The organism is Tardiphaga sp. P9-11 (assembly GCF_008329525.1).
Lineage (GTDB): Bacteria > Pseudomonadota > Alphaproteobacteria > Rhizobiales > Xanthobacteraceae > Tardiphaga.
In genome coordinates this window covers 395,733-452,368 of the sequence record NZ_NPKQ01000004.1, presented here as the reverse complement: position 1 = coordinate 452,368, position 56,636 = coordinate 395,733, and the positions used below count along the sequence as shown (strand labels likewise).

Below are 56,636 nucleotides of genomic sequence, written 5' to 3'. Positions count from 1 at the left end.
GCCGCGGGCATCTCGCGGGCAAGCGGCGCGCCCTGTCCGGCCCATTGCGCAGCAAACTCGCTGTTTCCAAGTTTGGCCGCGGCGGCGTTGAGCTGCTTGGCCGCGTCATAGGCGACCGGATAGGCTGCGATATCAGGACGTCCAGCCGCTTCGGCATGTTCGATGAAGCGATTGACGATGCCGCGCGCGGGCCGTCCGGAGAGCGTGGTGGTCAGGCGGGTGACCGCAGCGCGTGCGCTCTTCAGGTTCGCCCGGTAGCTCGCATCTGCTGATGACTCCGGGCATAGCACGAATGCCGTGCCAAGCTGGGCGCCGGCCGCGCCGAGGTCGAGCGCGGCGCGGATGCCGAAGCCGTCCATGATGCCGCCGGCGGCGATGACGGGCAGCTTCGACTGGCGCACGAGCAGACGAACCAGCACGGACATGCTGAGGCGCTCGTCGATGGCGTCGGTATCGAAAACGCCGCGGTGCCCTCCGGCTTCGATCCCCTGCGCCACGACGGCGTCGATGCCGGCTTCTTCGAGGGCTGCGGCTTCACGCAAGTTCGTGGCCGATGCCATGGTCTTGATCCCGGCTTTACGCAAGGCGGCCAGGGCATCGGCCGACGGCATGCCAAAATGGAAGCTCACCACCGCCGGACGCTCCTCGATCAGCATCTGCAGCGCTTCATCGTCGCCGAGGAACGTCCTGTAGATCTCGTCGATCTCTGTCGGAGGCGGCGATCCCACCTCAGCGAACACGGGAGCAAGATGCCGGAGCCATGCGGCTTCGCGCGCCGCGTCACGCACCGCCGTGCGTGGCAGAAGACGTTCACGTTGATTGGCTTGTCGGTGAGCGCGCGTGTCCTGAATCATCTTCCGCGCCTGCGGCACCGTACTCGCGCCGATCCCGAGCGAGCCGAGCGCGCCCGCATTTGAGGCCGCCGCAGCCAGAGCCGGCGTGGAAACGCCGGCCATCGGCGCCTGCACGATTGGATAGCGGATCCCTAAATCTTGAAACATATCAATCTCCTGGCGGATTCTGGAACTTGGCATCACTTGACTTATTCCAATAAACAGAACGTGTATTGATTTGTGTTCTTATTTACAGAATATAATGAAGCGTCAATACTGAAATGGAGAACGTCGTGGATCTGGTCTCGCTCGCGGTATTTCGGCTGGTTGCCCGCGAACACAGCGTGACGCGCGCTGCTGTGCAGCTCGGTCGCGCAGCCTCCAATGTCACCGTGCGCATTCAGCAGCTTGAAGAAGAGCTCGGCGTTGCACTGTTCCAGCGGGACAAGAAGCGAATGGAGCTGACCCCGGCAGGCCGCACCTATCTGGATTACGCCGACCGCATTTTGAATCTCGCAGACGAGGCGCAGCAGACCGTCAATCCCGCCGGCCCGAGCGGCACGCTGCGGATCGGCTCCATGGAATGCACGGTGGCGAGCCGCCTGCCGTCCCCCCTCGCACGCTTCAACAAAAGCTGGCCCGACGTAAGGCTGGATGTTTCGACGGCACCGACGCAGCAACTCGTCGATGCGCTTTTGATGCACCGCGTCGATTGCGCCTTCGTGGCGCTGACACCCGACGACGAGATGTTGAACTCCGGAGAGCTGGAAACAGTCCCGGCCTTTCGCGAAGAGCTTCTGCTCCTGCTGCCGCCCGGTCATCCGAAAGTGCGCGACGCCAGCGAGATCAGGCCGAAGTCCCTCGCTGCGTTTGCGCCCGGATGCACTTATCGGCGGCTCGCGGAAGATTGGGTTGCGGATTGCCGCGGGGCAACGACGCCCCTCACCTATCAGGAGGTGCGATCCTATCATGCCATGTTTGCATGCACCGCTGCCGGCACATGTTTCAGCGTGATGCCGCGAAGTGTAGTCGACCTGATGCGAGGCCTCGCCGCGGTCGAACAGCAACCGCTGATGACTGTCGACACTTTTCTTGCATCCCGGCCCGGCTTCTCGACGCCGGCTTTCACGGCATTTCGCGACGTCGTCATCGCGACCAACTGAATTTGGAGACACGCCATGCGCCGATCCGAGCATGCCGCCGCATTCGCCGCCGCTGTTGTCCTGGTCATCAGTATGGGCTTCAGCCGTTTCGCCTTCACGGGCCTCTATCCCCTGATGGTCACCGACCATCAGATCACGGTCTCCGGCGGTTCCTATGCCGCGTCGGCGAATTATGCTGGTTATCTGATCGGTGCGTTGCTTGTGAGTCTGCTCTCCGGCATCTCCGCCCGCAAGATGACCGAGTTTGCCGTGATCTGTTCGGTGATCACGCTTGGGCTGCTCGCGTTTTCGCTTCCCGAATGGCTCATCATCACCATCCGCGGCTTCTCCGGCGCTTTCAGCGCGATCGCCATGGTGTCAGCGTCGCACTGGCTCATACACGACCGGAAGCATCATGGCGGCGCCCCGGCTCTGTATGCAGGCGTGGGGGTCGGCATCCTCGCGTCGGCGGAGTTGATCGCATTCAGCCATAGCTTCAATCTAACAAGCCAGTTGATCTGGCTTGTGCTCGCCCTTGCCACCGTTGCGCTGGCGGTCCTGTCGCTTGTCATGATCTCTCGCGTCGATCGGGTTGCGCCGTCGGCTGTCAGCACACACACGGCTTCTCCGAGCCGTGACCGGACCGAGACGCTCGGGCCGACCAGGCTGGTCCTGATCTATGGCCTCGCGGGATTCGGCTACATCATCACAGCCACTTATCTTCCGCTGATCGTGAAGAGCGCGATCGCATCGGTCGATCCGGTTCATGTCTGGGCGGCATTCGGACTTGCTGCCGCGCCCTCTTGCTTCGCCTGGCACGCCATCCGCACTCGCTTTGGCACGACCCCCAGCCTCATGGCTAATCTGCTGCTTCAGGCCATCGGCGTGGTGCTGCCTATCCTCCACACACCTTCGGTCTACATCGTGAGTGCGTTTCTGGTCGGAGGCACTTTCATGGGGACGGTCACGATCGCGATGCCGGCGGGTCGGCAGCTCGCATCAAAGGTCCGCTTCAACATGCTGGCGGTCATGACGGCGTCCTTTGGGGTGGGTCAGATCATCGGGCCGCTCGTCGCCAGCTTCCTCTACGGGCGAACTCACTCATTCGATCTATCGCTGGTCATCGCAGGCGGCTCTCTCCTTGTCGCGGCAGCGATGTGTCTGTCTCCCCGGCGTCGCTCAAGCGGAGCTCTCGCGCCAGCAGAATAGCGCGACGATCATGGGTATCGCTCCGCTTACCCGACCCTATGAGCTCACATGCTTTGCCGGCAGCTTGCCACCATTCCATTGGCCGTCGATCGCGCGCTCGATCTGCGCGGCCAGTTGCAGCAGCAAGCCGTCATTGGCCTGACGCGCCTGCGCCTGGATGCCGAGCGGCAGGCCGTTCTCCTGCGCCGCCAGCGGCAGCGAGATGCCGGGGATGCCGCACAGATTGGCGAGCGGTGTATAGGCGAAATTCTGCCACAGATTAGCGAACCAGTCGTGCACCGAGGGATTGGTGCTGGTGGTGAGATATTCCGATGTGCCCACCTTCGGCGTCGGCTTGGCCGTGATCGGCGTCAGGATGATGTCGAAGCGCTCGAAGAAGTCGCCGAAGGCACGCGACGTGGTGTTGAAGGCCGCCTGCATCGCGGCGCGTTCGGTGTAGGAGGTCTGCAGCCCGCTTTCCCAGATCTTGATGTTGATGGGCTCCAGCAATTCAGTGGTCGGGCGCTCGAGGCCGAGCCGCGCCAGATGGCCGGCGATGACCTGCGCAAAATTGCTGATGTAGCAAGTGGTCTGAGCGGCAAACGCAGCCCGGAAATCGACCTCGGGCAATGCCCATTCGACGTGATGTCCGAGCTCTTCGAGCAGTCGGCCGATACGCTCCAGCTCGGCGACGAAATGCGGCGGCGCGCGGTAGTCGCCCCATTCATGCGACAGCGCGATGCGCAGACGGCCAGGGTCGCGCTTGATCAGATCGCTATAGGGCTCGGCGGGTGACCAGAACGGCATGAATTCGCCGGGTGCGCCGCCTCGGCAATTGTCGACGAAAGCTGCGGTGTCGCGCACGCTGCGGCTGACGCAGCCCTGGATCGAGACCAACCCGGAAAGATCCGACAGGTTCGGCGCCAGTGAATACACGCCACGCGACACTTTCAGGCCGATCAGGCCGTTCACGCCTGCGGGGATGCGAATTGAGCCGCCGCCATCGGTGGCGTGCGAAATCGGCAGCACACCGGCTGCCACCATCGCCGCACTCCCCGCGGAGGAGCCGCAGGTGGTGTAATCGGTGTCCCACGGATTGCGGGTCACGTAGAGCGCGTTCTCCGCGGAGCTGCACACGCCGAATTCGGGGGTGGTGCTGCGGCCGACGATATTGAGGCCGGCATTGCGGATCTTTCCGGTCAGAAAGCTGTCCTGCGCGGGCCGGTTGCCCTGCATGATCATGGAGCCGAATTCCTGCAGCCGTCCCTTCAAGGTCGGGCCGAGGTCCTTCATCAGGTAAGGAACGCCAGCGAACATGCCGTCGGGATTCATGCCGTCCTTCAAGGGATCAGCCACCACATCGTCGAACACTTCGACGACGGCATCGAGCGCGGGATTGGTGCTGGCGATGCCGGCCGCGGCCTGTGCCGCAAGTTCGGCCGCGGACAGATCGCCTTTGCGCACGCGCGCGGCCAGCGCCACTGCGTCGTGTTTGGCCCATTCGTCCCAGCTCATCGCCAATGTCATGTCGCACGTCCAGTTCGAGATTCGGTTGGTGCGAGCCTAGACCGGATGGGCGCCTTGCGGAATTCGCGTGGCATGCATGGCGCGCGCGCCCGAATGCAATGGTCCCTGCGCGAGCCACGTCGCACCGGCCCCCGGCGACGGAGCTGACTGTCAATCAGCCGCTGTCAGCGCATGTGAGGACAGGTCACCCGCAATTCCATATCGGGCCGATCGGCGTGCGCGTCCAACACGGGCCGAAGCTGCCGCCATTGTACTGGCCGCGATAGAAACCGGGCCGGCCGAAATAATACTTCTCGCCATCCGACCAGCGATAATAGACCGGGGTGCGGTCGATATACCAATGGCGCCTATCGCGTTTGGCCATGCGCAGGTCCGCGCGCTTCTGCATGAACAGCGGGACACTGTTGTTCAGCGGCTGGTGATAGCCCGGCAGGAAGCCGTAGCCCTTCCACTGCTGCTTCTTTTTCGCCGGCGCCGCCAGTGCGGCAGCGGAGGTGAGCGACAGGACGACAGCAATCAGGAGACACATGAATCGCGACATGCGGACAGTATAGAGATCTGGTGCACGGGCGGCCATTCAAATTCAGGTGCGCCGCGGTCGCGTCGACACAGCGGATCCGTTGTGTCGTCCGTGACCTCGCCGCACATCCACATCAGGGGAACGGCTGCGACGCGATCCCGATCAGTTTCTGCTCATGTTGATGGTGACGTTGCGGATGTCGCCTTCGGACGATATCGAGAAAGACTGCTTGTTGCCGCGCGTCGAGAGCGACAGGCTGGCAGAGAAACCCGGCGCATCGATGATGGCCGAGATGAGGCCGCCGGACTCCCGGCCCGCGATGCTTCCGCTGATTCCGCGACTGGTTTCGCTCCATGATCCGGCGATAGTCCCATCCTGGCTGACCACGTCGCTGTTGAGATCGAAGCGGTAGCTGTCGCTCGCACAACGCAAGCTCTGGAGGAGCCGCCGTTCGCCATTGCTGACCTGGTATGTCGCCTTGCAGCGAAGCCGCTCCTTCGATCCGTCGGACAGCGAGATAGCTCCCGCGCCTGCCCAGGATCCGGTAAGGCCTGTGAACGGCAGCGACTGCGCCGCCGCCGAACCCGAGGCGACGACGAACAGGATCGACACCAGCGCAATCCGGCGGGGCGAAACGATCTTGCGAAGCATGGAAAGTGTCATGAGGTCACTCCTGTTTCAGCACGCATGTGCCGGGTTTGAAAATTGCGTTGAACATCAGTTGCCGCTTGCGATCTGCCGCGTGGTTGCCGCGTGTGATGCCGCCACGGACCCTTGATCGTCGGAGGGTGGAGATTTCGACCAGAGACGGTTGCCTCGCGCACGCTCATAGCCGTACTGGAACAGCGCGCGCATATAGGCGGTGTCGAAGCCGGACGTCGGCGATGCCGGACGATCGCCCTCGATATAGGTCAGATTGAATCCGAACTTGTTGCGGCGCGCGAAGTCATAGGTGTTGTAAAGGATGGAGCGTGTCTGAATCTTCGTCACCGTCGATGATGCCCGCGCGGCAATCTCGATGGTGGAATTGGGAATGAGCTGGAATTCCCGTTCGATCTTGTTGTTGATCAGGATGTAGAGCTGCAGATTTTCTGCTTTGGAAAATTTCGCATCGCGCAGCAGGAAGGCTTCGGGCAATGTCAGGACAGGCGCAGTGACGCCGCCATCGACATGCATCTCCTCGAAGCGCCTGCCGTTCGCCTCCGCGGTCACGAGCATCGGTGGAAACACCACGGGCAGGCTCGCCGATGCCGCGACAACATCCCGGAACAGGTTCAGCGCTTCGGGCGTACGGAGCGAAGCGATCCGTCCCATGTCCCAGATGGCGGTCCGCTGCGAGTCCAGATTGGTCGTGACGACGAACAGCATCCGCCCCTTCGCGTGTTCGGCCGCAACAGCCGCGACGAAGGTCTCGTCGATATATTTCGCCACCAGCTCGCGTAGCCGCGTGTTGCCGAACAGGCCCGAACCGAAGATCGCATTGAACGGATTGGGGGCATCGAGCAAGCTCGCGGCGACACCGCTGGTGTAGAGGTCACGCAAGGTCGAGTCATAGGCGGAACCGAGAAATGCGAAGGGCGCGATCAGCGCGCCGGTGCTTACACCGGAGACCATCGAGAACGACGGGCGCGTGCCCGCCTCGGTCCAGCCATTGAGTACGCCGGCGCCATAGGCGCCGTCCGCCCCGCCTCCGGACAGCGCCAGATAGGTGCGAGGCCCCCGCAATGCGACCTGACTCTGATCGCTTCGGAACGTCGCGGCCGGTTCATCGGCATAACGGCGCAGGTCCGTGAGATCGAGAACGCGCGCGCTGGATGCATCCGTGACGCTATACGGCGTCCGTGGCAATGACGAACATCCGGCGACCAGAAGGCTCAGCGCCGTAACGACAAGCAACAAGACCGACGGCCGCCAATGGCGCCCGTACATGACATGTTCGGTCAGGAGAGCGCTCACGGGTTCGACGTCCCGGCCATGGAACTGCGTCGCTGGACGACCTGACGGGATGCCGCCGCGGGTTGAGTGACGAGTTCGAGATAGTCCCGGTGGATCGCCTGGACGGTCGTGCGCTCGTCAAACTTGACCCGCCAACTGCTCGGCGAGCCGCGCCCCACGATGACTCCCTGGCGATCGCCGTATTTGGGATGCCGCTCACGACCGAGACGGCTCATATGGACACGGGCACCACGGAACAGTCGCGGTGGCGATGCGTCACTATCCGCATTCATCATGCAGCCCTCGCCCGGTCGGGCGCCTGATGGGCAATCAGTGTCGCTTTCGTTGTGGCCACGGTTTCGATCAGCTTGCGTCGCCGATCCGCGGTGCCGGCCGTATCGGCTGACAACGGAGACATCATTTTGAAAGCGTTATGCATTTGACCACGGCTATTAAGTGAGCAATCACTCACTATTATTGACTGACTCAAAAGTCAATAGTACCCCTGCAAAGGATCGGATATCCTTCTTCGATGAATCCAGAGCTGAAGAAACGCGCCCGACGCAAAGCCGAACGACCGGCCGAGATCCTCGACGCGGCCTTCGAGGAATTCGCCAGGAACGGCTATGCCGCAACCCGGCTGGAAGACGTCGCCGCCCGCGCGTCCGTCACCAAGGGCACGATCTATTTCTATTTCGAAACCAAGGAGCGCGTGTTCGACGAGATGATCCGATACAAGTCCCAGGCGTTCTTTCCCGAACTGGAAAGCTATGCCGCGACGCTGGACGGATCGTACAACGCACGCCTGCGCGCACTCATGGTCTTCGTGTATCGCAAGATTGCCGAGGACAGACCTTTCCGCGAAACACTCCGCTTCCTGATCGCCGATGGCTGCCGCTTCCCCGATCTTGTCGACCGGCATTATGACGAGTTCATGCGGCCGGTCATCGACCAGTTCCGAATGGTGATCGAAGGGGGCGTCGCGGCTGGCCAATTCCGCCCGTCGCAGGCAAGCACATTCACCGAAATCGTGATGAGCCCGGCACTGCTGTTGACCGTGTGGTCGCTGTTGTTTGGAACGCGAAAGCAGATCGACGTCGCGGTCTTCACCGATGCCAGTATCGACCTGCTCATGAGAGGGATCGATACCTCCCATTAGCCCCGGCGCGGTTTAGATCCTCAGAACGTCGGCGGCGTACAGGCGCTGATCACTTCGCAAGGTTTCGCACCGACGCAGCGGAAGCGATGCGGACGACGGCTTTCGAAATAATAGGCATCGCCGGGATCGAGGATGCGTCGCTCCTCGTCGACGGTCACCTCCAGCCGGCCTGACACTACGATGCCGCCCTCCTCGCCGTCATGCACCAGCGGCACCCGCCCGGTGTCGCTGCCCGGCTCGTAGCGCTCCTTCAGGATCTGCAGACTGCGGCCGAACAGATTGTCGCCGACCTGGCGATAGGAGATCGGCTTCTTGCCGATCTCGGTCAACTCATCCGAGCGATAGAACGCCTTGCGCGGCCGGTCCGGTTCGATGGCAAAGAATTCGGCGAGGCCCATCGGAATGCCGTCCAGAATCCTCTTGAGCGCGCCGACCGACGGATTCATCTGGTTGGACTCGATCAGCGAGATCGTCGAATTGGTCACGCCCGCGCGCTTGGCCAGTTCACGCTGCGACAACTTGTGACGTCCGCGAACGAAACGCAGCCGTTCGCCCAGATCGATACTCACGTGAAGTCCTGTTGCGAGTGTTTCGTATCCGGCAAATATGCCCTGCCCTACGCAATGAAATCAACGAGTTAATCAGACCAAGAAAAGGACTTGTTGCAATGTTACGAACATGATCCAGATGCTGAATCAGCCAATGGAGCCATGCCGTGACCGTTCATCAGATTCCGAACACGTTGCAACTCGAGTCGTTCTGGATGCCGTTCACGGCCAACCGGCAATTCAAGGCGGCGCCGCGCATGTTCGCCTCCGCGCAGGGCATGTATTACACCACCGAAGACGGCCGCAAGGTGATCGACGGATCGGCTGGCCTGTGGTGCACCAATGCCGGCCACGGCCGTCGCGAGATCGCAAGCGCCGTCGAGAAGCAGCTGACGACGCTCGACTTCGCCCCGGCGTTCCAGATGGGCCATCCGCTGGCCTTCGAATTCGCCAATCGCCTCGCCGAGATCGCCCCCGCCGGCCTCGATCGCATCTTCTTCACCAATTCCGGCTCGGAGTCGGGCGACACCGCGCTGAAGATCGCGCTGGCCTATCATCGCGCCAACGGCCAGGCCTCGCGCACGCGCCTGATCGGTAGGGAGCGCGGCTATCACGGCGTCGGCTTCGGCGGCACCTCGGTCGGCGGCATGGTCAATAACCGCCGCGCCTTCACGTCAGCCCAGCTGCCCGGCACCGACCACATCCGCCACACCCACGATCTCGCACGCAACGCGTTCTCGAAGGACCTCCCGGAGCACGGCGCCGAACTGGCTGATGACGTCGAGCGGCTGGTCGCGCTGCATGGTGCCGACACCATTGCCGCCGTCATCGTCGAGCCGGTGCCCGGTTCGACCGGCGTGCTGCCGCCGCCGAAGAATTATCTGCAGCGCCTGCGTGAACTCTGCACCAAGCACGGCATCCTGCTGATCTTCGACGAAGTCATCACCGGCTTCGGCCGCCTCGGCACGCCGTTCGCCGCCAATTATTTCGGCGTGACCCCGGACCTGATGACCACCGCGAAAGGCATCACCAACGGTACCGTGCCCTGCGGCGCCGTGTTCGCCAGCCGCACGATCTACGACGGACTGATGACCGGGCCGGAAAGCCAGATCGAGCTGTTCCACGGCTACACCTATTCAGCGCATCCGGTCGCCTGCGCCGCGGGCATCGCAACGCTGGACATCTACAAGAACGAAGGCCTGCTGACGCGCGGCGCTTCGCTGTCCGATTACTGGCGTGATGCCCTGCACGCGCTCAAGGGCCTACCCAATGTCATCGACATCCGCAATTGCGGCCTGATGGGTGCTGTCGAACTCGCGCCCCGCAAGGACGCACCGGCTGCGCGCGGCTATGACGTGATGGTCGACTGCTTCAACCGCGGCCTCTATCTGCGCCAGAGCGGCGATGCCTTCGCGATGTCGCCACCGCTGATCGTCGAGAAAAGCCACATCGACGACATCGTCTCGATCCTGAGCGACGCCATCAAGCGCGTCGCCTGAGCCGACACGCCGTCTGATCCATGATGGCCCGGATGAAGCGCCTGCTTCATCCGGGCCATTGTTTTGTGGGATCGGATTTCAATCAGCTCTCGCCGCGGCGAACCCGCCCGCACATCAACGCTACATGATCCCGTCTGGCAGCCGGTGTCGTCACGGTGGTGTCGTTCGAAACCGGGCTGGTCGTCCGTACGAATCCGCCGAGCGACGCCATCAGCGGCGGCGCGACGAAACGCGACGTCACCGCGACATTCACCATCGCCGGCACGTTAACGCGGGGATGGCTGACAATCGCATCCACGATCAGGCCGAGCGCGGCCAATCCAAGTGTTCGCTTACGAGATCTGATCGACGTCTTGCGGAATTGCATCGGCATCACGGGCTCATGGGCTTGAGGATGCGCACGCACCGCAGCAGGAGCGCGCCGACGGGTCTACGTCGCGAGCCGTTTTAGCTGTCAACTGTGACCATTTGGTCTGATGCCGCGAACAACAAAGCTCGCAACCGATCACGTCGCGAAGAGTCGCCCGATAATTCTCATCACATTTCCACGACGGGTTAACGCCCCGAGATTGACGCCGCCGCCATTGCCCGCTTTGGAGCACGGTGCGCAGCGATACACGACAAGACGCTGAGCACCACCAGCGCGAAGGCTGCGATTTCGAGCGGCGCCGGCATGCGCTGTTCCCACACAAAGCCGTAGATCAGCGCAAACAGGGTTTCGAACAGGATCATCTGCCCGACCAGCGTCAGCGGCAGCAACCGGCTCATGCGATTCCACAGCGCGTTGCCGAGGATGGATGCGAGCACGGCGACGCCGATCGACACCGCTGCAAACTGCGCCCAGGCCAGCCCGCTATGCGTTGCCGTGTCCATGGCGAGCGCCGCCGGAATGAGGATCAGGCTCTGCGCCCCCGTCACCACCCCTGTCAGAAGATTCCATTCATGAGCGGAGATATTGTCGAGCCGGGCCAGCGCCCGGCTGTTGCCGATCGCGAAACTCGTCCAGGAGATCAGCGCACCGATCGCACAGAGAAGGCCGATGACTTGCTCGCGGAGAGAACCTGACGATGGCATCGCCAGGGCCTGCCATCCAATACAGATCACGCCGGCCGAGCACAGCATCAACGATGGCATCAGCCGGCTCAGCGGAACGGCGCCGCTGTCCCTGCTCCCGACAATCGTCACCGCAACGGGAAGAAAGCCAATGACGAGCGACGTCATCGCAATGCCGCCCATCTGCACGGCGCTGATCAAAAGAACGTAATAAACCGTGTTCCCCGCAAGCGAGAGCCAGGCCAGAGCAAGCCACTCGCGTTGTCCAAGCCTCACGAGTAGCGACTGCCAGCGCGAGGCAATCAAGGCCGCGGAAATCACCCCGTAAACGAAGTAACGCGCCCCTGCCAATTGGAGCGGGCTGAATGCGTGGGCCAGTTCGGGCGCCAGAAACACCAGCCCCCACAAGGCGCCGGCGCAGGCGCCAAACAGAATACCGATCGATGTCGAATTGGCCGGAGAGCCGCTCATGTGACGATGCCGACTGAAAATTGCGTCAGCCCGAGGAATATCATCGCCGCAGCGATTAAGGCGCCCTTGATTGCGGCCCGAAATGCAACAAATACTCGCGCATGGATACAAAACCGCATGTACCCCGCGCACTCGATCCGTTCGATCGGGCAATCCTTCGCATCATTCAGCGTGACAACAAGACGCCCCAGCGCGCCATCGCCGAGGCCGTCAATTTGTCGGCCGCGGCGGTGCAGCGGCGGATCGCCGCGATGGAGCTGGCCGGCGTCATCGCGTCCAACGTCGCCATCGTCGATCCCGCTGCGGTGTCACTGACGATCACGTCCATTGTGGAGGTGTTTCTGCGCGACGAGCGATCCGCGACGGTCGATGCCACAAAGGCTCTGTTCCAGAACGCCCACGAAGTTCAGCAATGTTACTACGTCACGGGTGGAACGAGTTTCGTGCTGATCGTCGTCACCAGAGATATGCGGACCTACGAGGCCGTGACCCGTCGTTTGTTGTCGGAGAATGATTTCGTCAAGAGCTTCCGGACCCTGGTCGCACTCGACCGCGTCAAGACCGAGACCACGGTCGTCATCGAGTGATGAATGGCCCAGGATGGTTTTCGCGCCCTCGCGCACCGCGGCGGCAACCTGACATTATTCCTTGACACACTTTCAATCCAGTATATATTCCCTTTATCCCGTCCCACTTTGAGGGGCGTTGCCAGGGACGCTTGTTAGCGCGGGGCGGGATGTGGCGCCTGCGGGCGGGAGGAAGACGTTTCCTCACGCACTCGGGAGGTCTTGGGTCGCCGTCCGGGCTCACTATGGAGCTCTGCCGCTCAAGCGCGGCTGGACGTGGCACTGGCGAACGGCGGGAAACCGTCGGGATGACGAACCTGCGGGTTCGTGCCTTTGCCCGGAAGAACGGTCCCGGGGACAGAAATCGCCACGATGGAGCGTCGAAAGGCGTTTCCGCGGCCTCTGATGTCCGGCGATCCGGACACCACGCTGCGGCACTGTACCCAAGTCGCGCCTTTCGGCGCTTCATCTCCCTCATTCTTGAGGGAGGCCACCGGGACCGCCACTCACGCGCACAGGCGCGGGCGCCGATGGCGCGTGGCCACCTCACCTGCTCACAGCGATCAACAACGTCATGACGGGAGGATCGCATGCATCCGCGTCTCACGTCGATAAATTCCATGCTGCGGCAGCAGACTTTAGCGGCCTTTCGTCTACTTCCCCCGTTAACGTGCGATGCGATAACCTGCATGCGGGACTCTGCAAACACGACATCCGTCGCGGCGCAGAACGGGCAGACAACAAGAACAACGGTCAGCGATCCGAGGCAGGCGCTACGGCGCTCCCGCCGCCTTGGAACGCACCGGCAGTCGAGGAAATGAAATAATGAAGAGCTTCATCCGCGCCGCGAGCATGATCGCCGTGATGGCCGCCTGCGCCGGCAGCGCCGGAATGGCACAAGCGCAGAGCTGGCCGAACCGGCCGATCCGCATGGTCGTGCCCTATACGCCGGGCGGCTACACCGATCTGATGGCCCGCCTCGTCTCGGAGAAGATGGCGATCGCACTGGGCCAGCCAATCGTGATCGAGAACAAGCCCGGCGCCAATGCTGCGATCGGCACCGACGCCGTCGCCAAGGCAGCCCCCGACGGCTACACCTTCGGCACGGTGATCGCGGCGCATTCGGTGAACCCGACGCTCAATCCGAAGCTGCCCTATGATGCGATGAAGGACTTCACCTACGTGTCGCTGACCTCGGTCGCGCCACTGATCCTGATCGCGACGCCATCCCTGCCCGCCAAGGACATGAAGGAGTTCATCGCGCTCGCCAAGGCGAAGCCCGGCTCGCTGAACTTCGCCTCGTCAGGCATTGGCTCGGCAGCGCATCTGACCATGGAAATGCTGAAGAGCCGCGAAGGCATCAATCTGCAGCATATTCCCTACAAGGGCACGTCCGGCGCGCTGCAGGATACGGTTGGAGGCCAGATCAATGTGATGTTCGACGTCATCGGTCCGCTGATGTCGCAGGTGAAGTCCGGCAATGCCAAGGCGCTCGCTGTGGCCGCCAAGGCGCGCGTACCGGCGGCCGGCGACGTGCCGACCATGGCGGAGGCCGGCGTGCCGGATTTCGTCTCCGGCACCTGGTCCGGCATTATCGCGCCTGCGGGTACGCCGAAGGAGATCGTCGACCGGGTCTCGCTCGAAGCGAAGAAGGCCCTCACCGATCCTGACCTGAAGAAGAAGCTCGACGATCAGGGCATCGTCCCCATGGGCACCACCCCGGATGAATTCCGCGCCTTCGTCACCGACGAGATCGCGCGCTGGAAGAAGGTGATCACGGACGCCGGAATCAAGATGGAGCAGTAAGAACATAGCTCATCACTCCGCGGCGCGCAGGTCTGCGAAGCAGATCGGCGCGCCCCCGAATGACAGAGCCGCCCTCACCCTTCGCTGCGCGTTTTCAGAATCGCCAGATGCACGAAATGCAGTTTTCCCCTCACCGCCTGCGTCAGGTGAAACGGATAGGCATCGCTCATGCCCATCGAGCGGTTGAGTTCGTTCATGCTGTAGGACACGGCATCCCACAGCGACAACAGCGCTTCGAAGTCACGTTCGAGATAGGGATCGTCCAGCGTATGGCGCGAGCGTTCGTCCAGTGACAGTGGCAGCGATGACGCCGTGTCCAGCGTCGAGACGATGTGCAGGAAATGCGCGAAGGTCTCGGCCCAGTCTTCCCACGGATGTGAGGTCGCATATTCGCTGATAAAGGCATCGCTATTCCACGAGCGATCGACGCGATTGTGATAGGCCGCGAGTGCCTCGTTATAGTCGCGCGTTTCGTCGTCGAAGATCAGACGGAACGGACCGATAAGCTGCGACTGATCGACCAGCGCTTCCCAGTAGAAATGCCCGACCTCATGACGAAAATGCCCGAGAAGCGTGCGATATGGCTCGCGGAACGCGGCGCGGCGCGCCTCGCGCTCGGCATCGTCCGCTTCCGAGAGATTCATCGTGATCAGCCCCGACAAATGCCCGGTCATGATCGGATGTCCGGCGGTCTCGTCCGAGAGAATGTCAAACGCGATATGCGCGCCGCTCGAAACAGCAAGGGGCAGCCTCAGCCGCGTCAGATCGTAGGTCAGACGCCGCTTGGCCTGTTCAACCCGCTTCCAGAGCGCGACATTGCGATCGGATACCAGATTGGGGATCGTCCGCGTCAGGCGGCAGGAGGGACAGAACGGATCGCTCTCATCCGTGGCCCAGTTGCACGCGATCAGATTGCGATTGGCGCAGGACATTGCTGACGCGGCGCTGACGATATTGGACCGGGCGGTGTCGAAGATCAGCGCCTCGCCGCATTGCACGCAATCGCTTTGCTCGAAGAAAACGCGCGTCTGGCAGTTGGGGCAGATCAGTTGTTTCATGGATGAAGTCTAACCCGAAATGGCCGGGATGGTTCAACGGCGCGCGCAACATTCGCCGCCCGGCCGTGCCTGTTATGCGTGATCCCGGCATGCAGCAATGGAGCTTGAGCTCACCGCCCAAATCGCGCTTCAATCCCGGCGTTCAAAAGAACCAATAAAAATCAAACTAGGGAGGCCATCATGAAGACACTCGCAGGAGCCATCTGCGCTCTGGCGCTGTTCGCAAGCGGCGCGCAAGCGCAGACTGTGAAGGATTTTCTGGCGCAAGTCATGGTCAAGTGGACCGCACCGTTTGAGCCGTTTCAATTGATCGACAACATCTATTACGTCGGCACCGACGGCATCGCGGTCTATATCATCAAGACGTCCGACGGCCTGATCCTGATGGACACCGGCGTCCCGCAATCGACCGGGATGATAAAGGACCACATCGCAAAGCTTGGCTTCAAGGTTAGCGACATCAAGATCATCCTCAACAGCCACGCGCATTTCGATCACACCGGCGGCTTCGCCGAGATCAAGAAGGAGACCGGTGCGCAGCTGATCGCCGGCGCACGCGATAAGCCTTTGCTCGAGAGCGGCACCTATCCGGGCGACGAAAAGAACACCGATATCGGCTTCCCGTCGGTCGAGGTCGATCGCACCGTCACCGAAGGCGACAAGGTCACGCTCGGCAGCACCACACTGACGGCGCATGCGACGCCCGGCCACTCGCCGGGCTGCACGAGCTGGGAAATGACCGTGAAGGACGGCAGCGAGAACCGTGAGGTCCTGTTCTTCTGCAGCGGCACCGTGGCGCTGAACCGGCTGGTCGGCAATCCAACCCATGCCGGCATCGTCGACGATTATCGGTCGACCTATGCCAAGGTTAAAGCGATGAAGATCGACGTGCTGCTTGGACCGCATCCGGAAGTATATGCCATGCAGGCCAAGCGCGCGGCGATGAAGGACGGCGCGCCGAACCCTTTCGTCAAACCCGGCGAGCTCGCGACTTACGCAGCAACGCTCGAACAGGATTTCGACAAGCAGCTCGCCAGGCAAACGGCGGCGTTGCAGAACGGCAAATAACGACTGGCGCCGCGGCGAGCGATTTGTCGCAAGCCGCGGCGGTTGTCGGCGATTGCGGTCGGCTGGTAGTTTTGCGCATCATATGAGGTGTACCCATGGAACTCGCTTGCCCCTGCAACGCTGTCAAACTCCGGATCAGCGCCGACCCCATTGCTCATTTCTGGTGCCACTGCACCGACTGCCAGACCGTCCACGGTGCGGCCTATGTGGCCGAGGCCGTCTATCCGGCTGACGGTGTCGAAGTCGTTCAGGGCGACACGACGTCGTTCGCACTGAAGACGACCCCGCGCCTCAGCTGCGCAAAGTGTGCCACGCGGCTGATCATCGAACTCGACGGGATCGGCATGCGCAGCATCAACGGCTATCTGCTCGGAGACGCGTTCAAGCCGAGCCTGCATATCAATTGCAGCGAAGCGATCGCTCCGGTCCGCGACGGCCTGCCGCATTACGCCGCCATGCCGGCAGCATTCGGCGGCGACGACCGGACAGTGGACTGGTGAGACTTCGACAGGCAGCTCGCCAAGCAGATGGCGGCGCTGAAAAAGGCGAATGAGCGGCGCGCCAAAAACGGAGACCGGATGGCACTGCGCCCTCCGCTCGCCGCTTATGGCGCCGTCGCAAAAGCATGATCTATATCAACGCGGCGCGGCGATCAGTCAGACAAGATGCTTCATTGCTGTTGTCGAACCTGAAAAGGACCCGCGCATGCCGAGCCACTTCCACGCCGTCGTCTGGATTGATCATCTGGAAGCCCGCATCTTTCACGTCGGGCTGACGGGTAATAGCGAGATCATACTGCACGCCCATCCGTCGACGCGACACATTCATCACAGAGCCAATACCATTGGCAGCGGGCATGCCGCGCCGGACCGGGATTTTTTTGCACAGGTCATGGCCGCCGTCAGCGATGCCGGCGAAATCCTGATCATGGGCCCCTCCACTGCCAAACTGGAGCTCGCCACCTTCATCCGAACGCAGGATCCTCAGATCGCCGCACGCATCGTCGCCGTGGAAGCCTCCGACCACCCGAGCGATGGCGAAATCATCGCCTGTGCCAAACGGCACTTTGGTATCATGCCCGCGCGCGACGGCAACGTGCACCGCTGCAGCGCCGTTTAATTCCGACTGCACCGATCGCGGTATGCGGCTCGGTGTGCCTCGTCAGATAGCGGCAGCAGCCCATGGTCAGCACCGACAAGAGGAACGGATTACTCGCCGCGGAGCCTCGCCGCCGCAAACGCAAGAATACGCTGCTTCTGGTCGTCGGCACTGTGCTGCTACTGTTCAGCATCGCAGCCGGCACCATGTATCTGGTGACGCGACCGATCACGCTGCGAATCGCGGTCGGGCCGCCGGACAGCGATGATCGCGGCTTGATCCAGGCGCTGGTTGCATCGTTTGCCCACGATCGCGCTCCGGTTCAACTTTCGCTGATCGTCACTCCCACCGCGCTTGATGCCATCGCGTTGCTCGCAGCCTCCAACGCCGACATCGCCGTGGCCCGTGCGGATATAGCATTGCCGCGCGATGCGCGGTCCCTGGCGGTGCTGCGCAAGAACGTCGTGGTGCTATGGGCGCCATCCGGCGTCGCACATAAGGGCGGCACCAAGCCGAGACCGAAGATCAGGGCCATCGGCGATCTCGCCGGCCGCCATCTCGGACTGATCGGGCGCAGCGAGGACAATATCAAACTGCTGAATGTCATCCTTGCGGAATCCGGCGTCGCCGTGGATAAGGTCAAGGTCTCGCAGTTCGGCATCGATCAGATCGCGCAGATGGCACATGATCCCGCGCTGGATGCGTTCATGACGGTCGGTGCACGCGACAGCAGGATCACCTCCGAGGCCATTACGCTCAGCGCGTCGGCCCGCGGTGAGCCAGTATTCCTGCCGGTCGACGCCTCCGACGCAATCGTGCAGCGCCACCCGCTGTACGGGTCCGAGACGATTCCGCAGAGCAGCTTCGGCGCATCACCCGCACGGCCGGCCGACGAGGTTGAAACCGTCAGCGTCAATCACCTGATCATCGCGAGAAGCACGCTATCCGACGCCGCCGCCAGCGCGTTCACTCAACATCTGCTGGCGGCGCGACAAGGTCTGACGAGGGACAATCGCGATACCTCGAAGATCGAGAAGCCGGATACCGACAAGGATGCCGCTATCCCGGCGCATCCGGGCGCAGCGGCGTTCGTCGACGGCACCGAGCGCACATTCCTTGAGAAATACAGCGATTATTTCTGGGGCGGCCTTCTGCTGCTCTCGGTGCTCGGCTCGGCCGCGGCCTGGCTAGGCCACTATCTGAAACGAGATGAGAAAGATCTCAATACGCTGCATCGCGACCGCCTTCTTAGCGCCATCGCCACCGTGCGCAACGCCGGCTCCATCGGTGACCTGATCACGATGCAAAGCGATGTCGATGCCATCCTGCGTGAAACGCTCGACTGCTACGACGACGGCGCCATCGACGAAGGCGACCTGATGGCGTTCGATCTGGTGCTGACGCAATTCCATCAGGCCATCGTCGATCGGCGCGCCGAATTGAGCGCGGCAATCGCCGACCCGCCCCGGCTGCGTATGCTCTGAGTCGCAGTGCATCGATGCCTCGCCCGAAAGCAACGGTCTGCGGTGACGCCATGATCGACTGCGCTTTCCGGGCGCCGGACGGCAAATACGAAGCCGGCGAGCGCCCCGTCGCCTTGCACGAATGCGGCCTTGCATGCAGATGCATTCAACCCTACCTGTCCCCGACAACCATGAACCCTGCCCCTTTCCGGAGCCAGCCTGACATGACCGACGCCCCCTACACGCCTCCCAAAGTCTGGACCTGGAACAAGCCCAATGGCGGGCAGTTCGCCTCAACCAACCGCCCCATCGCCGGCCCCACCCATGACAAGGAGCTGCCGAGCGGCAAGCATCCGCTGCAGCTCTATTCGCTGGCAACGCCGAATGGCCAGAAGGTCACGATCATGCTGGAAGAGCTCCTCGCGGCCGGCCACAAGGGAGCCGAATACGACGCCTGGCTGATCCGCATCGACGGCAACCAGTTCGGCTCCGGCTTCGTCGAGGTCAATCCGAATTCCAAGATTCCGGCCTTGATGGATCGCAGCGGCGACAAGCCGATCCGCGTCTTCGAGTCCGGCGCAATCCTGCTGCATCTCGCCGAGAAGTTCGGCGCGTTTATTCCCGGGGATGCTGCGGGACGCGCAGAATGCCTGTCCTGGCTGTTCTGGCAGATGGGCAGCGCGCCCTATCTCGGCGGCGGCTTCGGGCACTTCTATGCCTACGCGCCGACCAAGATCGAATATGCCATCGACCGCTTTGCGATGGAGGTGAAGCGGCAGATGGATGTGCTCGATCGCCGCCTCGCCGAGAGCGAGTATCTCGCCGGCTCCGAACTCACCATCGCCGATATCGCCGTGTTCCCATGGTATGGCGGCCTCGCACAAGGCCTTCTCTATGGCGACAGCGCGACATTCCTCGATGTCGCAAGCTACAAGAACGTCCAGCGCTGGACCAATGCGATCGCGGCACGCCCGGCTGTGAAGCGTGGTCGCATGGTCAATCGTGCCTTCGGCGATCCCGCGTCCCAGTTGCGCGAGCGCCACGATGCCAGCGACTTCGAGACGAAGACACAGGACAAGCTCGAAGCGACGAGCTGAGACCACGGCTCGCGTTGATGTCGCTTCGGCCCGGAATCGAAAAGCCCCGCGCGAGCGGGGCTTTTGCACGTCTGGATGCGTGAGGCTGCAGCCTCAGCTCTTCATGCACTTGTTGACCGATGAGGTCTTGGCGGCGCCGGCCAGTGGCTTGCCCTCGGCACTCTTGGCGTTGTCCTCGCAGCACTTCTTCATGAAGCTCTTCTTGGCGGCGCCCGCTAGCGGCTTGCCGTCGCCGCTGACGGCGTTGCAGGATTGCGCCATTGCGGGCGCAGCACTGAACAGGCTCAAGAGGACGAGAACAGACAGACGTTTCATGGACCGACTCCCGGTTTGTTGGAGCCGCAGCCTAGCGCAACCACCGGCTCTCGCAAGACCGGCTATGCATTACGTGCCTGCCGCTTAAACGCTATGTCGCGGCGCAGCGATTTCGCCGCGCACCGAGGCAACGCCCATCTCGAAACTGTCAGCGATACGGCGCGCGCGGATCATGAAGGCCTCGGTGACCTCAGCCGGAAATATCTCGCGCGCTGTCTGTTCGAACAGCAAAAGCCAGCGATCGAAATGTTCGCCCTTCAGCGGCAGCACGAGATGTGGACGCATAGGCCGGCCATTGTAGCGGCCGGTCTTCAGCATCATCGACGACCAGAAATCGCTGATCTGCGCGATGTGATGATCCCAGTCGGTCACCGCACCGTTGAAGATCGGCCCCAGCAAATCATCCTCGCGGGCACGGCCGTAAAAGGTCTGCACCAGAAGCGCGATATTTTCCTCATTCAGGGAGGGCTGGAAGCTGGTGAAGCCGATTTCAGAGGTCTGCGTCATGCGCCCTGATGTAGGCGACGGCGGCCAGCTCGGCAACCGCCATCGCCCGAAATCCGTTTGCAATTGATCCAGCGCAAACTCAGTTGCGATAGGACGGATCGACCCGGTCGAGCTTGCGGAGCAGTGCCGGCCAGGCTAGTTCGCCACTGAGACCCGGAACATTGTCGCGCGGCTTCATGCGGTCATAGGTATCCTGCAGGACCTTCTGTGGCGGCGTGATGAGCTTGGTGTTGCACGACAGCGCTGCAACCTGAACCTGACAGGCCCGCTCCATCCGGAACAGCACGTTGAAAGCGGCGGCGATGGTCTTGCCGACCACCAGCAGACCGTGATTACGCAGCACCATCGCCTCGTGATTGCCGAGATGCGCGATCAGTCGTTCCCGCTCTTCTGGATTGTCCGCGATGCCCTCAAAATCGTGATAGGCGACATGAAGGAAGCGCATGCAGGTCTGCGCCACCGGCAGCAACCCGCACTCCATCGCCGATACGGCCATGCCGGCCACCGTGTGGGTATGTGCGACGCAATCGACATCGTGACGCGCCATGTGGATAGCACTGTGGATCACAAAGCCCGCGGCATTCACGGCGTAGTCGGATGCGTTGAACAGCGTGTTGCCGTCGAGGTCGATTTTCACAAGGCTCGACGCATCGATCTCCTCATAGAGCATCCCATAGGGATTGATCAGGAACTGGTCTTCCGTTCCCGGCACGCGGCAGGAGATGTGGTTGGCGATCATCTCAGTCATGCCATACATGGCCGTCAGGCGGTAGCAGGCCGCGAGATTGACGCGCGACTGCCATTCCTCGGGGCTGACCTGATCCTGCACCGAACGGACGACTTTTACTGCGGGTGAGCTGACGGCTGCATTCATTGATGTTCTCCCTTGATCTTGTTCACGCGGTCAGTCGACCGTGATGCCGGCTTCGCGAATGAGTTTACCCAGGCGGTCGCGCTCGCTCTTCACATGGGTCTCGAGTTCCGCCGGCGTCATCGGCCACGGCTGATTGCCGATCGGCTCCATCTTCCTTGCAAATTCCGGCGTCCTGACGATGCGGGTGATGGCGGCGCTGAGCCTATCCAGAGCCGGCCGCGGCGTACCCGCGGGCGCGAAGACCGCGAACCATGTCGCGCCGACGATCGAGGGGAATCCGAGCTCCTTAAAGGTCGGCACATCCGGCAATTGCGGAAGGCGCTCCTCGGACAAGACGGCCAGCGCACGGTAGGTGCCCGCTCTGTGGTTCGGCACCGTATTGGTCAGCGCTTCCACATTGCTGTCGACGATGCCCGCGAGCATGTCGTTCATCGCCGGTGCGGCACCGCGGTAGTGAACATGCTGCAGCTTCACGCCGAGTCCGCGGGCGACGATCTCGCCCATCAAATGCACCGTGCTGCCCGGCCCGTTGGTAGCGTTGTTGACCTTGCTCGGATTAGCCAGCGCATAGGCACGAAACGCCGCGACGTCGGCGGCCGGAAAGTCCTTCTTCACGACGAAGGCAAACGGCACCTTCACCACCATCGCGACCGGCGCGAAATCCTCCAGCTTGTATTTGATGGAAGCCAGCAGATGCGGGTTGGTCGTGAAGGTCGTCGCGCTGGCGAACAGCAGCGTGTAACCATCCTTGTCAGCACCGGCGACAACTTGCGCACCGATCGACGTGCTGGCGCCGCCGCGGTTCTCGATCGCCACCTGTTTGCCGAGTTCGGAGCTGAGCTGTTCGGTGAGGATGCGCGCGACGATGTCGGTCGTTCCGCCGGGCGGAAATGGCACGACCATCGTGATGTTGCGATCGGGATATTGCTGCGCCTGCACCGGCGCCACGGCGAACAACGATGCGGCAAGCACCCCGGCGATGGCAAACCATCGCCTCTTCTTGTTGTTGCTCACGTTTTCTCCCTTTGCGCCGGTCCATTGGGCTTTCGCCTGGAACGACATTTTCGGGAGAGGCTAAAACAAGAGCCCAACCGATGCGACGACTAAATAAGCCGGGCAGCTATCGGATTACACGGGACGCGCAATCGACGAACGGGAAGCTGCCGTCTCGGTGAATCAATGCACCGCGGCGTTCGAAAACAGATTGATGACGATCACGCCGGAGACGATCAGCCCGAGCCCGCACAAAGTGGCCGGGTCGAGCTTCTGGCCCTGGAATGCCCAAGCGGCGCCAGTCACCAGTACGATGCCGACGCCCGACCAGATGGCATAGGCCACGCCAGTTGGGATGTCGCGTAGCGCGATGGACAGAAAGTAGAACGACACACCATAGCCGATCACCGTGACCAGCGACGGCATGGGCTTGCTGAAGCCATCGGAGAGCTTGAGGAAACTGGTGGCGATGACTTCGCAGACAATCGCCATGGCGAGAAACGCGTAAGTGTAAGTCATGACGCGCGCCCCGCAGGTCCGGAACTGTTCCTGCCTGCAATGCTCTTTACCGGGGTGCGTTCGAGATAGTCGCGATGAATGGCCTGCACCGTGACGCGGTCGTCGAACTTGACGCGCACGCTGTTCGGCGTGCCCATGCCGACGATGACGCCCTCGCGGTTGCCATAGGACGGATGCCGTTCGAGCCCCAGCGGACTCATGCGCACACGATCGCCATAAGTCAGCCAGTCCGGGTCAAGGTCGTGCGCGTCGAACATCATGCGGCGCATGATCCCCTCCCTATGACACAATCGAACGCGATGTTCCGTCGTGAGGAGTCGCCGCCTCCTCATCGTCGGTATCGGGACGCGTACGCTTGGCCGGCATCCGCTTGAGGACGAACACGTAGAACACCGGCACGAACAGCACCGCGAGCACGGTGGCCGATATCATGCCGCCAAGCACGCCCGTACCGATGGCGTTCTGGCTACCGGCGCTGGCCCCGGTGGCGATCGCCAGCGGCGTCACACCGAGAATGAAGGCCAGCGACGTCATCAGGATCGGCCGGAAGCGGATGAACGCTGCCTCGATGGCCGCCTCGCGCAATGACTTGCCCTCGGCATGCAGATCCTTGGCGAATTCAACGATCAGGATCGCATTCTTAGCTGACAGGCCGATGATGGCGATCAGGCCGACCTTGAAGTAGATGTCGTTCGGCATGTCGCGCAGCATCACCGCGAGCAGTGATCCGATGACGCCGAGCGGCACCACCAGCATCACCGACAGCGGGATCGACCAGCTCTCATACAGCGCTGCCAGCAGCAGGAACACGAACAGCACGCTGAGCCCGAGCAGGAACGGCGCCTGATTTCCGGACTCGATCTCCTGCTGCGATTGTCCGGCCCACTGGAAGCCGAAGCCATCGGGCAGTTGCCCTACCAGCCCCTCCATCTCCGCGATCGCATCGCCGGATGAATAGCCCGGCGCCGCGTCGCCCGCGATGCGGATCGACGGATAGCCATTGAAGCCAACCACCTGCACCGGTCCCTTCGCCCATTCGGTGCGCGCGAAAGCCGCCAGCGGCACCATCCCGCCGCTGGCATTGCGGACATTCAGCCGCAGCAGGTCGTCAGCCTGCATGCGTTTGCCGTCATCCGACTGCACGGTGACGCGCTGCATGCGACCGGCATTGGGGAAGTCGTTGATATAGGACGAGCCGAGGCTGGCCGAGATTGTGGCGTTGATGTCCGCAAAGGACACGCCGAACGTATTCGCCTTCTCGCGGTCAATCACGAGATTGAGTTGCGCCGAATTCGAAAGCCCTTCAATACGCAGCCCAGTGAGCACCGCGCTCTTGGCACCGGCAGCCATCAACTGACTTGCAGCAGCGGACAAGGCCGCCGAACCGCGGCTGCTGCGATCCTGCAGACGGAAGGTGAAGCCGGTGGAATTACCCAGGCCTTCAATCGGCGGCGGCGACAGCGCAAAGGCCATGGCGTCGCCGATCTTGGCGAATTCACCGTTGACGCGATTGACTATGGCCGGGGCGGCATCCTTCGATCCACGCTCACTCCAGTCCTTCAGCGTCGGGAATGCGATGCCCGAGCTCAGTCCGTTTCCCGAGAAGCTGAAACCCAGCACCGTAAACACGCTGGCGACGCCCGGCTCCTTCGCAAAGACGCTCTCGACCGTCTGCACCGATTGCAGCGTGCGGGTCTGGCTCGCCTCCGGCGGCGCCTGGATATCGGTGATTACATAGCCCTGGTCCTCGGTCGGCAGGAAGCCCGACGGCAGCCGCATATAGGCCCAGCCGAGACCGACCAACAGCGCCAGATAGACCACCATGACTCGGCCGGTGCGGCCGGTCGCCCAGCTAACGCTGGAACGATAGCGTCCCGCCAGCACGTCAAACTTGCGGTTAAACCAGCCGAAGAAGCCGCCCCTCGCGTGATGGCCTTTGGCGACCGGCTTCAGGAATGTCGCGCACAGTGCCGGCGTCAGCGTCAGTGCAAGGAAACCCGAGAACAGGATCGACACCACCATGGTGAGGCTGAATTGACGGTAGATGATGCCGACCGCGCCGGGGAAGAACGCCATCGGTACGAACACCGCGGTCAGCACCAGCGTGATGCCGATGATGGCGCCGCTAATCTGTTGCATCGCCTTGATCGTGGCGGCGCGTGGAGACAGCCCTTCCTGCGCCATCAGGCGCTCGACATTTTCCACCACCACGATGGCGTCATCGACAAGGATGCCGATCGCCAGCACCATGGCGAACATGGTCAACACATTGATCGAGAAACCGGTCGCGAACATCACCGCGCAAGTACCGAGCAGAGCGATCGGCACCACGATGGTCGGGATCAGCGTGTAACGGATGTTTTGCAGGAACAGGAACATCACGATGAAGACCAGCGCCATCGCTTCGAGCAGCGTATGCAGTACCTTCTCGATCGATGCCTTCACGAACGGCGTTGTGTCATAGGGAATTTCGTAGGTCAGCCCCTTTGGGAAGAATTTCGACAGCTCCTTCATCTTGGCGTTGACGGCCTCGGAGGTCGCCAGCGCATTTCCTGTGGCCGACATCTGCACGCCGATGGCGGCAGCCGGCTTGCCGTTCAGGCGGCTGGCGAAATTATAGTCCTCGCCGCCGACCTCGACACGCGCGACATCACGCAACCGCACCGACGAGCCATCGCGATTGGCGCGCAGCACGATGGCACCGAACTCGTCGGGCGTGCCGAGCTGTCCCTTGACCAGAACCGGTGCGGAGACTTCCTGCGACACCGGATTGGGTGTCGCGCCGATGCGTCCGGCCGCGACCTGCGCATTCTGTGCGGTGATCGCAGCGGTGATGTCCGCCGCGGTCAGGCCGAGCCCGAGCATCTTGTCGGGATCAATCCACACCCGCATCGAGCGCTGGGTGCCAAACAACTGCCCCTTGCCGACGCCGGGCACGCGGCGAATTTCGCTCAGCACGTTGCGCGTGATGTAGTCGCCAAGCGCGATACTATCCATGCTGCCGTCGGTGGTCTGCATCGAGATGAACAGCAGGAAGGCGATCGAGCCTTCCTCGACGATGATGCCCTGCTGCGTCACTGCACGCGGCAGCCGCGATTCCACGCGGCGGATGCGGTTCTGCACATCCACCGTCGCCTGCGCGATCGTGGTGCCGGGCTGGAACGTGACGTCGATCTGGATTGCGCCGGTCGCATCCGCCGTGGATTCAAAATACATCAGCCCGGGAATGCCGTTGAGCTGATCCTCGATCAGTCGCGTGACGCCTTGATAGATTTCCTCGGACGACGCGCCGGGATAGTTGGTGGAGATCGCGATGCGCGGCGGTGCGATGTTCGGATATTGCGCGACCGGCAAATTCGGAATCGCCAGCGCACCGGCGATCATGATGAAGATGGCGATCACCCATGCGAAAATCGGGCGCGCGATGAAGAAACTGGACATCTGAATGAGCCTTACTTCGCCGGATTGGCGGCATCCGCCGACTGATTGCGCCAGGGTTTCGGATCGACGGTGGCGCCAGGCGCCAGCGTCTGGAAGCCCTCGACGACGACGCTGTCGCCGGCATTTAGCCCGTTCCCGATGATCCAGCGACCATTGACGAGACGCGACGGCGTCACGCTGCGCAATTCCGCCTTGCGCTCGGCATTGACGACATAGAGCTGCGCCTGCCCGCCGGGATCGCGTTGCAGCGCGCGTTCGGGGACTGAAAGCGCATCTCTCTGCTCGCCCTGCACGATCTGTACGCGCACATACATGCCGGGCAACAGATCGCCATCGGGATTGGGAAACTCGCCGCGCAGGGTGATCTGGCCGGTGGTGGCATCCACGGCTGCCTCCGAGAACAGCAGCAGCCCGCTGCGCGCGTATTCAGAACCGTCATCGAACTTGAGACGTACTTCCGCGGCATCGCGCCCTTGCTCCTTCGCGTTCGCCTGCGCGGCGCGCTTCAGCGTCAGGAGTTCGTTCGCGGATTGCGTGAAGTCGGCATAGACCGGTTCGAGCTGCTGGATAGTGGCGAGGCTCTCGCTGCCGCCGACGCTGACCAGTGCGCCTTCGGTGATCAACGCACGTCCGATGCGGCCGGTGATCGGCGCGCGCACGTCGGTGTATTGCAGATCGAGCTGTGCGGCTTCGAGGCCCGCGCGTGCCGAGGCTTCATCGGCCTCGGCCTGTGCGAGTTCGGCAACGGCGCGGTCGTAGAGCTGCCCGGTGGTGACGTCCCGTTCTTTCAATTGGGTCTGGCGATCCGCCTGCTGCTTGGCCAGCACGCGCGTGGCTTCCGCACGCTGCAGCGCGGCTTTGGCGCTGTTGACGCGTACGCGGAACGGTGCGGGATCGATGCGGTACAGCACGTCGCCCTCGCGAACGATGGTGCCCTGCTTGAACACGCGTTCGACAAGGATGCCGGCAACCCGCGGCCGCACCTCGGCGATCCGCGTCGGCGCGATCCGGCCGGGAAGATCGTTGATAATCCGCAGCGTCTGCGGCGCTACTGTCACCACGCTGACCGCCGTGGCCGGCGGCGCCTGCCCGGCTCCCGCCTGTTTGCCATCACCGCACCCGGCGAGCGTCAGCGCAATGGCCAGCACGCCGGCGATCCGGACATAAAACATCGACGTATCAAACACTTGTATCACCATGGATCGGATGGGCTGGAGCCGCCGATGGCGCTCACGGCACAGGGAACAAATCCGACTTGCGAGTCAGACATTAAACATACCGCGTGGTCGGTTTGTTTACAATATCTTCCTTCGCATCGCAACAATACGGGCGGTCAGAGCTGATTGCGCTTGCCAGTCCGAATGACGCTCGGCCAGATGCCCCAATGAACGAAGGCTATGAACGCAAGAAGCAGCCCGAGCTCGTGCGGCGAACCCTGATCGACTGCGCCGCACGCCTCGCCATCGAACGTGGCCTGCAGGCCGTCACGGTGCAGGCGGTGGCGGATGCCGCAGGCGTCACCAAAGGCGGGCTGTTTCACCACTTCCCGAACAAGGAGAAGCTGATCGACGCGGTCCTCAAAGACCAGATCGACAAGTTCGACGCCGCTATCGAAGCGACGCTCGCGCATGATGGCGAAGGCTACGGCTGTTTCACCCGCGCCTACATCATTGCGACGTTCTCGATGGCCGAATTCGCTCCGGCCCTCGAATCGACCTGCGTCGCGCTGCTCACCGATCCGGTGGCACGTACGCATTGGTCGGACTGGCTGCGCGCCCGCCTGCAGCGCCATCACGCCACCGATGCAGCGCCCGAGCTTGAGATCGTCCGCTATGCCGCCGACGGCGTCTGGCTCGCAGATCTGCAGCAACTGCCGGCAGATCTACGCATGGATCGTGATCAGCTGCGCACGCGATTGATCGGACTGGCGACCGAGTAAATCGCACCTTGTTGGCGATCCGGACGCAGCGAAGCCTAACCTGGCAGTGCTGCCGCCATCTCGGCTAGCTTTTCAATCGTGTTCATGTTGCGCGCTGTACCGGCGGTCGCAGCCTTGATCTTCAGCTTCGACGTGCCCATGCCTTGGCCGTAATGGACATAGATCTCGCGCTTGCCGAGCGCCATCTCTTCATCCTTCTGCCCGCTCACGCCATCGAGCACGTCCTTCGGCGGTGCTCTGTCGAGAAAGATTGCCACCATGCGGTTCGGCGCGGCTTTTGGAAATGGATTGCCCTTCAGCACGGCTGCCATCTCCGCCGCCGTCCGCACCAGCACGCCGACCGGCTTGCCCGCATAGGCCAGCAGCCGCTTGTCGAGCGCGGCCTTCACCGCCTTCTCCGACGCCTTGCTGGTGAAAACCACATTGCCGCTGGCGATATAGGTCTTCACCTCAGAAAACCCGGCATCCTCGCACATGGCTTTCAGTTCGGTCATCGGCAGCTTGCCGGTGCCGCCCACATTCACAGCACGCAACAGCGCCACATAGGCCGTCATCACTTGACCTCACCCGTCACTGCGCATCGCTCGCCCCAAAATGGCGCGACGATGGCTACGAATTCGCTATATCATGCGCACTCGGTAAGTCAGCACCGCTTTTGCCGGTGATGTCGTCGCGCGCATCTTACCCTATCTCCAAGTCATCAATGACGTGAGACGCCCGATGACCGACGCGACGATATGTGCAGTTCCGCCGGCTGCATTGGACGACAACTTCTTCAACCTGCTGATCAGTAGCTATGCGCGCACCGTGGGCAAGCCGCTCGTCAGCGGCAATCAGGATGCGGCTTGGCTCTATGGCGAGGCACCGTTCGCCGTCCTCGCGCACAGCACCGCGGCCGATCCCATTTTCGTCTATGCCAATCGCACCGCGCAATCTTGCTTCGAATATGGCTGGGACGAATTCATCACCATCCCTTCGCGGCTGTCGGCCGAAGCACCGAACCGCGACGAACGCCAGCGCCTGCTCGACGCCGTCGCGCACAACGGCTTCATCGACAATTATCGCGGGTTGCGGATCGCGAAGTCCGGCCGGCGCTTCTGGATCGAAGACGGCATCGTCTGGGAACTGAGAGACGAGAACGGCAAGCGCTGCGGCCAGGCGGCGCTCTTCACGTCATGGACGGATGTGTGAGCGCGGCAGCTACGACGTCGCAAGCGCCTCACGCAGCGGCCGGCGCAACTGTCCGTTGGCATCGGCAAGGCTTGCGAGATAGTCGGCGGCCTCGGTGATATCGGCGACAATCTCGCGCTCGGCGGCATCGGCATCGCCTGCGACGATGGCCTTGAGCGCCGCCGTATGGTGATCCCAGCCCTTCAGCAGCACGACATATTCGGGGATCACGAAGGATAGCACCGGGCCGCAGCGCAGCCACATATTCTCGATGGTCTCCACGAGGATCGGGACACCCGACATCGCGTAAATCTCGAAATGAAACTGGCGGTGATAATCGAGATAGCTTTCGAGATTCTTTGCAGCAATCAGCGACTGCATCGTCGCCAGCAGCGATTTCAGCCGTTCGAGTCCCGCCGTGTTGCATCGCCTCGCGGCTTCGCGCGCCGCCTGCCCCTCCAGCGCACAGCGCACCACCGTCAGATCGCCGAGCTCCCGCGCCGTCAGATGCGGGACGATCGCAGCATTGCGCGGTCCCTGCTGCAGCACGCCCTGAGCCACCAGCCGCGTAACGGCATCGCGCACCGGGGTGATCGAGGTCCCAAAACTCTCCGCGAGGGCGCGCAGTGTCAGCACCGTGCCCGGTGCGAAACGGCCAGCGAGTAGCGCGTCCCGGAGCTGCGCATGCGCCAAGTCCCAGAGCGGTTCGCGTTCGATCCGTTTCAATGCAGTCATTCTGTGCTCGCTACCTCACCCTGCCGAGTCCCGCAAATTCGTGCCCGCAACTCGCGGCGAATTGTTCCATTGACCCGTTAAGATGTTTGTTATAACAAACACCAAAAATGGGAGGAAAACAATGTTTGTTCAACGCGTCAGCTTTGCCGCGCTCGGATTGGTATTGGGATGCTGGTCCCTGCCTGCTCACGCGCAATCCAACTTTCCGCAGAAAGACATCACCTTCATCGTGCCGTGGAATGCCGGCGGCTCCAACGACGTCGCCGCACGTGCGCTGGACCCGATCCTGCGCGAGCACGGCATCAAGATCGTCATTGAGAACGTTGTTGGCGCCACGGGCGTCATCGGCATGAAGCGCGTCGCGAGCTCCACGCCGGATGGCTACACCATCGGCATGGGGACCAGTTCGACGCTGGCATTGATCGCCCAGAACAAGGCGAACGGACTCACCAACAGCAATTTCACCCACATCGCGCGCGTCTCGACCGACCCGTTGATGCTGCTGGTGCCCTCCACCGGCACCATCAAGGCCCTCCCCGACTACATCGCCAACATGAAGGCGAAGCCCGGCAAGGTCACCGTCGGCACGCCGGGCAACTACAACCTCAACCACATCTTCGCCTCCATGACCGCACGCGCGGCCGGCGTTGACTATGTCAACGTCCCCTATACCGGCGGCTCGAAAGTCGTTGCCGATCTGATCGGACAGCATGTCGACTCCGGAGTGCTCAAACCGTCCGAAACGCTTGGCCAGATTCAGGACAACCTGCTTAAGCCCATTGGCATCTTCGCCAATGAGCGGCTCGAAATGTTTCCAGATGTCCCGACCTTCAAGGAAAAGGGTATCGACGTTTTCCCTTATGGCCCCGTCGTGCAGATGGCCTATGTGGTCGGCCCGGCGAACCTGCCGGACGATGTCCGCACCAAGCTGACGACGGCGTTCCGCGCCGCCATCCAGGACCCGCGCTTCAAGGAATTCGCCAAGAAGAACGTCTTCCTGGTCGACGACGTGACCGGCGACGCGCTCGCCAGGGAAGTCGACGGCGTCGCTGCCGCGATCGGCAAGGTCGCCGCCCAAACTTTCCCGAAAGAATAAACGCTGCCGGCACTACGCCAGCCGCATCCACCTGACTGATCTCGACGAGGACACACCATTGAATATCAAGAAGATCACCTGCCATGTCGTCGCCGCTCCCGTGCAGCGTCCATTCACGTCATCACGCGGCTGGCTCTACAAGACGCGCGGCACCTGCCTCGTGGAGATCGAAACCAGTGACGGCATCGTTGGCTGGGGTGAATGCTACGGTCCCTCTGCTGTCGCCAAGGCCTTCATCGATACCCAGTTGGCGCCGCGCGTCATCGGCCGCGATCCGTTCGATGTCGAAGTGATCTGGGAAGATCTCTACAACCGCATCAAGGACTATGGCCCGAAGGGCATGTCGATCGCCGCCATCAGCGGCATCGACATCGCGCTGTGGGACATCATCGGCAAGGCCTGCAACAGGCCGGTGCACAAGCTGATCGGCGGCGCCTTCCGCACCGAAGTCGACTGCTACGCCACAGGTCTATACTTCACCGACATGGAACGCCTCGTCGATGAGGCTGTCGAGGAAGCCGTCGGTTACAAGAAGGCTGGCTTCAAGGCGATCAAGATGAAGATCGGCCTCGGCTCGATCAAGCGCGACTATGAGCGTGTGAAAGCCGTGCGCGAGGCGATCGGCTCCGACATCAAGCTGATGGTCGATGCCAATCACTGCCTCACCGTGCCCGCCGCGATCAAGCTCGGCCGCAAGCTCGAAGAGCTCGACATCGAGTGGTTCGAGGAACCGATTTCGCCGGAGGATATCGACGGCTATGTCGAAGTCACCCGCGCGCTCGATATGGCCGTCGCCGGCGGCGAGAACGAATTCACCCGCTGGGGTTTTCGCGACGCCATCGTCCGCAAGGCGATGGATATCGTGCAGCCCGACGTCTGCGCCGCAGGCGGCATCAGCGAATGCAAGAAGATCGCCGCACTCGCCAGCACCCATGGCGTCGAATGCGTACCGCATGCCTGGGGCTCGGTGGTCGGTCTCGCTGCGACGATCCACTTCCTCGCCTCGATCCCGAACCAGCCGCCCAGCCTGTTTCCGATGCCGCCGATGCTCGAATTCGAACAGGAGGAAAACCCGTTCCGCGATCATCTCGCGAAAACGCCGATCCAGCAGATGAATGGTGTCATCACCGTGCCTAATGGAGCTGGCCTTGGAGTCGAGGTCGACCGCGCGGTCATCGACAAATATCGCGTCGCGTGATGGCGAGGTCGCAGTCATGAAGTTCGTCACCTTCGTCGAGTCGGGCCTGACGCGCGCCGGCGTCCTGATCGGCGACGCCACACGTCCCACCGATGTCGTCGTCGATCTGGCTCACCCCGCGATGCGGGCGGGCCTGAACGGCATCGCGCCGCAGATTCAGGCCTTTCTGGAAGCGGGTCTTGGCAAGGTCGTCAGTATCATCACAGCTCACGGTCTGGCCGACACAGCCAGGCTAAGCGCGGACCGCGTAACGCTGCTCGCGCCGCTCCCTGCCCCGCGCCGCATCTTCGGGATCGCGCACAACTATCGCGATGCGGTGGCGGAGCGTTGCATCGCCGCGCCAACCGAGCCCGTACTGTTCATGAAAGCCGCGCGCACGGTCATTGCTGCCGGCCGATCGATCGTCCTTCCCGCCGGAATCGGCGGTGTCACCTATGAGGCCGAACTCGCCGCCGTGATCGGCAAGCGCGCCGTAAACGTATCGAAGGAACAAGCACTCGAATGCGTCGTGGCCTATGGTTGCTTCAACGACATCAGCGCCAGCGAGATGATCAAGGCCGACGGGCATTTCGACCGCGGCAAGAACATTTCGAGTTTCGGTCCGTTCGGACCGTTCCTCGCCTCATCTGACGAGATCGCCGATCCGCAAGCGCTGCAGGTGTCGCTGACCATCGACGGCAAGGTGCTGCAGAAGGGATCGACCAAGGACATGATCTTCGGCGTCGCCGACCTCGTGTCCTGGCTGTCGCATCGCGGGCCGCTCGAGCCTGGCGACGTCATTGCGACCGGAACGCCAGCTGGTGTCGCGGCGATGCATAAGCCTCCGGCCTGGCTGAAACCCGGTTCAACCGTGACCGCCAGTGTCGAGCGACTTGGCCAGCTCGCCAATCCCATTACCGAAGGACCGGCTTTCGATGCCTGACATGCCCACCGTTCTCCTGACCAATCCAATGCACGCCGATGGCGAAGCGATCCTGTCGCCGTATGCGCGGCTGATCACGGCGCCCGATACCAAGCCGGACACGCTGCGCGCATGGGCGAAAGACGCCGACGGCATCATCGTGCGCGCAAAACTGCCCGACGATATCGTCGATCACGCGCCGCGCCTGAAGGGCATAGTCCGTCACGGCGTCGGCCTCGATTTCATCCCCGTCGATGCGGCCACGGCGCGCGGCGTCGCCGTCGCCAATCTGCCGGGCAGCAATACAAGTGCCGTCGCGGAATATGCGGTGTCGGCGCTGCTGCATCTGCGGCGTCCGATCCATCTCATGAACGGGCTGATACGCGATAAGGGCTGGGGCGCGTCGCGCGCAACAGCCGAGACCTTCACCGAACTGAACGGCTCGACACTCGGTATTCTCGGGGTCGGCACGATCGGCCGTCGCGTCGCACAGATCGCCAGGCACGGTTTTGGCATGAAGGTGATCGGCACATCGCGGCGCAAGGGATTACTTCCCGCCGATGTCGAAGAAGTCTCGCTGGATCAATTGTTCGCGCGCAGCGATGCGCTCGTGATCTGCTGTTCACTGACCGATGAAACGCGCGGCCTCGTCAATGCCGCGCGCATTGGCCAGATGAAGCCCGACGCGGTTCTGGTCAACGTTTCACGCGGCGCCGTCGTGGAGAACGCCCCACTGATCGCCGCGCTCAAGGCCGGAAAACTCGGCGGCGCGGCGCTCGATGTGTTCGACATGCAGCCCCTGCCCGCCGATGATGCTTTGTTCGATTGCCCGAACCTGCTGCTGACGCCGCATGCGGCAGCGATCACCGCCAGTAGCAGCCGCGGCATGGCCGTCGGTGCCGCCGAAGAAATGCTCCGCATCCTGCGCGGCGAACAGCCGCTCAATCTCGTCAATCCCGGTCACAAGGCAGCGTGAGGCTCCCATGAAAATTACTGCAATCAAAGCCGTTCCGATTTCCTACCGCGTCCCGCAGGGACAGAATGTCCGCCTCGGCATTGGCCGCGCCGTCAAGCGTGACGCCGTGCTGGTGAAGGTCACGACCGACGAAGGCGTCACCGGCTGGGGCGAAGCACATCACGGCCGCTGCCCTGGCGCCATCGCCAAACTGATCGACACGACAATCGCTGAACTCGTCATCGGCATGGACGCGATGAATGTCGTCGGCGTGTGGCAGCGCGTCTATCAGATGCAGCTGTCAAGCCACGGTATGGGCTACGCCGCAGCGATGGCGCTGAGCGGCCTCGACCTCGCGCTGTGGGATATCCGCGCCAAGGCAGCGGGCTGGCCGCTCTACAAGCTCCTTGGCGGAGCGTCGAAGCCTATCAAGGCCTATGCCGGTGGCATCTCGCTAGGTTGGCAGGCGCCGGAGTCACTCGCCGAGGAAGCGCAGGGTTATATCGCGAAAGGCTACCGCGCGGTAAAGCTGCGCGTCGGCGACAATCCACGTGACGACGTTGCTCGAGCCACGGCCGTCCGCAAGGCGGTCGGCGATGCCATCGAAATCCTCGTCGACGCCAATACCGGCTACACGCTCGACGATGTGCGCCGCGTGATGCCGGCCTATGACGATCTGCAGATCGGCTGGCTCGAGGAGCCGTTCCCCGCACTCGACTATCGCTCCTATCAGGCCGCCGCCGCGATGGGCTCGACGCCGCTGGCGGCCGGCGAGAACCACTTCACGCGCTACGAGTTCAATCGCCTGATCGAGGACCGCGCCGTGAGCTTCGTGCAGCCGGACCTGTCGAAAACCGGCGGTGTCACCGAGTCCATGCGCATTGCGGGCATGACCCGGGCGTGGAAGCTCTCGTTCAATCCACACACCTCGGCGACCGGCATCAACATGACGGCGACGATCAACGTCCTCGCCGCCGTCGAAGACCCCGGCTATTTCGAAGGCGACGTCGCCAAGCACAATCCGTTCCGGGATGAAGTAGGCGGCATTCCATACAAGCTCGATGCCAATGGCTGCGTCGCGCCGTCGGAGATCGCGGGCCTCGGCGTCGAAATCGACGAAGCCTTCATCAACGCACATCCGCTGATCGAGGGTCCCTGCTATGTCTGATCCGCGACGGGCTGAAGTTGTACTGCGCGCCTCGCGTCTCGTTCACTTCGCCTGCGGCGCGCTCATTCTCCTTCTGGCCGGTACCGCCTGCGTTCATGCGCAGGCGACCGCGCCAGCGGGCGAGGCCTATCCCAGCAAGACGATCAAATACGTCGTCCCCTATCCGCCCGGCGGCTTTAACGACACGCTCGGACGGATCTTCGCACAGAAACTGCAGGACTCCTTCGGCGTTCCTGTCGTGGTCGAGAACCGGCCGGGCGGCGGCACGCTGATCGGCACCGAAGCGGTCGCCAAGTCCGCCCCCGACGGCTACACGCTGCTCGGGGTCGCCTTCCCGTTCGGTTCCAATCCGAGCATCTACAAGAACCTACCCTATGACACCGTGAAGGACTTCACGCCGCTGGTCTTTGCAGGACAGACACCGAACCTGCTGGTGGTGAAGCCGTCGCTGCCGATCAATACGGTCAAGGAGCTGATCGACTATGCCCGTCAAAATCCCGGCAAGGTCAGCTACGGCTCGACCGGCATCGGCTCGTCGAACCATCTGTCGATGGAATTGTTCAAGAGTCTCTCTGGCATCGACATCGTGCACGTTCCCTACAAGGGCAGCGCGCCGATGGTAAACGACATGCTCGGCGGCCATATCGATGTCGCTTTCGACAACACGCCCAATGTGCTGCCGCAGGTGAGCGGCGGGAAGCTTCGTGCCCTTGGAGTGAGCAGCAAGACGCGATCAACACTCGCACCCGACGTTCCGACCGTCTCGGATGCCGGCGTCGCCGGCTACGAGGTCAATGTCTGGTTCGGCGTCGTGGGTCCTGCGGGCATGCCCGAGGAGATCGTGCGCAAGCTCAATGCCGAGATGAATGCGATCCTGAAGCAGGACGACGTCCGACGTCGCTTCGTCGACCAGGGCGTCGAGCCCGTGGGCGGCACGCCCGCGCAATTCGCGGATCAGATCAAGACCGAGATCCAGAAATGGGCCCGGGTCGTAAAAGACGCCGCTATCAAACCGGAATAGACGCCCGCGATGATCCGCCGCCCGCGTTGCCATTAACCCACGTTAAAAATGCGCCGCTTCGGCCGGCGCGTTTGAAGTGTTGCCGATCACGCTTTCGTCTATAGCGGCTTGCGCGACCGCTCTGCCCTTAAAACACCGCATGATTTCCGCTATAGAGCATCATGACAGTTTTAAGACGGCAACGATTCCAATGGCGATTGATCGCCCCGCTACCGGCATTTGCCGCGCTACTGCTTGCGCCCGGCCTCGCCATTCACTGGGGTTTTCTGCCGTTCGAATATCGCATTCCCGCGTTGCTGCTGGTCTCCGTGCTGTGCATCGCGCTGTGCCTGCTGGCCGGCTTCTCTGTCGCGGAACTCGGCCTCAGCCGTCCCTCTGACATCAGGCACTGGTTGTTCTGCGCCGCGATCACGGCAGGCATTGCGGCGATCATGGTGGCGCAGACCAGGTTTTTGACCTTCGATCACAAGCCGCCGGTCTGGCTCAGCTTCGCGCCATTCTATGTGCTGGTCTCAAGTCCCTGCCAGGAAGTGGTGTGCCGATCGATTCCCAAACTGATGACCGACCGGTTGCAGGTCAGGCCATGGACCTATGTGATCTATTCCTCGGCGGTGTTTTCGCTGATCCATGTCGCCTATGGCGACAGCATCCTGATGCTCAACACATTTCTGGTCGGCATCGTCTGGGGCGTTGCCTATCTGCGGATGCGGAACATCTGGCCGGTGATCCTGTCGCATGCCGCAATTGGCACGCTCGCGTTTTCACTCGGGCTCGCTTGAGCCTACCTATTATAGCCGCCGCCGAAGCTGCTCTTGATCTGATGCAGCAGCGTCAACACCCAGCATAGCGCGAAGCTGCCCGCGAGCCCGTAAGCGGTGCGGCGATCGATCACCGACAGGCCGGTCCACAAATAGACGCGATAGAGCCAGAGGCCTGCGAGACCGACACCCAGCAGACAGACCAGTAACTTGACAAAGCGCGCATTGGCGACGCCCACCGCGGCAAACAGGATGGTCAGCGGCACCAGAAACAACTGGCAGATGGCGATCAGGCTTTCGTTCACGGATGGCTCCAGGGAAGCACAAAAGGCGACTCAACGCCGGCAGCTTAGGCAGCGAATTTGAAATAAATGGTTGCCGATGAATGAGCCCGCGAGATCGCTCAGAAGCACATATTGCTGACGACGTTGCCGCGCTTGTCCTTGAGCACATAAGGGCACTTGATCCGTTCCAATGCCTTCTTCGCATCGTCGTCGCCAAGGGCTGCGGCCTTCTCGTAATAAGCCTTCGCGGCATCCTTATCCGACGCGCCACCGCGGCCACTTTGCGCGAACGCGCCCATGCGCTCGAGCGCGCCCGCATGGTTTTGTGCTGCCGCCTTCTCGAACAGGCCGCGTGCCGCGACATCGTCTTTCGCGCCGCCGATGCCTTCCGACAGCATCATGCCGAGCTGATACTGGGCCTCGGCATTGGTCTCCGCAGATTTCGCCAGTAATTGCCGCGCACGCACCGGGTCAGACCCCGCGCCTGCGCCGCCCGATAGCGCTGCAAGATTGCTGACACCGCGCGGATTGCCGGCCTCGGCCGCGCGCTCGAACAGTTTTCGCGCTTGCGCCTCGTCGCGCGCAACGCCGGTGCCGTTGCCATAGGCGACGCCAAGTTCGACCATGGCGGACGTGCTGCCTTTATCCGCCGCCTTGCGCCACGCCGCGAGCGCCTCGGTGCCCTGCCCGCTGGCCGCAAGAGCGCGTCCAAGCTGGAACATCGCACGGCGCGACCCGCCAGACGCCATCCGGCAGAACTTGATGGCGGTCGCAATATCGGCTTTCGCGATATCGGCCACGCCTTTCACGTCCGCAGGCTTGTCGGGATCGGCAGGATCGGCCGCGAGGCGATCGCACAGGACCAGATCGGCCGATTGGGCCTGCACGCGCGCCGGCGCGGACAGCACAGCCAGTCCGGCGGCAATGCCGAGCAAACAGATAAGGGACGTCGCGCCGATACGCTGTGTCATGGGTTTTGTCGCCATCTGTGTCATTCGCCGGCAACATTAGGGACAGACGCGCACCCCATCAAGCAGCGCGCCCGTCTGGAACTTACACGGCCTTGCGGATCAGCTTCAGTACTGCCTGCAACCGCAGGCTCCGCTTGCCGGCCAGCGCCGTGGCTTCCAGTTCGGCGCCGGTTTCATCGCAAGTGCCGGAAAAGCCGATACCGATTTCATGGCCGCCGAAGACCGGGTTCTCGCCTTTTGCCGGCGTGTGCTCCTGATTGAGCATCTCGCCCTTCCAGCGCCCGTCGGCCGAGGAATAGGCCCCGAGATAATAGAAGAACGCGTCCCCGCCAAGGATGCGGCCGTCATGGAGCAGCATCACGCCGTTGAGCCCGCCATCAATGCCATCGAGTGTGCGCAGATGAATCGAATAAAGCCCATTGGCGATACCACCCGCACCGATCGGTCCGGCGGGAGGCATCTCGCCGTCATCGATCGTCGTCATGACCGACTCGAATTTCGCACCCGGCATCTGCGGTGACGAGCCCTGAAAACGATAGGTGTCGCCATAGGGCCGGCCGGTAACGCTGATGGTCGCCACATCCTGGCCAAGCAGCGAGGGATAGTTGGGATCGTTCATGTGGCGGCGGCTCTCGATCTCCGCCACTACCTCGTCGCCCCGGAGCTCATAGCTGCCGATATGGGCAAAAGCCGAATTGCCGCCGAGCATGCTGCCGTGCTCGACAAACATCACGCTGCGACCGGACGCCTCATCAACCCGGTATTCGCATTTGTAGAAACCCGTCCGCACCCGTCATTCCCCTGCAGCGCCTTTCGCATTGTAGCGGAAGATATGCAATGGAGGAAAGCGCACCCAGCCAGTTGGGTGCGATTTCAATAGTCTTGGGCACAGGCTGCGCAATTCCTCGCCGTAGAATGGCGCAAGGCGGCGCGTCCGTGGACTAGCAGGCCTTGTCAGGCGTTACGTTACCCCTCTCCCCGAAGCGTTACGAATGCGACGTGGCATGCGGGCGCGATTCTACTTCGTGCGATCCTGGTGCCAGCGGCGCCGCCTGATCGACCGTCGCTTCGCCATGCTGGGTCAGCGGACGGTTGCCTGCCATGGCACGCAGCAGCACATAGAACATCGGCGTGAAGAAGATGCCGAAGGCCGTGACGCCGATCATGCCGGCGAACACTGCGACACCCATGGCATGACGCATCTCCGAGCCCGCGCCAGTGGACGTCACCAGCGGCACAACGCCCATGATGAAGGCCAGCGAGGTCATCAGGATCGGCCGCAAGCGTAGACGGCTGGCCTCGATCGCGGCCTGGATCGGTGTCCGCCCGGCAAATTCCAGCTCGCGGGCAAACTCCACGATCAGGATGGCGTTCTTCGCGGACAAGCCGACCAACACAATCAGACCAATCTGGGTGAAGACGTTGTTGTCGCCTTTGGTCAACCAGACGCCGAACATCGCCGCCAGCAAGCCCATCGGCACGATCATGATGATCGACAATGGCAGTGTCAGGCTTTCGTATTGCGCGGCGAGCACGAGGAACACTAGCAGCATCGCCACCGGGAACACGATCAGCGACGAATTACCGGCGATGATTTCCTGATAGGTCAGCTCGGTCCATTCGAAGTCGATGCCCTTGGGCAGCGTCTCCTTGGCAACACGCGCCACGGCGTCCTGCGCCTGGCCGGTGGAATAGCCGGGCGCCGCGCCGCCATTGATGTCCGCCGACAGGAAACCGTTATAACGCATGGCGCGCTCCGGCCCTGCACTTTCCTTAACGCGCAGCAGAGTCGAAAGCGGGATCATCTCGTTGCTGTCGGACCGAACTTTCAACTGGCCAATATCGTCGGCCCGCGCCCGGAATTTGGCGTCAGCCTGGACGCGCACCGAATAGGTGCGACCGAATTTATTGAAGTCGTTCACATAGAGCGAGCCGAGATAGATCTGCATCGTGTCGAACACCGAGGTCACGGGCACGTTAAGCTGTCGCGCTTTGGTGCGATCGACATCCGCATAGAGCTGCGGCACGTTGATCTGATAGCTCGAGAACAGACCGGCCAGCTCCTTCTGCTGCATCGCCTTGCCGATGAAAGCCTTGGTGGCGTCGTTCAGGGCCTCATAACCGAGACCGGCGCGATCCTCGATCTGCAGCTTGAAGCCACCGATCGTACCAAGACCCGACACCGGCGGCGGCGGGAACATGGCAATGAAGGCGTCCTGAATGCCGGCAAACTTCTTGTTCAGCGACAACGCAATGGCATTTCCGCTCAGGCTCGGATCCTTGCGTTTGTCAAACGCATCCAGGCCGATGAAGACGATGCCGGAGTTGGACGAATTGGTGAAGCCGTTGATCGACAGGCCCGGAAACTGAATCGAATTCTCGACGCCGGGCTCTTTCTGCGCGATCTCGCCCATGCGACGGATCACCTCTTCGGTACGATCCAGCGTGGCACCGTCGGGGAGCTGCGCAAAGCCGACCAGATACTGCTTGTCCTGACCGGGCACGAAACCGCCCGGGACTGCGTGGAACAGATAACCGGTGACACCAATCAGCAGAACGTAGATTCCCATCACCGCCGCACGGCGCGAGACTACGCGTTTCACGCCGCCGCTATAGGCGTCGGAGCTTCTGGCAAAGAAGCGGTTGAAGCGGACGAAAAACCAGCCGAGCGTCTTGTCCATGAAGCGCGTCAACGCATCCTTCGGCGCGTCATGGCCCTTTAGCAGCAGCGCGGCCAACGCCGGCGATAGCGTCAGCGAATTGAAGGCCGAAATCACCGTCGAGATTGCCACCGTCAGCGCGAACTGCTTGTAGAACTGCCCGGTTAAGCCTGTGATGAAGGCCAGCGGCACGAACACGGCGACCAGCACCAGTGCAATCGCGATGATCGGGCCGGTCACTTCGCGCATGGCCTGATAGGCGGCGCTCTTCGGATCGAGCCCGCGCTCGATATTGCGCTCGACGTTTTCTACCACGACGATGGCGTCGTCGACGACGATGCCAATGGCCAGCACGAGGCCAAACAGCGTCAGCGCATTCACCGAAAAGCCAAACACATGCATCACCGCGAAAGTGCCGACCACCGATACCGGCACGGCGATCAGCGGGATGATCGAGGCGCGCCATGTCTGCAGGAACAGGATGACGACGAGCACCACCAGTGCGATGGCTTCAAGCAGCGTATGGATCACCGCCTCGATCGAGGCGCGAACGAATTGCGTGGGATCGTAGACAATGTCGTAGGTGACACCGTCTGGCATGTTTTCCTTCAGCTCCTTCATGGTCTTGCGGACATTGTCGGAGATCTGGATCGCATTGGAGCCCGGCGACTGGAAGATCGGAACCGCCACTGCGGACTTGTTGTTCAGCAGCGAGCGCAGTGCATAGTCGGCAGCGCCGAGCTCGATGCGCGCGACGTCGCGCAGCCGCACCACTTCGCCGTTGTCGCCGTTCTTGACGATGATCTCGCCGAATTCCTCTTCGGTCTGCAGGCGCCCCTGTGCATTGATGGAAAGCTGCAGGTCGAGGCCCGGCTCGTTGGGCGAACCGCCCACCTGCCCCGCTGCTGCCTGCACGTTCTGCGCACGGATCTCGCGCACGACATCACCCGGCGACAGGCCTCGCTCGGCGACCTTCTGCGGATCGAGCCAGACGCGCATGGAGTAATCGCCCGAGCCGAACAGCTGCACCTGACCGACGCCTTCGATGCGCGCGAGGCGATCCTTGACGTTGAGCACGGCGTAATTGCGCAGATAGGTCATGTCATAGCGGTCATTCGGCGACAGCAAATGCACGACCATGGTCAAGTCAGGCGCGCTCTTGATTGTGGTCACGCCAAGCGCACGGACTTCCGCAGGGAGACGCGGCTCGGCCTGCGAAACGCGGTTCTGCACCAGCTGCTGTGCCTTGTCGGGATCGGTGCCGAGGCGGAAGGTGACGTTAAGAGTCATCCTGCCGTCGGTCGTCGCCTGGCTGCTCATATAAAGCATGTTCTCGACGCCATTGATCTGCTCTTCGATCGGCGTCGAGACCGTTTCCGCAATCACCTTCGGATTGGCGCCGGGATAATTCGCTGTCACCACCACGGTCGGCGGCGCCACTTCCGGATATTCGGAGATCGGCAGCACCGGCATCGATAACAGGCCGGCGAGAAAAATCACCGTCGACAACACGCCGGCAAAGATCGGGCGGTCAATAAAGAATTTTGAAAAGTTCATGGCGCTATTCCGTGATGATCCAGACCTGCAGGGTGCAACAGCCCCGCGCGGCCGATCGCTCGACCTCGATGACGTGCTGTGTATTGGGAAGTGCGCCCTGCCCGCCTGCGGACAGGGCGGTCGTTATCAGTTCTGCGCGACGGCCTTGATCGAGGCGAGAGACGCGGCGTTCATCGCCACCATCTCCGGCTTGATGGTCACACCCGGCCGCACGCGCTGCAGTCCGTTGACGACGATCCGCTCACCGGCTTTCAGGCCATTGAGGATCACGCGCATGCCATCGACGGAGGGCCCCAGGATCACTTCGCGATATTGCGCCTTGTCCTTGGCATCGACCACCATAACGAACTTCTTGTTCTGGTCGGTGCCGACTGCCCGCTCACTGATCAGCAGCGTCTGCTCTGCCTTCGGCTGGCCCATCGAGAGCCGCGCGAACTGGCCCGGCATCAACCGGCCATCGGCATTGTCGAACATCGCGCGCACCCGCACCGTGCCGCTGCGTGGATCGACCTGATTATCGATGAACTGCATGCGGCCCTTCACCGGTGCGCTGTCGGTGACGGTGGTCATGTGAACCGGGATGCGGTCGATATCGCCCGGCGTCTTCTCGTCTGCCAGCGTCTTCAACGCGCGCGACACCACCTGTTCGTCAGCATTGAAGCTTGCATAGATCGGATTGACCGAGACCAGCGTCGTCAGCAGCGGCGCGGACGGGCCAGCGGAAATCAGGTTGCCGACGGTAATCTCCACCTTGCCGACACGACCCGCAACCGGCGCACGCACTTCGGTGTAGCTGAGATTGAGCTCGGCGGTCTTGAGCGCGGCTTCTGCAGCCTTGAGGTTGGCTTCGGCCTCACGATACGCATTGATACGATTGTCGAGGTCGCGCTGGGTGATGCTGGAGCTGGTCAGTTGCTGACCGCGGTCGAAATCGGCCTTGGTGAGGATCAGGCGCGCCCGCGACGCGGACACCTGTCCCTGGGCACGATCGACGTCGGCGGCGTACAGCGCCGGATCGATCAGCACCAGAAGGTCGTCCTTCTTGACCAGCGCGCCTTCGCGAAAGTGGATCTCCTGGACGGCGCCAGCAACGCGGGAGCGGATCTCGACGCGCTCGATGGCCTCGAGGCGGCCCGAAAACTCGTCCGAAGGCGCCGTGGCCTTGGCTTCGACCAGCGCAACCGACGCCTGAACGTCGGCCGGAACAACCGCGCCGGACTCAGCTTGAGCTGCCACGCTGGACAAATTCATCAGCGCGGCACCGCCACCAACGGCGACCGCGACCAGCGCGATTCCGGCGCCTAGGGCGACCCTGCGAGGGAGATTAGTTGCCATTGTGAACCCCATTTAATCTGTAAGGCCTTGTAAAGCCCTGTCATTTCAGTAGCTAAAGGTGCATTCCGCGTCTGGCCGGTCCCGTCGGACATCTCGCTGCAACGCACACATTCGTAACGTCCGGTATAGATGGACTATCGACATCCACTGTCAAGGGACTTATCTACTGAACGGTAGAAAACTTTGGAGAGCCCGCCGTGGCACTGGGACGTCCTCGTGAATTCGATACCGACACAGCCCTCGACCTCGCGCTGCATGTGTTCTGGCGCAAGGGTTACGAAGGCGCGTCGATGACCGACCTCACCGAAGCCATGGGCATCACCAAGCCCAGTCTCTATGCGGCGTTTGGCAACAAGGAAGACCTGTTTCGCAAGGCGCTGGATCGCTACGTCGATGGCCCCGGAGGCTATTTCCGCACCGGCCTGGAGAAGGCCACGGCCCGCGAAGCGGTCGAGCATATCCTCTACGAATCCGTCGAGGCGGTGACCGATCCCAGGAATCCCGGATGTCTCGCGGTCCAGGGCGCGCTCTGCTGCGGTGATGCCGCGGAGACGATCAAGCAGGAACTGATGGCGCGCCGCTCGAAGAGTGAGGACGATCTGCGCCTTCGCTTCACACGCGCGGTCGCCGATGGCGATCTGCCAGCCGATGCGGATGCCGGCGACCTCGCACGCTACGTGTCGGCCATCCTGCAGGGCATGGCCGTACAGGCCGCAGGCGGCGCACCGCGCGAGCAATTGCGAAAACTCGCCGACATGGCCATGCGCAGCTGGCCTCCGGTCTAAGCCATCCGCCTGCATCTCACGCCGAGATCGCACAGTCCGCTGGCAGCCATTCCGTCGAAACGCCTCTCAGTTTGATGACCGAGGGGCGCAATGCTGCCTCCCCCGCCAAGCGGTCGCCAAATCGCTGAGGTCGTGGCAATTCTCCCGATATTGCATCGCAATATTTCTGTTCGGGAGAATATCCATCCGACTTTCGCTTCCTATTCTCGCACTGGCCGCGGCCTCGTTCGGCATTGGCACGACCGAATTCGTCATCATGGGTCTGCTGCCCGACGTCGCGCGCAGCCTGTCGGTGACCATTCCGCAGGCCGGCTATCTCGTCTCGGGTTATGCCATGGGCGTCGTGATCGGCGCGCCGACCGTGGCAATGGCGACCGCCGGAATGCCACGCAAAACTGCCCTGCTCGCGCTGATGGCACTGTTCACGATCGGCAATATCGGTTGCGCCCTCGCGCCGGATTACTGGTTGTTGATGGTCGCGCGCATCGTCACCGCCTTCGCCCATGGCGCATTCTTCGGGATCGGTGCGGTGGTCGCAAGCAATCTGGTGCCGCGTGAACAGCGTACACAGGCGATCTCATTGATGTTCGCCGGCCTGACGCTGGCCAATGTGCTCGGCGTTCCCTTCGGCACAGCTTTAGGACAGGCCGCCGGATGGCGCGCCGCGTTCTGGGCTGTGGTTGCGATCGGCTTCATCGCGTTCCTCGCAATCACGCGTTTCGTGCCATCAGGCATGCCGGGCACACGCGGCGGACTGGCGAAAGAGTTTCGTGCGCTCGGCCGCTGGCCGGTATTGCTGCCGATGCTGATCTCGACCATCGCGTCGGTCAGCATGTTCAGCCTGTTCACCTACATCACGCCGCTGCTCGAAGAAGTCACCGGCCTCACACCGCACGGCGTCACCGGCGCGCTGCTCGCGATCGGCGTCGGTCTCACCATCGGCAATCTGATCGGCGGCCGACTTGCCGACCGCAACCTGCTCTCGACTATCATCGGTGCATTCATCTGTCTCGTCATTGTGCTCGGCGCACTTGCGCTTGTGGTGCACATGGCGCTCCCGACGCTTGTGCTGCTGATCCTGTGGGGCGGTATCGCCTTCGCGTTGGTCTCGCCGCTGCAGATCTGGGTGGTCGATGCGGCCACGGATGCGCCGAACCTGGCCTCGACCCTGAACCAGGGCGCATTCAATCTCGGCAATGCCACCGGCGCATGGATCGGCGGCGTGGCACTGAACGCCGGCATGCATTATGGGCAACTGCCGCTGCTCGCGGCACTCGTCGCCACGGTCGGGCTTGGGCTGACGCTCAGCAGTTTCATTGACCCCAGGATTTTGCCGGCGCAGATCAGTCCGGCAGAATAGAGCATGATCCCGAAAACTGGATGCCGGTTTTCGGATAAGCTCATGCTCCGGTAGAGACAAACGCCGCGACCGCATCAGTATTTTTCGCATTTTCAAGGAAGCGATTTTGGCCCTCCGGCGCGACAGTTTCGCCTTCACCGCCTTTCTGGGCACATTGACCGCACTGCCACCTTTGTCCATCGACATGGGATTGCCCGGCCTTCCCGCGATCGAGGCGAGCTTCGCTGACGCCGCCGGGCGCGGACCGCTGACGCTCAGCCTGTTCCTGGCGGGCTTTGCGATCTCGCCGCTGATCTGCGGCCCCCTCGCAGACCGCTTCGGTCGCCGCGCAACCTTGCTGGACGGACTGCTGCTGTTCTCGATCGCAGCGGGTGCCTGCGCGCTCGCGCCATCCTTCACCGTACTACTTGCCTTTCGATTGCTGCAGGGTCTCGCCGCAGGCGCCTGCGCCATCCTGCCCTTCGCCATCGTCCGCGACCTGTTCGAACACGGCACGGCGCGCCACAAGCTGTCGCAGATCGCCGCCGTACTCGGCATCGCGCCGATGATCGCGCCTGTGCTGGGCGGCTGGGTCATGACCGTTAGCGACTGGCGCACGATCTATGCCGCACAAGCCGCCGTCGGCCTGATCCTGCTGATCGTCGGCGGCTTCACTCTCGACGAGTCCCAGCCGGTCGAGAAACGCCGCTCGCTCAATCCCGCGCAACTGATCGAAAGCTATCGCATGGTGCTGTCCGATCGCATCTTCGTCGGCTTCTCCCTGCTCTACGCCTTCGCCTTTGCCTGCATGTTCGCCTTCATCTCCGGCGCGCCGTCGGTATTGATCGGCAGCCTCGGCCTCTCCACCACGATGTTCGCGCTGCTGTTCGGGTTGACCTCCTGCGGCGTGTTGGTTGCCTCGCTGATCAGCGGGAGCCTGAGCCGCCGCCATGTGGCCTCACGCAAGATCATCATGGCCGGTCTGCTGCTGATGATCGCCAGCGCCGTTGCAGCGGTCGCTTTGGTGCCTGCGGGCGCAGTCACGACGACATCCCTGATGCCGCTAATGGCGCTCACGATCTTTTCCTTCGGCTTGCTCGCACCGAGTACCAACCATGAAGCCTTGCAGAACCTGCCGCATGTGGCAGGTGCGGCAGCCGGCGTGATGCGATGTATGCAGATGGTCATGGGTGCCTTCGCCAGCGCCATGATCGCAGTGTTCGAACCGTTCGGGCATCCGGCGCTGGTCATGACCGGCCTGATGGCCGGCATGGCGCTTGTCGCCGGCGCTATCTATCTGTGGCTATTACCCAGAGCCAATTCCGGGCAGGATCATCGCGCGTAAGAGGAGTTCCCCATGAACGGAAAAATCGTCGTCATCACCGGAGCGTCCGGCGCGCTGGGTCAGGTCGTGCTCGAACGCGCCGTTGCAAGCGGTGCGACCATTGCCGCAATCGACCATTCCGCCAAGACGCCAGCATCTACGCCGGATCGTTTGCAGATCGGCGGCGTCGACCTCTCCGATGCCGCGCAAGCAGACACCGCCATCGCTGCGGTGGTCAAACAATTTGGCAAGATCGATGTGCTGATAAACATAGCCGGCGCGTTCACCTTCGAGAATATCGCCGAGGGCAACAACAAGAGCTGGGAGACGATGCACCGGCTCAATCTGCTCACGGCTCTCAATGCATCTCGCGCGGCGATGCCGCATCTGAGCGCGTCGAAGGCGGGAAGGATCATCAATATCGGAGCCATGGGCGCGCTGCAGGCCGGCGCCGGCATGGGCCCCTACGCCGCCTCGAAGGCTGGCGTGCATCGGCTGACGGAAACACTCGCTGCCGAGCTGAAGGGCAAGGTCACGGTCAATGCCGTGCTGCCCTCGACCATCGATACGCCGGCGAACCGGCGCGACATGGCCGCTGCGGATTTCTCGAAATGGGTCACGCCGGACGAACTTGCCAGCGTGATCCTGTTTTTGGCCAGCGACGCCGCCAGCGCGGTGACTGGTGCATTGCTGCCGGTGAGCGGGCGCGTCTGAATTCTGTTGCAGACACCGTCATGCCCGGCCGAACGCGCGAAACGAGCTTCGCGCATTCGGCCGGGCATGACGAGTTTTAGTTGCTATCGATGTAGTCGAAAGCCTGAAACCTAGCCGGCGTTGCCCCAGGTCTTTTTCTTCTTGCCGAAAGCCGGCTTAGCCGCCGGCACGCCGCCATCGCGCTTGGCCTTGGCGACGTAGGGCGGTTTGTCCGCGCGTGGTTTCTTTTCGAACTTCGGCTTGCCTTCGTAACGCGTGTCTTCGCTGCGCGGCTTTGCATAAGCCGGCTTGTCGGCGCGCACCGGATCGTATTTCGGCTTGCCGTCGAACTTGGGCTTGCCTTCATACTTCGGCTTGTCGTCGAAACGCGGTTTGCCCTCGTAGCGCGGCTTGTCGCCCTGATAAGGCTTGTCGCTCTTCGGCTTGTCCTTCCAGGACTTCTCCTTATAGGCACCCTTGTCCTTGAAGTCTGGACGGTCGCCATCGGATCTGAAGCTGGGCTTGCGCGGGCGCTTGTTGGAATAGTCACGATCTTCCGGCGCCGTGCGGCTCGATGCGACCGCGCCTTCCGGACCATTAGCCAGCGGCTCGATGTGGATATTGTCTTCCTTGTCCGGACGCTTGATCATGGTAGCGAACTTCTCGGCCGCGGCTGCCGAAATCTCGAACTCGGAATTGCCGTCATAGATCTTGATCGCGCCGATATCGGCCTTCTCGATGCCGCCGCGACGGCAGATCATCGGCAGCAGCCAGCGCGCTTCGGCATTCTTCTGCCGGCCGATGGCGACGCGGAACCACTTGGCGCCCTCGCCCATCGGTTCGCTCTTCTTCGGGGTCTTGCGGACCGGCGCACCGTCTTCGCCACGGTTCCGGCTTCCAGCGCGATCCTCGCGGCCGCGGAACGTGCCGGGATCCTGCACGTCTTCAGGCGACGGCAGACGCGAACGATACAGCCGCGCCAGCGCCGCTGCGATCTCTTCGGCCGAACGCTCGGCGAGCATCGCGCGCGCCAGCGTCAGATCGTCCTCGGTGGACTCTTCAGTGAACAGCGTGTCCTGCAGCATGCGCTGCTGATCGAGCACGCGGATTTCCTCGACGGTCGGCGCCGATCCCCAGACCGCATCGGTGCCGGCAAGATTGAGCAACATCTCGGCACGGCGGCGGCGCGACGGTGGCACCAAGAGAACGCTGACGCCCTTGCGGCCGGCGCGGCCGGTACGGCCCGAGCGATGCTGCATCACTTCCGGATCGTTCGGCAGATCGGAGTGAATGACGAGACCGAGATTGGGCAAATCGATGCCGCGTGCGGCCACGTCGGTAGCGACGCAGACCCGTGCGCGCCCGTCGCGCAGCGCCTGCAGCGCGTGAGTTCGCTCGTTCTGCGACAGTTCGCCCGACAGAGCGACGACCGAGAAGCCGCGCTCCAGCAGGACGGTCTGCAGGTGGTTCACTGCGTTGCGCGTGTTGCAGAACACGATGCTGCTCGGCGATTCAAAATAGCGCAGCACGTTGACAACGGCGTGTTCGACGTCGTTCGGCGAAATGCGGATCGCGCGATATTCGATGTCGGAGTGGCCACCTTCGGTGCCAGCGACTTCGACGCGGAACGCCTGCTGCTGATACTGCTTGGCCAGATTGGCGATGCCGCGCGGCAGCGTTGCCGAGAACAGCAACGTGCGGCGGGTTGCCGGCGTGGTCTTGAGAATGAACTCCATGTCCTCACGAAAGCCCATGTCGAGCATTTCGTCGGCTTCATCGAGCACCACGGCCTTCAATTCGGAAACGTCGAGACGATTGCGACGCAGATGATCGCACAGACGGCCGGGCGTACCGACAACGATGTGAGCACCTGCGGCCAGCTCGCGCTGTTCCTTGCGCGGATCCATACCGCCCACGCAAGAGACGACGCGCGCGCCGGCATATTGATAGAGCCAGGTCAGTTCGCCGTGCACCTGCAGCGCAAGCTCACGCGTCGGCGCGACGATCAGCGCCAGCGGCGATCCCGCCTTCGGCAGCTTCTCTGCGCCTTCGAGCAGATTGTCGGCGATCGCCAGACCGTAAGCGACGGTCTTGCCGGAGCCGGTCTGCGCCGAGACGAGAAGATCGCGGCCGACAGCATCGTCAGCGAGGACGGCGGCCTGGACGGGGGTGGATTCATTGTAGTTACGCTCAGCCAACGCGCGGGCGAGCGACGGACCAGTCGAAAGAAATGACACAGATGTAAACCTTGCTTGCAGCGAACCGCGTCGCGGTCGGACTCATTGGGATCCACGGGATCAATACTTGGACCAAACGGAAACGAATCTGCCGCCCTTCAGTTGGCGGTCACGTCGGGTCCAGGAGTCCGGTGCGTATCGGGATCGGCCGAGCTTTACGCTGCTTCGCAGCAAAAGGCCAATCATTGCTGCCATGTGCCGGCGAAATCGGGCGAATCGAGGTTAACCCTCACAGAATTGCGCCGGCACCGGTATTTTATCGCTCATATTTCGCTGCGAGGCTTCGTCATGCCCTCTTCTGATTTTGGCCCTTCCTGCTTGAAGGGCACCAGGAGCCAAAGCGTCAGGAAGGTGAACAGCGAAATGACAACTGCCACGTCGTAGGCGCCGAGGCCAACGGCGGCGCCGGTCGCGCCTGTGGCCCATAAACTCGCAGCCGTGGCGGTACCGCGCACCGAGCCGTTGTCCTTCAGAATCGCGCCGCCGCCGATAAAGCCCATACCGGTCATCAGGCCTTCGATGATGCGCGCCGTGCCTTCGGGATGAGCACTCAGAATACCTTCGGTGGCCTGAACGATGCCGCAGGTGGCGAGCGCCACCAGCGGAAATGTCCGCAGCCCCGCGCTGCGCTCGGCACGCTCGCGATTCCAGCCGATCGGCAGTGCCAGAACATAGGCGATCGACATGGCAATCAGATGCGGCAACAGACGAAAGCTGTCCGACATTTCCAGAAGGGTCTTCACGTGATGGCTCCGATCGCACAAGGATGAGGCGCCTCGGGTGTTGCCACGCGCCAACCCGGATAAACTCCAACGGTGAGTCGCGGTTGCAGCGACGCATCGCCTCATGGACCTCGACTCGGACATTCGATTTTGGAAACCTCGCTCTATCTGCCGGTGAAACGCTTTCTCGAAGGCCTTGGCTTTAGCGTCAAAGGCGAGATATCGGGCTGCGATCTGGTAGCGCTGAATGGCGACGATCCGCCAATCGTGGTGATCGGCGAACTCAAGCTCAGCTTCAATCTCGAACTAATCCTGCAGGCCGTCGATCGCGCCAGCGCTAGCGATGAAGTCTGGGTCGCGGCCAAGCTTTCGATCAAGGGCAAGGGCCGAGAGAGCGATGCGCGCTACCGCAACCTGTGCCGCAGACTCGGTTTCGGCATGCTGGGAGTTACCGAAGCCGGCGGCGTCGAGGTTCTCGTCGCACCTGCCACCATCGCACCACGACGCAATCCGAAGAAGCGCTCACGCCTCATCACTGAACACAAGAAGCGTCAGGGCGATCCTGCGCTCGGCGGCAGCACCCGCGCGCCGATCATGACGGCCTATCGCCAACAGGCGCTGGCCTGCGCTGCGATGCTTGTCGTCGGTCCGCGCAAGGTGCGCGAGCTCACGCCTGATTATCCGGATGCGCAGAAGATCCTGCATCGTAACGTCTATGGCTGGTTCGAAAGTCCAGCACGCGGCACCTATGCACTCACCGATGCCGGTCACGCGGCGCTGAAACGCTGGCCGCAACCCCAGCGGGATACCGCCCCGCCATCTACTTTGTCATAAAGCTACCGACCAAACTCTTTCTAATTTTCCGGGAACAAGTTTGCATGGCTGCTTTGTCGCGGCAGTTCCATATTGCAATGCAACAACCACTCCCTTAGGTATCGCAAATCAACACTGAGGCGAGCGATGAGCGAAGACTGGAACACGAAATATGGAACGCGCCGTGTGCGACGCGATCCCCCGACCCTGGAAGAAGCCATCTTCGCCGCGATGGGCATCACCGAGGACCTCGATCAGCAGGCGGAAATCGCCGCATCGCTGATGGGTATGCCGTTCGACGCCGTGCAGGCTGAAGTGAAGAAGGCCAATCGCTCGACCGTGACCGGCACGCTGCGCGTGACCCGCGTCATCGCAGGCGAGCAAGGCGCTCAGCGTTCGGTGGTCGTGGAGCGTCGCGTGACGCGCAAATTCGGCAACGACAAGCGCATCTGAGCGCCGGGCGCCCTGCCCGCAAGCAACAAAAAGGCCTCGTTCATCACGAGGCCTTTTTCTTTGCTTACTATGGTTCGTTGCTCAGGATGACTTCCTGTTCAAGACTTACCTGTTCAAGACTTGCCCCAGCCGGCGAGCTTCAGCCACAGACCCCAATAGGCCCGGTTATAATCGGCCACCGCGCGCGCCACATCGAGCGCCGAGGTCTTCTTCGGCTCGGCCACGAGTCCTGCCCCCATGGGATCGCGCAGGTCTATGATGCCCGTGGATTCGCCATGGCGGAACGACAGGTGCGCACCGAACTTGTTGGCCAGCGCACGCATCGCATCGTTCTGCGCGCCGGTGGTAATGCGCAGCTTCGCATAGCCCATCGATCGCGCCTTCGCGATCAGCTTGGTGAACAGGATGCTGCCGACGCCCTTGCGGCGCACGATCGATTCAACACTGAAGGCAATCTCGGGCAGAGAGTCCGTCGACAGATCAGCCTGATGCAGTTCAGCGGCGCCGCGCACGATGCCGTCCTCGAAGTAAACAAGAATGACGGTGCCGGTATTGACGGATTTCTCGGCGTAACGCGCGACCCATTCGTCGTCGAGCGAACCGTTGAAACGATCGCGGCGGCTTTCGCGGTCCAGTCTCAAGAGATGATCGCGGAATAGCGGCAGCTCGCGGGCTGCAAGGACACGCACGTGACCGCGGGCGGGAGCCCGAGTCGAAATGGCGATGGTGGTAGCTGCGTCTAACATGGTCAAAATCCTCAAGTTGCCCTCGAGGAAAGCGTCGATTCCCTAGACACCCTATATTGTGCAACGCACCATGAAATACAAGGGCGTTGATGCCGCACCTGCCAGCGCCCACCGCAGGTAAGCCATGCAATTATCCCAGGATTAACAAAATCTTAAGGTGCGTCGCGCCGCCTTACAGCACCAGTTGGGTCTGCGTCACGATGCCCACCAGTTTGCCCTCATCGGTCTCGATTCGGGTTTGCCACACCTGCGTTCTGCGTCCCCGATGAACCGGTGTTGCGATCGCGCGCACGGTGCTTCCTGCTTTCGCCCCGCCTGTGAAATTGGTCTTGCTCTCGATGGTCGTCGTTCCTTTGGCGCCCTCCGGCAGATTGATGACCGTCGCCGCCGCACCAACCGCATCGGCGAGCGCCATCACCGCGCCGCCGTGGATCGTATGGCCGAGCGTGCACAGGTCCTCGCGCACCAGCATCGTGGCAACGACGCGCTCCAGGTCGGCGTCGGTAAAGGTCACGCCCATCGAGACGGAAAACGGCATTGCGAGGCTGTGGATCTTGTCGAGTGGCGTCATGCTGGCATTATCTCCCTGCAGTCTGTCTCGCCCATCGTCATGCGGACTTGATGAAATTTCACGACACAACACCATGCCGTGACAAGCCTTTTGTTAACAGGCATATCGGCATCATGCGCCACTTCCCGCCACGCCGGATCGTCTGCCTTACGGAAGAGACCGTGGAGACGCTGTATCTGCTCGGCGAGCAGGATCGCATCGTCGGCGTTTCCGGCTACGCGGTGCGGCCGCCGCAGGTGCGCCGCGAGAAGCCGCGGGTGTCGGCATTCATCTCGGCTGACGTGCCGAAGATCCTCACACTCGATCCTGACCTGGTGCTGTGCTTCTCCGATCTGCAGGCTGAAATCGCCGCAGACCTGACGCGCGCCGGCATCGCCGTCCACGTGTTCAACCAGCGCGACATCGCCGGCATTCTGGCGATGATCCGCACGCTCGGTGCGATGGTCGGTGCCAGCGAGCGCGCAAATCAACTCGCAACGCAGTTTGAGCTGCGACTTTCCAGCGTCAAAGCTGCGGCAGACTTGCGGCAGACAAAGCCGCGCGTCTATTTCGAGGAATGGGACGATCCGCTGATTGCCGGAATTGGCTGGGTCTCCGAACTGATCGAGATCGCCGGCGGCGAAGACGCATTTCCGCAGATGCGTTTTCAGAAAGCGGCGAAGGATCGCGTCGTCTTACCAGCCGACGTGATTGCAGCAGCTCCCGATGCGATCCTCGCCTCGTGGTGCGGCAAGAAGGTTGTGCCCGATAAAATCCGGCAGCGACCGGGCTGGAACAAGATTCCCGCAATCCGCGACAACCGTATCGTCGAAATCAAATCGCCGCTGATCCTGCAACCGGGACCAGCGGCATTGACGGACGGACTGGACGCGATCGTCGCGGCGCTGTGGCCATAATCGGCACGAGCACCGACGCCGTCATCCTGAGATGCTCGCCCCTTACCCCTCCGGGTATTGCAGAAAATAGGTGTCTGTCAGTGCATCTTCGAGCAGCCGGCCCTCCGAATAAGCTTGCAAGGACGCCGGCCGTTCGACACCGGGCAACAGCCGCGGACATGGTTCTGGCGCACCGATCACCGTCTTCACCGGAATGCGCTCGGCATAAATCGGCAGCTCGTAATCCTCGTCGTCATCGGCGACGCCCTTGGCGCGGATTTTGGCCGAGGCTTCCTCGATCTCCATGGCGATGAACGACGTTGCCTTCATCTCCTGCGCCGTGGTCTCGCGCAGACTGGCGGTACGATCCGGAAAGAACCGGTCGACCATCGCAATGCCCGCCCGTTCCTTCTCATCCGGATCGGTGACCAGATAGGCGTTTCCGAACGCCATCACCGCCCGGTAGTCCGCCGAATGATTGAAGCCGCAGCGCGCCAGCACGAGGCTGTCGAGAAAAGCGACTGTGAGACAGACGCGTTGCTGCGCAGTCTGGTTCTTCAGCATACGGCTGGCACTGCTACCGTGCCAGTACAGCTTGGTACCTTCGCGCCAGAAGAATGTCGGCGTGCAGTAGGGCTGGCCGTCGATGACGTAGGAGACGTGGCACATCATCGACGCGTCCAGAATTTTATGAACGGTCTCGTGGTCATAGAAGCCGCGATCGTGGCGTCGCTTCACCCGGTTGCGCGACGTGAGCGGGTAAGACGGCGTGTCGGTGCTCGTCGATTCAGTGGTCTTCGATTCGGCTGTGCTCACGGCAATTCCCTGTCGATTGGAAGCGTTCGACATTGTTGTATCGCTGCATTTGGTCTGCGATAGTGCCAATTCCATGCGAAAAATTCCGACCAATTCAGCGAAGCCAATTCCGAAACCCGAGCTTCCGCTCGATCTCACTGGCGCGCATATCACTGAAGGCGCATCATCGCAGGACCGGCTCTATCAGGCGCTGTGCCACGCCATCACTGGCGGAGTTGCCAAGCCCGGTGCAGCGCTGCCCCCATCGCGCATTCTCGCAAAGCAAACCGGCTTCCAGCGCAACGCTGTCACCGACGCCTATGAGCGGTTGATCGCCGACGGCCTTGCCGTTGCGCGGGTCGGCTCCGGCACCTTCGTCGCTGCACGGATCCCGACGCGGGTCGACAGCAAGCCGACCAAGGCAATCGCCATTGATGCACCTCAACGCGGCACGCTCGCCCTCGGCTGCACTCATATCGACGAACAGGCACTGCGCCGTTTCCGCGCTTTCGCCGGCCGCCGCCTGCGCGCTTTCGGTAGCGAGCATCTGCATTACGGCGATCCGCGCGGCAGCTTCGAGCTGCGCACCGCCATCGCCAATCATCTTCTGTCGGCGCGCGGACTGCGCTGCGATCCCGATCAGATCATGCTAACATCGGGCACGCAGCACGGGCTGCGCATCGCGCTATCAGCCATTCTCAAGCCGGGCGAACAGATCTGGTGCGAAGACCCCGGTTACCCTGCCGCCCGAAAATCGATCGAACATTGCGGCGCGCGGCCGGTGGCGGTACCGGTCGATGACTTCGGCCTGATCGTCGCCAAAGGCCGCACGGCCGCGCCGAACGCGCGTGCGGC

Annotated in this window: 58 protein-coding genes (2 of these 58 cut by a window edge); 28 read left to right on the top strand and 30 right to left on the bottom strand. The window is 62.2% G+C overall.

The window, feature by feature from the left end; translation table 11 throughout:
- Positions 1-1,001 carry the 5' portion of an NAD(P)H-dependent flavin oxidoreductase gene (locus tag CIW50_RS17550; RefSeq protein ID WP_283808845.1) on the bottom strand. Its footprint begins 46 nt before the window's first position, so the window shows 1,001 of its 1,047 coding nt (coding positions 1-1,001); its start codon is at positions 999-1,001; the stop codon falls past the left edge of the window.
- Positions 1,002-1,126: 125 nt separating this feature from the next.
- Between CIW50_RS17550 and CIW50_RS17545 the strand changes: the two genes are divergently transcribed.
- Together CIW50_RS17545 and CIW50_RS17540 are read left to right on the top strand one after the other, a co-directional pair.
- A complete protein-coding gene (locus CIW50_RS17545; RefSeq protein ID WP_149532477.1) occupies positions 1,127-1,996 on the top strand; it encodes a LysR substrate-binding domain-containing protein in 870 nt (289 codons plus the stop codon).
- A 15-nt stretch (positions 1,997-2,011) separates the two neighbouring features.
- Complete coding sequence (locus CIW50_RS17540) at positions 2,012-3,184, top strand: YbfB/YjiJ family MFS transporter (protein WP_149532476.1); 1,173 nt, start codon at positions 2,012-2,014, stop codon at positions 3,182-3,184.
- A 36-nt stretch (positions 3,185-3,220) separates the two neighbouring features.
- On the opposite strand, the gene CIW50_RS17535 is transcribed toward CIW50_RS17540, so the two are convergent.
- From CIW50_RS17535 to CIW50_RS17515, 5 genes are all read right to left on the bottom strand, one after another.
- Complete coding sequence (locus CIW50_RS17535; RefSeq protein WP_149532475.1) at positions 3,221-4,690, bottom strand: amidase; 1,470 nt, start codon at positions 4,688-4,690, stop codon at positions 3,221-3,223.
- Between the two features lie 184 nt (positions 4,691-4,874).
- Entirely contained in the window at positions 4,875-5,231 is a 357-nt protein-coding gene (locus tag CIW50_RS17530; protein ID WP_149532532.1) for a hypothetical protein, read from the bottom strand.
- Positions 5,232-5,372: 141 nt separating this feature from the next.
- Positions 5,373-5,873 carry a hypothetical protein gene (locus tag CIW50_RS17525; RefSeq protein ID WP_149532474.1) on the bottom strand — a complete coding sequence of 167 codons (501 nt, stop codon included), beginning with the start codon at positions 5,871-5,873 and terminating at the stop codon, positions 5,373-5,375.
- A 54-nt stretch (positions 5,874-5,927) separates the two neighbouring features.
- Complete coding sequence (locus CIW50_RS17520; protein WP_149532531.1) at positions 5,928-7,139, bottom strand: patatin-like phospholipase family protein; 1,212 nt, start codon at positions 7,137-7,139, stop codon at positions 5,928-5,930.
- A 23-nt stretch (positions 7,140-7,162) separates the two neighbouring features.
- Entirely contained in the window at positions 7,163-7,441 is a 279-nt protein-coding gene (locus CIW50_RS17515; RefSeq protein ID WP_246664313.1) for a hypothetical protein, read from the bottom strand.
- Between the two features lie 236 nt (positions 7,442-7,677).
- Between CIW50_RS17515 and CIW50_RS17510 the strand changes: the two genes are divergently transcribed.
- Positions 7,678-8,304 carry a TetR/AcrR family transcriptional regulator gene (locus tag CIW50_RS17510; RefSeq protein ID WP_149532473.1) on the top strand — a complete coding sequence of 209 codons (627 nt, stop codon included), beginning with the start codon at positions 7,678-7,680 and terminating at the stop codon, positions 8,302-8,304.
- Between the two features lie 20 nt (positions 8,305-8,324).
- Here the strand turns inward: CIW50_RS17510 and CIW50_RS17505 are convergent, their stop codons facing one another.
- A complete protein-coding gene (locus CIW50_RS17505; RefSeq protein WP_149532472.1) occupies positions 8,325-8,873 on the bottom strand; it encodes a cupin domain-containing protein in 549 nt (182 codons plus the stop codon).
- 146 nt (positions 8,874-9,019) lie between these two features.
- Between CIW50_RS17505 and aptA the strand changes: the two genes are divergently transcribed.
- Entirely contained in the window at positions 9,020-10,351 is a 1,332-nt protein-coding gene (gene aptA / locus CIW50_RS17500) for an omega-aminotransferase AptA (protein ID WP_246664312.1), read from the top strand.
- An 82-nt stretch (positions 10,352-10,433) separates the two neighbouring features.
- Here the strand turns inward: aptA and CIW50_RS17495 are convergent, their stop codons facing one another.
- A complete protein-coding gene (locus CIW50_RS17495) occupies positions 10,434-10,724 on the bottom strand; it encodes a hypothetical protein (RefSeq protein WP_149532471.1) in 291 nt (96 codons plus the stop codon).
- Positions 10,725-10,906: 182 nt separating this feature from the next.
- Positions 10,907-11,875, bottom strand: a complete 969-nt coding sequence (locus tag CIW50_RS17490) for a DMT family transporter (RefSeq protein ID WP_149532470.1) — start codon at positions 11,873-11,875, stop codon at positions 10,907-10,909.
- Positions 11,876-11,976: 101 nt separating this feature from the next.
- Between CIW50_RS17490 and CIW50_RS17485 the strand changes: the two genes are divergently transcribed.
- Together CIW50_RS17485 and CIW50_RS17480 are read left to right on the top strand one after the other, a co-directional pair.
- Positions 11,977-12,462: an Lrp/AsnC family transcriptional regulator gene (locus CIW50_RS17485; RefSeq protein ID WP_149532469.1), complete on the top strand. Its 486-nt coding sequence runs from the start codon at positions 11,977-11,979 to the stop codon at positions 12,460-12,462.
- Between the two features lie 804 nt (positions 12,463-13,266).
- Entirely contained in the window at positions 13,267-14,247 is a 981-nt protein-coding gene (locus CIW50_RS17480; RefSeq protein ID WP_149532468.1) for a Bug family tripartite tricarboxylate transporter substrate binding protein, read from the top strand.
- A 74-nt stretch (positions 14,248-14,321) separates the two neighbouring features.
- Here the strand turns inward: CIW50_RS17480 and CIW50_RS17475 are convergent, their stop codons facing one another.
- On the bottom strand, positions 14,322-15,305 hold the full coding sequence (locus CIW50_RS17475) for a zinc-binding metallopeptidase family protein (protein ID WP_149532467.1): 984 nt from the start codon (positions 15,303-15,305) through the stop codon (positions 14,322-14,324).
- A gap of 180 nt (positions 15,306-15,485) precedes the next feature.
- On the opposite strand from CIW50_RS17475, the gene blaBJP reads away from it, so the two are divergent.
- From blaBJP to yghU, 5 genes are all read left to right on the top strand, one after another.
- Positions 15,486-16,373, top strand: a complete 888-nt coding sequence (gene blaBJP / locus CIW50_RS17470; RefSeq protein ID WP_149532466.1) for a BJP family subclass B3 metallo-beta-lactamase — start codon at positions 15,486-15,488, stop codon at positions 16,371-16,373.
- Positions 16,374-16,468: 95 nt separating this feature from the next.
- On the top strand, positions 16,469-16,873 hold the full coding sequence (locus tag CIW50_RS17465) for a GFA family protein (RefSeq protein ID WP_149532465.1): 405 nt from the start codon (positions 16,469-16,471) through the stop codon (positions 16,871-16,873).
- Between the two features lie 49 nt (positions 16,874-16,922).
- Positions 16,923-17,492, top strand: coding sequence for a hypothetical protein (locus CIW50_RS17460; RefSeq protein ID WP_246664311.1), 570 nt, complete (start codon positions 16,923-16,925; stop codon positions 17,490-17,492).
- Positions 17,493-17,554: 62 nt separating this feature from the next.
- Positions 17,555-18,955, top strand: coding sequence for a TAXI family TRAP transporter solute-binding subunit (locus CIW50_RS17455; RefSeq protein ID WP_149532464.1), 1,401 nt, complete (start codon positions 17,555-17,557; stop codon positions 18,953-18,955).
- A 203-nt stretch (positions 18,956-19,158) separates the two neighbouring features.
- The gene (yghU, locus tag CIW50_RS17450) at positions 19,159-20,031 is read left to right on the top strand and encodes a glutathione-dependent disulfide-bond oxidoreductase (RefSeq protein WP_149532463.1); all 873 of its coding nucleotides are present in this window, start codon (positions 19,159-19,161) and stop codon (positions 20,029-20,031) included.
- Positions 20,032-20,124: 93 nt separating this feature from the next.
- On the opposite strand, the gene CIW50_RS17445 is transcribed toward yghU, so the two are convergent.
- From CIW50_RS17445 to CIW50_RS17410, 8 genes are all read right to left on the bottom strand, one after another.
- Positions 20,125-20,346, bottom strand: a complete 222-nt coding sequence (locus CIW50_RS17445) for a hypothetical protein (RefSeq protein ID WP_149532462.1) — start codon at positions 20,344-20,346, stop codon at positions 20,125-20,127.
- Positions 20,347-20,430: 84 nt separating this feature from the next.
- Entirely contained in the window at positions 20,431-20,853 is a 423-nt protein-coding gene (locus CIW50_RS17440; protein WP_149532461.1) for a group III truncated hemoglobin, read from the bottom strand.
- A gap of 79 nt (positions 20,854-20,932) precedes the next feature.
- Complete coding sequence (locus CIW50_RS17435) at positions 20,933-21,727, bottom strand: class II aldolase/adducin family protein (RefSeq protein WP_068736808.1); 795 nt, start codon at positions 21,725-21,727, stop codon at positions 20,933-20,935.
- Between the two features lie 30 nt (positions 21,728-21,757).
- A complete protein-coding gene (locus CIW50_RS17430; protein ID WP_197738378.1) occupies positions 21,758-22,741 on the bottom strand; it encodes a Bug family tripartite tricarboxylate transporter substrate binding protein in 984 nt (327 codons plus the stop codon).
- A gap of 162 nt (positions 22,742-22,903) precedes the next feature.
- The gene (locus CIW50_RS17425) at positions 22,904-23,239 is read right to left on the bottom strand and encodes a DMT family transporter (protein ID WP_149532459.1); all 336 of its coding nucleotides are present in this window, start codon (positions 23,237-23,239) and stop codon (positions 22,904-22,906) included.
- Complete coding sequence (locus CIW50_RS17420) at positions 23,236-23,508, bottom strand: hypothetical protein (protein ID WP_246664310.1); 273 nt, start codon at positions 23,506-23,508, stop codon at positions 23,236-23,238. Before CIW50_RS17420 ends, CIW50_RS17425 begins: the two co-directional genes overlap by 4 nt.
- A 10-nt stretch (positions 23,509-23,518) precedes the next feature.
- Positions 23,519-26,680 carry a multidrug efflux RND transporter permease subunit gene (locus CIW50_RS17415; protein ID WP_149532458.1) on the bottom strand — a complete coding sequence of 1,054 codons (3,162 nt, stop codon included), beginning with the start codon at positions 26,678-26,680 and terminating at the stop codon, positions 23,519-23,521.
- 11 nt (positions 26,681-26,691) lie between these two features.
- Positions 26,692-27,852 carry an efflux RND transporter periplasmic adaptor subunit gene (locus tag CIW50_RS17410; RefSeq protein WP_149532527.1) on the bottom strand — a complete coding sequence of 387 codons (1,161 nt, stop codon included), beginning with the start codon at positions 27,850-27,852 and terminating at the stop codon, positions 26,692-26,694.
- A gap of 212 nt (positions 27,853-28,064) precedes the next feature.
- Between CIW50_RS17410 and CIW50_RS17405 the strand changes: the two genes are divergently transcribed.
- The gene (locus CIW50_RS17405) at positions 28,065-28,619 is read left to right on the top strand and encodes a TetR/AcrR family transcriptional regulator (protein WP_149532457.1); all 555 of its coding nucleotides are present in this window, start codon (positions 28,065-28,067) and stop codon (positions 28,617-28,619) included.
- A 35-nt stretch (positions 28,620-28,654) separates the two neighbouring features.
- On the opposite strand, the gene CIW50_RS17400 is transcribed toward CIW50_RS17405, so the two are convergent.
- Positions 28,655-29,173 carry a DUF1697 domain-containing protein gene (locus CIW50_RS17400; RefSeq protein WP_149532456.1) on the bottom strand — a complete coding sequence of 173 codons (519 nt, stop codon included), beginning with the start codon at positions 29,171-29,173 and terminating at the stop codon, positions 28,655-28,657.
- A gap of 166 nt (positions 29,174-29,339) precedes the next feature.
- Between CIW50_RS17400 and CIW50_RS17395 the strand changes: the two genes are divergently transcribed.
- Positions 29,340-29,810 (top strand): MEKHLA domain-containing protein, encoded by a 471-nt coding sequence (locus CIW50_RS17395; protein WP_149532455.1) that lies wholly within the window; start codon positions 29,340-29,342, stop codon positions 29,808-29,810.
- Between the two features lie 9 nt (positions 29,811-29,819).
- On the opposite strand, the gene CIW50_RS17390 is transcribed toward CIW50_RS17395, so the two are convergent.
- The gene (locus tag CIW50_RS17390) at positions 29,820-30,524 is read right to left on the bottom strand and encodes a GntR family transcriptional regulator (RefSeq protein WP_246664309.1); all 705 of its coding nucleotides are present in this window, start codon (positions 30,522-30,524) and stop codon (positions 29,820-29,822) included.
- A gap of 121 nt (positions 30,525-30,645) precedes the next feature.
- Here CIW50_RS17390 and CIW50_RS17385 point away from each other — a divergent pair, with 121 nt between their 5' ends.
- The 7 genes from CIW50_RS17385 (at position 30,646) to CIW50_RS17355 (ending at position 37,642) form a co-directional block, all read left to right on the top strand.
- Positions 30,646-31,620, top strand: coding sequence for a Bug family tripartite tricarboxylate transporter substrate binding protein (locus CIW50_RS17385; protein WP_149532454.1), 975 nt, complete (start codon positions 30,646-30,648; stop codon positions 31,618-31,620).
- A gap of 58 nt (positions 31,621-31,678) precedes the next feature.
- Entirely contained in the window at positions 31,679-32,818 is a 1,140-nt protein-coding gene (locus CIW50_RS17380) for a mandelate racemase/muconate lactonizing enzyme family protein (RefSeq protein WP_149532453.1), read from the top strand.
- 16 nt (positions 32,819-32,834) lie between these two features.
- The gene (locus CIW50_RS17375) at positions 32,835-33,740 is read left to right on the top strand and encodes a fumarylacetoacetate hydrolase family protein (RefSeq protein ID WP_149532452.1); all 906 of its coding nucleotides are present in this window, start codon (positions 32,835-32,837) and stop codon (positions 33,738-33,740) included.
- Between the two features lies 1 nt (position 33,741).
- Positions 33,742-34,695, top strand: a complete 954-nt coding sequence (locus CIW50_RS17370; RefSeq protein ID WP_246664308.1) for a hydroxyacid dehydrogenase — start codon at positions 33,742-33,744, stop codon at positions 34,693-34,695.
- A 7-nt stretch (positions 34,696-34,702) separates the two neighbouring features.
- On the top strand, positions 34,703-35,842 hold the full coding sequence (locus tag CIW50_RS17365) for a mandelate racemase/muconate lactonizing enzyme family protein (protein ID WP_149532450.1): 1,140 nt from the start codon (positions 34,703-34,705) through the stop codon (positions 35,840-35,842).
- On the top strand, positions 35,835-36,863 hold the full coding sequence (locus tag CIW50_RS17360; RefSeq protein ID WP_149532449.1) for a Bug family tripartite tricarboxylate transporter substrate binding protein: 1,029 nt from the start codon (positions 35,835-35,837) through the stop codon (positions 36,861-36,863). The genes CIW50_RS17365 and CIW50_RS17360 overlap by 8 nt, the downstream gene beginning before the upstream one ends.
- Positions 36,864-37,024: 161 nt before the next feature.
- A complete protein-coding gene (locus CIW50_RS17355) occupies positions 37,025-37,642 on the top strand; it encodes a CPBP family intramembrane glutamic endopeptidase (protein WP_149532448.1) in 618 nt (205 codons plus the stop codon).
- A gap of 2 nt (positions 37,643-37,644) precedes the next feature.
- Here the strand turns inward: CIW50_RS17355 and CIW50_RS17350 are convergent, their stop codons facing one another.
- From CIW50_RS17350 to CIW50_RS17330, 5 genes are all read right to left on the bottom strand, one after another.
- Positions 37,645-37,926 (bottom strand): hypothetical protein, encoded by a 282-nt coding sequence (locus CIW50_RS17350; protein WP_149532447.1) that lies wholly within the window; start codon positions 37,924-37,926, stop codon positions 37,645-37,647.
- Between the two features lie 98 nt (positions 37,927-38,024).
- Entirely contained in the window at positions 38,025-38,876 is an 852-nt protein-coding gene (locus tag CIW50_RS17345; protein ID WP_149532446.1) for a tetratricopeptide repeat protein, read from the bottom strand.
- 82 nt (positions 38,877-38,958) lie between these two features.
- On the bottom strand, positions 38,959-39,666 hold the full coding sequence (locus CIW50_RS17340) for a GrlR family regulatory protein (protein WP_149532445.1): 708 nt from the start codon (positions 39,664-39,666) through the stop codon (positions 38,959-38,961).
- A gap of 196 nt (positions 39,667-39,862) precedes the next feature.
- Positions 39,863-43,093: an efflux RND transporter permease subunit gene (locus CIW50_RS17335; protein WP_149532444.1), complete on the bottom strand. Its 3,231-nt coding sequence runs from the start codon at positions 43,091-43,093 to the stop codon at positions 39,863-39,865.
- Positions 43,094-43,219: 126 nt separating this feature from the next.
- A complete protein-coding gene (locus CIW50_RS17330) occupies positions 43,220-44,428 on the bottom strand; it encodes an efflux RND transporter periplasmic adaptor subunit (RefSeq protein WP_149532443.1) in 1,209 nt (402 codons plus the stop codon).
- 197 nt (positions 44,429-44,625) lie between these two features.
- Between CIW50_RS17330 and CIW50_RS17325 the strand changes: the two genes are divergently transcribed.
- The 4 genes from CIW50_RS17325 to fabG all read left to right on the top strand — a co-directional run bounded on the left by CIW50_RS17325 (position 44,626) and on the right by fabG (position 48,590).
- Entirely contained in the window at positions 44,626-45,213 is a 588-nt protein-coding gene (locus tag CIW50_RS17325; protein WP_149532442.1) for a TetR/AcrR family transcriptional regulator, read from the top strand.
- Positions 45,214-45,397: 184 nt separating this feature from the next.
- A complete protein-coding gene (locus tag CIW50_RS17320) occupies positions 45,398-46,573 on the top strand; it encodes an MFS transporter (RefSeq protein ID WP_283808847.1) in 1,176 nt (391 codons plus the stop codon).
- A gap of 106 nt (positions 46,574-46,679) precedes the next feature.
- The gene (locus tag CIW50_RS17315) at positions 46,680-47,897 is read left to right on the top strand and encodes a multidrug effflux MFS transporter (protein WP_172980359.1); all 1,218 of its coding nucleotides are present in this window, start codon (positions 46,680-46,682) and stop codon (positions 47,895-47,897) included.
- A gap of 12 nt (positions 47,898-47,909) precedes the next feature.
- Positions 47,910-48,590 (top strand): 3-oxoacyl-ACP reductase FabG, encoded by a 681-nt coding sequence (gene fabG / locus CIW50_RS17310; RefSeq protein ID WP_149532440.1) that lies wholly within the window; start codon positions 47,910-47,912, stop codon positions 48,588-48,590.
- Positions 48,591-48,700: 110 nt separating this feature from the next.
- On the opposite strand, the gene CIW50_RS17305 is transcribed toward fabG, so the two are convergent.
- Together CIW50_RS17305 and CIW50_RS17300 are read right to left on the bottom strand one after the other, a co-directional pair.
- Positions 48,701-50,806 carry a DEAD/DEAH box helicase gene (locus tag CIW50_RS17305; protein ID WP_149532439.1) on the bottom strand — a complete coding sequence of 702 codons (2,106 nt, stop codon included), beginning with the start codon at positions 50,804-50,806 and terminating at the stop codon, positions 48,701-48,703.
- Between the two features lie 263 nt (positions 50,807-51,069).
- Positions 51,070-51,549, bottom strand: a complete 480-nt coding sequence (locus CIW50_RS17300; RefSeq protein WP_246664307.1) for an MgtC/SapB family protein — start codon at positions 51,547-51,549, stop codon at positions 51,070-51,072.
- Positions 51,550-51,678: 129 nt separating this feature from the next.
- Between CIW50_RS17300 and CIW50_RS17295 the strand changes: the two genes are divergently transcribed.
- Together CIW50_RS17295 and CIW50_RS17290 are read left to right on the top strand one after the other, a co-directional pair.
- Positions 51,679-52,362 carry a DUF2161 domain-containing phosphodiesterase gene (locus CIW50_RS17295; protein ID WP_149532438.1) on the top strand — a complete coding sequence of 228 codons (684 nt, stop codon included), beginning with the start codon at positions 51,679-51,681 and terminating at the stop codon, positions 52,360-52,362.
- Between the two features lie 126 nt (positions 52,363-52,488).
- Positions 52,489-52,794, top strand: coding sequence for a hypothetical protein (locus tag CIW50_RS17290; RefSeq protein WP_149532437.1), 306 nt, complete (start codon positions 52,489-52,491; stop codon positions 52,792-52,794).
- 113 nt (positions 52,795-52,907) lie between these two features.
- Here CIW50_RS17290 and CIW50_RS17285 read toward each other — a convergent pair whose 3' ends face one another.
- A complete protein-coding gene (locus CIW50_RS17285; RefSeq protein ID WP_149532436.1) occupies positions 52,908-53,540 on the bottom strand; it encodes a GNAT family N-acetyltransferase in 633 nt (210 codons plus the stop codon).
- 172 nt (positions 53,541-53,712) lie between these two features.
- Positions 53,713-54,111, bottom strand: a complete 399-nt coding sequence (locus tag CIW50_RS17280; protein ID WP_149532435.1) for a PaaI family thioesterase — start codon at positions 54,109-54,111, stop codon at positions 53,713-53,715.
- A gap of 113 nt (positions 54,112-54,224) precedes the next feature.
- On the opposite strand from CIW50_RS17280, the gene CIW50_RS17275 reads away from it, so the two are divergent.
- Entirely contained in the window at positions 54,225-55,007 is a 783-nt protein-coding gene (locus CIW50_RS17275) for a cobalamin-binding protein (protein WP_149532434.1), read from the top strand.
- Between the two features lie 42 nt (positions 55,008-55,049).
- Here CIW50_RS17275 and CIW50_RS17270 read toward each other — a convergent pair whose 3' ends face one another.
- A complete protein-coding gene (locus CIW50_RS17270) occupies positions 55,050-55,802 on the bottom strand; it encodes a pyridoxamine 5'-phosphate oxidase family protein (RefSeq protein WP_246664306.1) in 753 nt (250 codons plus the stop codon).
- Between the two features lie 73 nt (positions 55,803-55,875).
- Between CIW50_RS17270 and pdxR the strand changes: the two genes are divergently transcribed.
- Positions 55,876-56,636, top strand: the 5' portion of a protein-coding gene (pdxR, locus tag CIW50_RS17265) for a MocR-like pyridoxine biosynthesis transcription factor PdxR (protein WP_149532432.1). 739 nt of this gene lie beyond the right edge of the window; 761 of the gene's 1,500 nt are visible here — the first part of the coding sequence; its start codon is at positions 55,876-55,878; its stop codon lies off the right edge, out of view.

What these genes read in the sequence shown, in the direction of transcription:
- CIW50_RS17440 (WP_149532461.1), bottom strand. Translation starts at nt 20,853, where the DNA reads ATGACGCAGACCTCTGAAATCGGCTTCACCAGCTTCCAGCCCTCCCTG.
- CIW50_RS17460 (WP_246664311.1), top strand. Translation starts at nt 16,923, where the DNA reads ATGAGCGGCGCGCCAAAAACGGAGACCGGATGGCACTGCGCCCTCCGC.
- CIW50_RS17370 (WP_246664308.1), top strand. Translation starts at nt 33,742, where the DNA reads ATGCCCACCGTTCTCCTGACCAATCCAATGCACGCCGATGGCGAAGCG.
- CIW50_RS17425 (WP_149532459.1), bottom strand. Translation starts at nt 23,239, where the DNA reads ATGACTTACACTTACGCGTTTCTCGCCATGGCGATTGTCTGCGAAGTC.
- CIW50_RS17385 (WP_149532454.1), top strand. Translation starts at nt 30,646, where the DNA reads ATGTTTGTTCAACGCGTCAGCTTTGCCGCGCTCGGATTGGTATTGGGA.
- CIW50_RS17415 (WP_149532458.1), bottom strand. Translation starts at nt 26,680, where the DNA reads ATGTCCAGTTTCTTCATCGCGCGCCCGATTTTCGCATGGGTGATCGCC.
- CIW50_RS17290 (WP_149532437.1), top strand. Translation starts at nt 52,489, where the DNA reads ATGAGCGAAGACTGGAACACGAAATATGGAACGCGCCGTGTGCGACGC.
- CIW50_RS17395 (WP_149532455.1), top strand. Translation starts at nt 29,340, where the DNA reads ATGACCGACGCGACGATATGTGCAGTTCCGCCGGCTGCATTGGACGAC.
- CIW50_RS17510 (WP_149532473.1), top strand. Translation starts at nt 7,678, where the DNA reads ATGAATCCAGAGCTGAAGAAACGCGCCCGACGCAAAGCCGAACGACCG.
- CIW50_RS17275 (WP_149532434.1), top strand. Translation starts at nt 54,225, where the DNA reads ATGCGCCACTTCCCGCCACGCCGGATCGTCTGCCTTACGGAAGAGACC.
- CIW50_RS17535 (WP_149532475.1), bottom strand. Translation starts at nt 4,690, where the DNA reads ATGACATTGGCGATGAGCTGGGACGAATGGGCCAAACACGACGCAGTG.
- CIW50_RS17345 (WP_149532446.1), bottom strand. Translation starts at nt 38,876, where the DNA reads ATGACACAGCGTATCGGCGCGACGTCCCTTATCTGTTTGCTCGGCATT.
- CIW50_RS17525 (WP_149532474.1), bottom strand. Translation starts at nt 5,873, where the DNA reads ATGACACTTTCCATGCTTCGCAAGATCGTTTCGCCCCGCCGGATTGCG.
- CIW50_RS17445 (WP_149532462.1), bottom strand. Translation starts at nt 20,346, where the DNA reads ATGAAACGTCTGTCTGTTCTCGTCCTCTTGAGCCTGTTCAGTGCTGCG.
- CIW50_RS17410 (WP_149532527.1), bottom strand. Translation starts at nt 27,852, where the DNA reads ATGTTTTATGTCCGGATCGCCGGCGTGCTGGCCATTGCGCTGACGCTC.
- CIW50_RS17520 (WP_149532531.1), bottom strand. Translation starts at nt 7,139, where the DNA reads ATGTACGGGCGCCATTGGCGGCCGTCGGTCTTGTTGCTTGTCGTTACG.
- CIW50_RS17540 (WP_149532476.1), top strand. Translation starts at nt 2,012, where the DNA reads ATGCGCCGATCCGAGCATGCCGCCGCATTCGCCGCCGCTGTTGTCCTG.
- CIW50_RS17485 (WP_149532469.1), top strand. Translation starts at nt 11,977, where the DNA reads ATGGATACAAAACCGCATGTACCCCGCGCACTCGATCCGTTCGATCGG.
- CIW50_RS17400 (WP_149532456.1), bottom strand. Translation starts at nt 29,173, where the DNA reads ATGACGGCCTATGTGGCGCTGTTGCGTGCTGTGAATGTGGGCGGCACC.
- CIW50_RS17335 (WP_149532444.1), bottom strand. Translation starts at nt 43,093, where the DNA reads ATGAACTTTTCAAAATTCTTTATTGACCGCCCGATCTTTGCCGGCGTG.
- CIW50_RS17495 (WP_149532471.1), bottom strand. Translation starts at nt 10,724, where the DNA reads ATGCCGATGCAATTCCGCAAGACGTCGATCAGATCTCGTAAGCGAACA.
- yghU (WP_149532463.1), top strand. Translation starts at nt 19,159, where the DNA reads ATGACCGACGCCCCCTACACGCCTCCCAAAGTCTGGACCTGGAACAAG.
- CIW50_RS17330 (WP_149532443.1), bottom strand. Translation starts at nt 44,428, where the DNA reads ATGGCAACTAATCTCCCTCGCAGGGTCGCCCTAGGCGCCGGAATCGCG.
- CIW50_RS17390 (WP_246664309.1), bottom strand. Translation starts at nt 30,524, where the DNA reads ATGACTGCATTGAAACGGATCGAACGCGAACCGCTCTGGGACTTGGCG.
- blaBJP (WP_149532466.1), top strand. Translation starts at nt 15,486, where the DNA reads ATGAAGACACTCGCAGGAGCCATCTGCGCTCTGGCGCTGTTCGCAAGC.
- CIW50_RS17420 (WP_246664310.1), bottom strand. Translation starts at nt 23,508, where the DNA reads ATGCGCCGCATGATGTTCGACGCGCACGACCTTGACCCGGACTGGCTG.
- CIW50_RS17530 (WP_149532532.1), bottom strand. Translation starts at nt 5,231, where the DNA reads ATGTCGCGATTCATGTGTCTCCTGATTGCTGTCGTCCTGTCGCTCACC.
- CIW50_RS17280 (WP_149532435.1), bottom strand. Translation starts at nt 54,111, where the DNA reads ATGACGCCACTCGACAAGATCCACAGCCTCGCAATGCCGTTTTCCGTC.
- fabG (WP_149532440.1), top strand. Translation starts at nt 47,910, where the DNA reads ATGAACGGAAAAATCGTCGTCATCACCGGAGCGTCCGGCGCGCTGGGT.
- CIW50_RS17435 (WP_068736808.1), bottom strand. Translation starts at nt 21,727, where the DNA reads ATGAATGCAGCCGTCAGCTCACCCGCAGTAAAAGTCGTCCGTTCGGTG.
- CIW50_RS17405 (WP_149532457.1), top strand. Translation starts at nt 28,065, where the DNA reads ATGAACGAAGGCTATGAACGCAAGAAGCAGCCCGAGCTCGTGCGGCGA.
- CIW50_RS17365 (WP_149532450.1), top strand. Translation starts at nt 34,703, where the DNA reads ATGAAAATTACTGCAATCAAAGCCGTTCCGATTTCCTACCGCGTCCCG.
- CIW50_RS17515 (WP_246664313.1), bottom strand. Translation starts at nt 7,441, where the DNA reads ATGATGAATGCGGATAGTGACGCATCGCCACCGCGACTGTTCCGTGGT.
- CIW50_RS17475 (WP_149532467.1), bottom strand. Translation starts at nt 15,305, where the DNA reads ATGAAACAACTGATCTGCCCCAACTGCCAGACGCGCGTTTTCTTCGAG.
- CIW50_RS17455 (WP_149532464.1), top strand. Translation starts at nt 17,555, where the DNA reads ATGGTCAGCACCGACAAGAGGAACGGATTACTCGCCGCGGAGCCTCGC.
- CIW50_RS17490 (WP_149532470.1), bottom strand. Translation starts at nt 11,875, where the DNA reads ATGAGCGGCTCTCCGGCCAATTCGACATCGATCGGTATTCTGTTTGGC.
- CIW50_RS17465 (WP_149532465.1), top strand. Translation starts at nt 16,469, where the DNA reads ATGGAACTCGCTTGCCCCTGCAACGCTGTCAAACTCCGGATCAGCGCC.
- CIW50_RS17375 (WP_149532452.1), top strand. Translation starts at nt 32,835, where the DNA reads ATGAAGTTCGTCACCTTCGTCGAGTCGGGCCTGACGCGCGCCGGCGTC.
- CIW50_RS17360 (WP_149532449.1), top strand. Translation starts at nt 35,835, where the DNA reads ATGTCTGATCCGCGACGGGCTGAAGTTGTACTGCGCGCCTCGCGTCTC.
- CIW50_RS17355 (WP_149532448.1), top strand. Translation starts at nt 37,025, where the DNA reads ATGACAGTTTTAAGACGGCAACGATTCCAATGGCGATTGATCGCCCCG.
- CIW50_RS17285 (WP_149532436.1), bottom strand. Translation starts at nt 53,540, where the DNA reads ATGTTAGACGCAGCTACCACCATCGCCATTTCGACTCGGGCTCCCGCC.
- CIW50_RS17480 (WP_149532468.1), top strand. Translation starts at nt 13,267, where the DNA reads ATGAAGAGCTTCATCCGCGCCGCGAGCATGATCGCCGTGATGGCCGCC.